The sequence below is a fragment of the Neptunomonas sp. ABH4_499 genome (genome assembly GCF_056160565.1).
This window is the reverse complement of sequence record NZ_JBSWXK010000008.1, coordinates 57,672-114,121: the sequence shown is the minus strand read 5'-3', so window position 1 is coordinate 114,121 and position 56,450 is coordinate 57,672. Positions and strand designations below refer to the sequence as shown.

The window sequence follows — 56,450 nt, the reverse complement described above, 5'->3', positions numbered from 1 at the left end:
CCTTTGGAGACCCAACCCCTTATGACTACCTTGCTGTTGCTCATTGCGGTGGCGGCCTTTCTCTTGATTGCCCTTGAGGAGGTCACCCACATCAACAAAGCCAAAACCACGCTGTTTCTAGGAACGCTTGCGTGGCTGTTACTGTTTCTCTTCCCCGAACACGGCGCCGATGCCGAAAGCCTGAATGAGGCTTTGGGGGAAAACCTGATGGAGATCGCCACGCTTTGGCTTTTCTTGATGGCCGCCATGACCTTTGTGGCGTTTCTTAACCAAAAGGGCTTGATTGAATCGATCATTCGAAGCTGCTTGCCGAAGCAGATGACCGAGCGCCGTCTGACCTTTTTGGTGGCGACCTTTGCGTTCGTGTTTTCATCGTTATCCGATAACATCACAGCCACATTGGTCTCGATTACATTAGTGCTCTCGCTGGGCCTTCCTACCAACCGTACCTTGCGGTTGGCGGTATTGTCGGTGTTTGCGGTGAACTCAGGCGGCGTATCATTGATCACTGGGGATGTAACCACCTTGATGATCTTCTTGGAAGGTAAAGCCAGTATTGATGATCTGTTGTGGCTCAGTATCCCCTCCTTTACCAGCGTGATGATCTTGGCAGCTCTGCTTAGCATCGGCACCAACAACACCATCGTGTTTCGGAAAGAGAAAGCCACCTACGACAAAACCGGCCTCGGTATTGCCGCACTCTTTATCTGCACCATCTTAGCGACCATCATTTTGAACATTGTTGCCGGTGTTCCGCCGGTGCTGACCTTCCTGTTTGGCTTATCGATCATGTTCCTGCTAGGACAGATGTTCTATCACGAAGATGAGCGTGAAAGCCTGTTGGACTATGTGCGCCTCATTGAGTACGACACTTTGCTGTTTTTCTTGGGGATTTTGCTCTTGGTGGGGATGCTCAAAGACATCGGCACGCTGGATCAACTGGTGCGCATCTACGATGTCCTACCAACCGACATCGCCAATTACGCGTTAGGACTCTTATCGGCATTAGTGGATAACGTGCCACTGACAGCCGCACTCCTCAAAGCAGGCATCACCATGAGTCATGCCGAATGGCTCTCTTTGACCTATGCCGTGGGCGTGGGTGGCTCTTTGCTGGTCATCGGCTCTGCGGCTGGCATTGTTGCGATGAGCAAAGTACAAAGCCTCAGCTTTTTCCGTTACATGAAGTACAGCCTTCTGCTGCTACTTTGCTACTCGATTGGCTACGCCGGTAGCCTATTGATGGGGCACTTCCTGTTTGGTTAAACGTCCCTAATCACTGGCTGATCGAGATACTCTTTGGATTGCATCTCGGTCAGTCGGCTTAAGGTACGCGCAAACTCAAAATCCAACGCCCCGCCGCCGTACAAGGCTTCCATCGGTCGATCACTGAACAAATAAAGATTCACACGACGGTCGTAAAATTCATCCACCAAGGAGATAAAGCGCCTCGCGGGGTCATCGAGTTTGGCGTAGCGCACTTGGCGCATGTTGGTATCGGTCACTTCCCCACTACCATCTTCGGTACCACGCGCTTTGATCCACTCTTTTACCTCACCACCGAGATGCTCCACATCAGAGATGATCACCGTATTAAAGCGGTTGGCAAGCTCGATATAGTCCTGTGGCGCACGCGGGCCGCCACACACTTGATCAAACCGAAACCACACCACATCAGCATGATGCGCTAGAACATCCATCGATCTTCGTTGAACGGTTAAGGTATCGGGGTTAATCGTTTCCGTGCCGGTGCACTCTTTAAAGACACGCTCTGGCGTCGTTTCATCTTGATAGAAGTAGGTTTGATCAAAACTTAAGTGGCGCATTCGGTGATCTTGATCACCGTCTAGATGGCACTCGCGAAGGTGCTGTTTTAACAAAGCACGGGCAGGATCAAATCGATGCTTATGTAACTCATCCATAAACAGGCGTTCAATCGGGATGTTCGACGTTGTTACGACGGTAACGCCCCGCTCAAACAAGGCTTTAAACAGGTTGCCGATCAGAATCGCATCACCAATATCGGTTACAAAAAACTCATCAAAACAAAGCACCTTACAACGCGCGGCCAGTCGCTTTGCGATCACATCCAGCGGGTTCTTCTTCCCCGACACCGCGGTCATTTCGGTGTGGATATGCACCATAAAATGGTAAAAGTGCATCCTAAGCTTGTCGGATAACGGCAAGCTTTCAAAGAACAGATCCATCAAAAACGTTTTGCCACGACCCACATCGCCCCACAAATATAAACCCATCACAGGCGCGTTCTTAGCGCCCAACACTCGCTGGGTCATACTTAGGCGTTTGGGCGCTTGTTGAAGCTCACGCCAAATACGATCCAACTCGGTGAGTGCCCGTCGTTGAATCGGGTCTTCTACATAGCCTTTTTCGCTCAGTACGTGTCGGTAGCGCTCACTCGGTGAGCACTTTGCAGAAGGTGATTGAGTTGGAGGGGCAGCGTTCATGGAAAGGTCTGATGATAAAAAAGGGAGTATTTTACGCCGCTGCGTTTACGGTCGTAAGGGCAGAATAATAACCTTTTCACTGCCATTTCATACCTTAAATGATATGGGTTAGACCAAACGCCTAGACCGTTTTACGCTTTTTAAGATGGAACAACAAGATGGGGATCATCAAGCTCATGGTCAGCATCCTAAACATCTGATGGGTTGCAACAAACAAAGGGTCCACGTTTTGATTCATCGCAATGGCGATCATCACTTCCATTCCACCCGGTGCGTAGGCCAACAAAGCCTGCGTCCACGAGACGCCCGTCCAGTAATGCAGAATGACCGCAAACACTGCCGAAATCACCAAGGTGATCACCAAGCCCCCCGCAGCGGCTTTTAACTCGGGAAGCACATCGGCCAACTTAATACCATCAAATCGGCTGCCAGTCGCGCAGCCTAAAAACACCAACAGGGCTAACAAAAACACACTGGGCAGTTTCCAATCCCAGCCCAGTAACTCACGAAGCACAATCGTCGATACCAAACCGCCCACCAGCATCGCCGCGGGGACTTTGCATCGTTTAAACAACCACCCCAAAGCGATGGCCAGCACAAAGGTAGCGACCATCTGCTCCGGGTGCTCAAGGTATAAGCCCTCTAAAGTCAGTTCACGCTCGGCCAAGGGTAAAAACATCGGGACTAAAAACACCAAAAACAACAACCGAACACTGTGCACTAACGCAATACGCCGTACGTTGGCTCCGGTTTCGGGTGCCATCGACATGATGATGGCTAAGTTACCGGGCACCGAACAAAACATCGCCTCTTCGCGCTGCCACCCAGGCAGTCGTTTGTAGTAGCGGTACATAACCAATAACAGCGCCGCCATCATCAAGCAAAGCAAGGCCGCCGAACGCCCCCAGTGGGACAACTCGTTAACCAAGTCCGAGCTTATGTTCTGTGCGACGGATATCCCAAGAAACAGACTGATCATCGTCGTGGTTGATTTGGGCATCGCCACTTTGATGCCCATAACACCAGACGCCACCACAGCAATGAGTGCCCCAACCAACCAAGAGGATGGCAAACCTAAAAAATGCGCTCCCCATGCGCCAATACAACCGATGATTACGGTCCGCAGTATGATCAACATCGGATCAAAAACCTTAGTTATTGTAATGTTACTTCCAAAAAAAAGGGGTAACCCGAAGGCTACCCCCAACCGTCATCCCTTTGGCAGGATTCGACAGATAACACGTTCAGTCCAACTTACTCATCGACGTCGGCCGTTTGCGCCATCGCCTTACGCTTTTTTAACGTGCGCATCAATAAAGGGGCAAACAACGCCAACACCGTCGCAACAGCAAGGCTGTAGGTCATTGCGCCGTTTAGTAAGATGCCCCAATCGCCACCACTGATGGATAACGCACGGCGTAGGTTCTCTTCCAGTACCTCACCCAACACAAGACCCAAAATGACCGGCGCCAGTGAGAAGTGCAGCTTACGAAGCAAGAAGCCAAAGATACCCAAAATCACCATAAAGTAGAGGTCGAAGCTATCGCCATGGATCGAGTAGATACCAATGAACGTCAACATTACAATGATCGGTACCAAGTAAGATTGGCGAATCGAAAGCAAGCGGACGAACAACCCGATCAGCGGAAGGTTCATCACCAACAAAGCGATGTTACCAACAAACATCGAGGCAATTAGACCCCATGCAATCTCAGGGCGTTGTTCAAACAACAAAGGACCTGGGGTGATGTTAAACATCAACAACGCGCCCAACAAAATGGCCGTTGTACCACTGCCTGGAATACCCAGCGTCAACATAGGCACCATCGCACCTGCAGCCGATGCGTTATTCGCCGCTTCTGGCGCAGCCAAACCGCGGATATCGCCTTCACCAAAGTGTTCGTCATCGCCTTCGGCCATGCGCTTTTCGGTACCGTATGCCACCGCACTGGCAATGGATGCACCGGTACCCGGCAGCACACCAATCAAGAAGCCAACCACAGTAGAGCGCAAAATCACCCACTTCACTTTTAACAGATCCGCCATTGAGACAAAGCTTTTGCCCACAGGGGTAATGTTAAGATCGTTCTTCGCCCAGCTTTCGAGCAATACCAAGACTTCCGAGATGGCAAACATACCGATCACCACCACCAAGAAATCCACGCCATCAAAGAAGTTAGGAATGCCCATGGTAAAGCGCAGTACGCCCGTACCAGAGTCAACACCGACAGTAGCCAAAACCAAACCGATCAGCACGCCTACCAAGGTTTTCATTGGGCGGCTGCCCACCATGGTTGCAAGACAGGTAAAGGCAAACACCATCAGCCATACGTATTCTGACGGGCCAAACTGGATGGCTAGCTGGCTCAGTAAAGGTGCGGTAAACACCATCATTAACAGGGCCCCCATACTGCCGAAGAAGGAGCTGACCGCTGACAGTGCGAGCGCTCGGCCGCCTTCGCCTTTGCGGGATAATGGGTAGCCATCCAGAGTGGTCATGATCGCACCGGCATCGCCTGGCACGTTCAACAAAATACTGGAGATACGGCCGCCGTACTCAGCACCGTAATACACACCGGCCAGCAAAATCAATGCAGACTCCGGCGGAAAACCCATGGCGTAGGCCAAAGGCAAAAGAATCGCTACCCCGTTGATTGGACCGATACCCGGCAATGAGCCAATCAGGGTTCCTACAAAACAGCCCACTAACACTAAAAAAAGGTTGAGCGGGAGCAGAGCCACCGAGAAGCCGGTTGCTAAATAACTTAAAACATCCATCAGGTGTCTCCCTTAGAACAAGCCGGACAGCCAGATACCCGTAGGTACATTCAGTTGCAAGGCGTGCTTCAAGAGGAAGTAGCTCGCCACACTCATGATCAGGGCATAGATCGCAGCTTTGATTGGTTTTTCGCCAAACAACCAGCTGAATACACTGCCAACCACAAAGGTTGAGATGATGAAGCCCGCGTGTTCAAACAGGTACGCATACACCGCCATCAAGACCAAACCGGTCAACAAATTAACCAGCAGCTCTTTGGTCGGATGCCAACTGTTTTTACTGGGTTTGATCATCAGCCAAATAGAGGCAATGGCCAGCAACACACCTAAAATGATCGGGAAGGCTTTTGGCCCAAGGGGTTCGTATTGAAAGGGTACATCTAACTTAACGGCTGCCCAGACAAGAAGTCCGGACAGCACCAGCAATGTACCCGCAAAAATGCGGTCGTACATTGTTGATCTCACTTAATTAAGCCAGCGTCTTTTGCAAGGTCACGCATGTAGCCCACGCGGCCTTTTACGTAAGCTTCAAACTCTTCGCCCGACATTTTAAACGGCATCAGGCCTTTGTCTTCGACGGTTTTGATAAACGCATCATTCTCGTACGCTTTTTCAAACTGGGCAGCCCAGTAATCATAAGCATCATCAGATACGTCTGGGCCTAAGTAGTAACCACGAAGAATGGTCCACTCCGCATCAAAGCCCGCTTCTTTTGCGGTAGGAATGGCCGCAAACTCACCTTCAAGGCGATTCGGTGCCATAACAGCCAGCATTTTCAGCTTGCCCGCTTCCATTTGACCTACCATTTCACCCACATCACCTGGGTAGATTTGGATGTGACCGCCCATCAAGGCAGCCGTGGCTTCACCGCCCCCTTCATAAGCAACATAGCGCATGGATTTAGGATCAACACCGACCGACTTCATCAAAATCGCCGCTTTCATCCAGTCTTGGCTACCGACACCACCACCGGCGCCGAGTACAAACTTAGAAGGGTCTTTTTTAACATCTTCGACCAGCTCTTCAAGTGTGTTCCAAGGCGCATCGGCTTTAACGATAACCGCACCGTAGTCCACACCTGCCGCGCCAACCCAGCGAGCAGCGTTTTCATCTAGGTTACGACCAAATTTACCTTGGGCAATGTTCAGCAATGAACCCGAGCTAAAAGCCACCAGCGCATTACCATCATCACGACGGCTCGCATTGATGTGGTTATAGGCCACAGCACCCACACCACCTGGCATAAAGGTAACGGCCATAGGAACTTCCATAAGACCTGCGTCTTTGAAGCCGTTGGATACGATGCGACAGGTTAAGTCAAAACCACCACCGGGTTTTGCAGGCGCGATACATTCGGGTTTAGAGGGTTCGAATGCCATTGCATTCATTGCGGTAGCCAGACCTGCTGCCAAAGCAAGGGAACGAAGTTGAAACTTCATGGGGCTCTCCAAATTGTCTGTTTTTGTTGTTAGATAGTGAGACGCTCATTGAGCGCTAAAGCACAATACTCTACAAACCTGACACCGACCTGACACGGAAAATTTTTTTAACAAGCCCTTGCCGTACCCTTAAACGAGGATATGCTACACGCATGCGAATACTGTTAATTGAAGACAACGAAGCCCTAGCGGATGCCACTCAGGAGTACTTCCGCCAAATGGGGCACCCTCTCGACTGGACAGGTTCTGTCGAGCAGGCCGAACGCACTTTGGATTTTAGTGACTTTGATCTGTTGATCTTAGACATCAACTTACCAGGGCGCAGTGGCTACCAGTTGTTGCAGTCTTTGCGAAGCGCAGGCAATGCTATTCCCGTACTGATTTTGACAGCACGCTCCGAGATCGATGACCGTGTCAGTGCTTTAGATTTGGGTGCCGACGATTACATGGTCAAACCGATCGACTTTCGCGAATTGGCCGCACGTTGCCGCGCCCTACTTCGACGCGAACGCGGCGAAGCCAGCAACACCATTGTGTGCGGCAATCTGGTGTTTGATCGAGCAACGCATCAGGTATCGGTTAACCAAACGCCCATCGAGCTTCGCTTGCGCGAGACACAGCTGCTTGAGCTGTTCATTAAAAATCTAGACCGGGTGCTCACCAAAGAGGAGATCGCCAATCGACTCTACACCTACGATGAAGCACACACCCCCAATGCCATCGAACAAACCCTGACACGCCTAAGAAAAAAACTCTCGGACTCATCACTGCACATCAAAACCATTCGTGGGCTCGGCTATTTAGGCCACGTTGATGATTAATGGCTACTCGCTTCGTCAACAATTGATTGTGCAAACGGCCGTCATTATGGCCATTGTTTTCCTGATGTTAAGCGCCGGGATTTGGAGCTACGCTAAACGCGCTGCGGATATCTCCTTTAACCGCCTACTAAACAGCGCCAGTATCTCGATTTTAGAGCGTGTGACCGTGCGCGAAGGCCAGATCGATTTAGACCTGCCCTATGCGGCACTTTCCATGCTGGAGCTTGCCCCCGACGATAAGATCTTTTACGAAGTGCTTGATCACAACGGTCAACACCTCACCGGGTACACTGGACTGCCTGAACCTAAGAATTACGTCCCCTCAAGCCAGCCACAGTTTTACACCGAAGGCTACAAAGGCGAAGCGTTAAGTATGGTGGTTCAGAGTAAGCGGATTATCTCGCCGGTTGCCTCTGGCTGGGTGACAATTCTGCTAGGACAAACGCGCCAAGCGCGTAATGAGCTTGCCGATGAGATCTTTTACAACGCGCTGTTTGGCTTAGTCGGTATCTTACTGTTAACCCTGTTACTGGTGGGTTTTGGGATTCGCCAAACCCTGCTGCCCCTTAATCAGATATCGGACTTACTGAAGCGCCGCCCAATTTTGGACCGATCCCCAATACCTGAAACCCCCATTCAAGAAGCAGCTCCATTGGTAAACGCAATCAACGATTATCAAAGCCAATTACTGCAAAACCTTGACACTATGCAGATGTTTATTGCCGATGCCTCGCACCAAATCCGAAGCAGTTTAGGCGGGTTACAAGGCCAATTGGACATCGCGTTGCAAACCGATAACCCAAAGGACTTACAGCTTCGTTTAAGCAAAATCCGTCATCAATACGAGCAATTAACCAGACTTACTAATCAATTACTCGCCCACGCGCTGGTTACGCACCGAAGCGACACCCAATACCCAGAAGTACTCCACCTGAATAAATGGGTAACGGATATCCTGACCGAGGTGGTTCGCGATTACGCACACACGCCTATTGAGTTTTCTTATCATGCCGACGATGACCAAATGAAGATCCAAGGGGACCGGATCAGCCTTAAAGAAGCGCTGCGTAATGTGCTCGATAATGCTGTGAAGTACGGCCCGCCGGATAACCACATTGATGTGCGACTATCGGTTGAGCTGGTACAGCAAAAAATGATGACACTGATCCAAATTGATGACCGAGGCCCGGGAATCCCACCCCATTTACGCCGCCAAGCTACCCGTCGATTTTCACGGTTACTGAATAACACCCATAACGGCAGCGGTTTAGGCTTAGCGATTGTTGATACGGTGGTAACGGCGCACGAAGGGGTTCTAAAACTCAGTGACAGCCCAAGCGGCGGTCTTAGGGTTAAGATCTATCTGCCCATTTTGCCCCCTAACCTGCCTAAGGAGGATACCAATGAGCCCGCGGTTTAATCGCTTAGTTCGCACCGCACGCTCCGCATGCCTGCTTTGGGTATCAACGTTAAGCGCGACCTTGCACGCAGGTATTGTGGAACACGCTTACGAAGCGGACTTGGTCATTTACAGCGCAACCGACACCAGTGCGATTAAGCCGGTAATCGATGCGTTTTTAAACGAGTCATCGATCAATATTTACTACCAAGAGTTTCAAACCAGTGAGCTCTACAACACCCTTCGCCACTTACCTGATGCGGCCATGCCGGATGTGGTGATCAGCTCAGCGGCCGACCTGCAAGTTAAGCTGGTTAACGATGGTTACGCTCAACGCTTTGAAGACCCCGTCATCGACCGACTGCCCGACTGGGCGCGTTGGCGCAACGAAGCATTTGGATTCACCTTTGAACCGGTGGTCATGGCCTATAACCGCGCTGCGTTTCGCAACCGAGAACTGCCCAAAACCCACGAGGAGCTGGCCTTAGCCATCCGCAACGGCACCGACTTCTATACCCATCGTATCGGCACGTATGACATCCGGCTATCAGGCGTCGGCTACATGTTTGCTTCGCAAGATGAGATAAACTCCAGCATCAGCAGCCGACTAAAAGAGAATTTAGGCCGAGCCGTCGCCCAGTTGCATTGTTGTACCAGTGAGATCATTGACCGACTGGAAACCGGCGAAATCGTTTTGGGGTATAACTTACTTGGCTCGTATGTATTGAACCAGATCGAGCACGATTCACGCTTAGGGGTAATCTTTCCAGAGGATTACACCCTCGTCATGAGCCGGGTCGCTTTCATCAGCAAATACGCCGACCACCCAGAGAGTGCCAAAGCCTTTATGCGCTATCTACTCTCGTTACCGGGCCAACAGATCATCGCCAAAGAGAGCGGATTAATCGCCCTACACCCAGACGCCACAGGCCCATACACCGCATCATCACTCAAACGCCGATACCCATTGCAGCTAAAACCCATTCCACTTGGCCCTGCGCTCATGGTCTATCTGGATCAATTAAAGCAGCGCCGCTTTATTGATGAATGGAGTAATGCACTTTTGTATGAGATTGTGATTCCTTAAAACGGCACTTTACCAACCGCCAAGTACATCACTAAAAAGACGGTGATCGGAATCAACACCAGAGCCAAGATAGTAAAAGGCCCATGGTAGAAATGGATGCACGTTCGTTCGGTAACACTGATGCCACCCCCTTGATGCAGACGTTTGCTGGCTCTGGCCACGATCACATTACCAAGGATAATATCGATTATTTCAAGGGGTACGATAACGCCCATCACAATCAGCAACTTCTGATTGAGCCAATCACTCCCCCACCAACCGTACTGTTTGGCCATTGTGATACCGGTTGCCAACAAAGCCAGAAAGGCGATGTGCTCTAACGTCACCATCCAGAAAAACACTCGGCTAACCTTAGCTAATACTGGGTTAGTGAGGGGTGTTTTGCGTTCAGCAACTTTAAGAACACACCATGCGCCTAAGGCCGGGCCAATCCACATCAGAAGTGCACCAATGTGGATGACTTTCAGCAAGATGTACTCCATCAATCCGCTAACCGTGTTTTCGCCCAGACCACCATCCAAAGAGTGCTTATCGTCATGCTTAATGCGGTAAAGATCTCAGCAGCTTTCATTGCATCAACCGCGATCGAGACAGACAACGCCAAGCCCAGCAACCAGGCCAAAATGCCGGGGGCAAGCAACCATAGAGGGAGTTTTTTCTGCGAAAACGCCAAAAGCGTTAGCATCAACCCGCCCAAGTTATATAAGCCGTTACCCAGAAAGCCGGTTAAATGGCTGGCAAGCTGCTCTAAAAAGATAATCAAATCAGGGCCTGTATCTAACACGATCTGTTTTGGGATAATAAAGGCGTAAATCACTTCTGCAGAGAGATCTGCCGGAATGCCCATCCCCACTAACGCCAAACCCACGGTTCGAAACACGGATGGATTCAATTGCGAGGCAAACACCGCGCAAAACAGGTACAACCCAATGGCAGCAAACATCCAAACACACCAAGAAGCACTCCAAAGCGCGGTGTTTTGATCTATGAAGATCATCCGACTTAGCACGGTACTGCCATCCACTGGCAAACCTTCTCGCATCAAGATGGTCATCATCAAACACGCTAAGGTAATTATGAGGGCTACGGCGTAGACAACATATTGCAATTGCCGAGCAGAACTACGATTTATCATTCGACATCCTTGTAAGATAAGAGCAGTCATTCGAGAAAAGAAACTTAGCTAAACAGCCCGAAGATGATCAAGCCATAAAACAAGACCCCAACAAGATAAGGCCAAAGTGAACCTCGTCCCGTATCGAAGTCGGTCACGCCCATCGGGTTCAATTCATAATCCCAATAGCCCACCGAAACAACGCGAAGCAACAAAACACCGGTGTTGTAGATCACAAAATTAATGAGAAACTCCCACACCAGCCAGAGAGCGACTTCAAGAAGCCATGTCATTGGATGAATCCGTCCTTGTTGTCCAATTCTGGGCTAAGTATACCGAGCTATTGAGGTCTGTGCTCAATATTCACCGCCGCTTCTAATGGATAGCGTGACGCTTCTGGACAAATTCGCATTTGTACGAGCGCTACCGTGTGAGCTCCAAACAAAAATAATACACCGGAGTTTCAACATGTCTGCTTCTCATAACCGCGGGGTCGTTTTTAAAGGCCCTGGCAAAGTCGCTGTAGAGTCCATTGCCTTCCCTGAATTATCACTGGGCAATCGCAAATGTGATCACGGCGTTATCCTTCAAGTACTGACCACCAACATATGTGGTAGCGATCAACACATGGTGCGCGGTCGAACCACGGCCCCAGAGGGCTTAGTGCTTGGTCACGAAATCACGGGCATTATCATTGAGACCGTTCGTGATGTTGAGTTCCTAGAGGCGGGTGATATCGTCTCGGTACCATTCAATATTGCGTGTGGCCGCTGCCGTAACTGCAAATCGGGCTTAACGGGTATTTGCCTTAACGTGAACCCGGCAAGACCTACCGCGCCGCTTAACCCTTACGCTTTGGCAGGTTCTATGTAAGAAAAAAGTGGAACCTGCTGATTTCGCATGGGAAAAAAGAAACGTCGCTTTTCACGATAGGCACAATGGCATCGATTGTTTATTATGTTTGTTTGCCCAAACGTTTGGGGCCGAGTTAGTGCAGTTCAGGATGCTTAGATGTCAGACCAACCTATTCACCCGCAACCCAACCCCGCTTTTGAAGTCACCCGCTTAACGCATGATGATCATACTGTCGAAACGTTAAAGCTGGGCGAGCGCGTGCGTGAAATTCGTCTAAGCCAAAACCTAACACTAGAAGAGGCCAGCAAACTGACAGGCCTTGCCCGCTCCACCCTGTCTAAAATAGAAAACGAGCAGATATCACCGACCTTTAGTGCGGTCACTAAATTGGTTAAGGGGCTTGGCATCAACATACCGCAGCTCTTTACCCAACCGACGCATGGTAATGGCGCACGTGGTCGTCGCGATGTCACACGTAAAGGTGAAGGTAAACCGCACCCCACCGTTACTTACGAACATGAATTACTGGCCAATCAGTTAACCCGCAAGAAGATGCTGCCGTACCGAACCACCGTTCGTGCACGCAGCTTCGATGAGTTTGGCGACTGGGTACGGCACGAAGGCGAAGAGCTGCTGTTTGTGATCCGAGGCGAAGTGCTGTTTTTTTCGGAGTTTTATGAGCCGGTGCAACTCTTTGAAGGGGATAGCGTCTATTACGATTGTGAGATGGGCCATGCGGTCATTTCCACCAGCCAAGACGATGCTGAAATTCTCTGGGTTACCGCTTAACACTGTGTTGCTTTTGTAATCACCTATTGCTAATGTGTGAAGGACATCCAGAGCAGGGCTGACGCCCTCACCAACCTGCCAACCCTGGCAAGGTGGTACCTACTACTGATGTGGCTGATTTGATCAGCAACCAATAGGGTCTGCGTCAGCTCCTAATACGATTATCAGGAGCACTCTATGTTTGAAGCACACTACTACTCCCCAGACAACGCCCATCCACCAAGCGACACGCACACCGCTAACAAGGATCCGTTCACGTTTTCGCAGATCGTTACCCACCCGTTGTACGACTGCCCTGTCTATGTTTGGGGTTCGACCGGTAAACGTGAAGGTCGCGCGACGCTATTTGGTTACCTAGAATACCGAACCCTGCTCGGTGGCCGAAGCGAATATCACGAAGTTTTGATCGAAAAAGCCAGCCCAAAAGCCTGTATTGATGCGTTGTTAACACGCGAACTTCCGGGAATTGACATAGAAGCCACTCGAAATTGGGCAAAAGAAACGTTGTAATGTGAAATTCGCTATCTTAGCAGCACAACATGCTCTATACTGCTGTGCTGATTATTTATCCTATCTGGCTGAATCCCAGCCGCGATTACATTACACAGGTTTTATCAATGTCATCAGACAACCAGCCCACCTTTCATGACTTGGGCTTGGCTGCGCCTTTATTGCAGTCCCTTCAAGAAATCGGCTACGAAACGCCATCGCCGATTCAAGCCGCCAGCATCCCGCATTTATTAGCTGGCAAAGATTTGCTCGGCCAAGCGCAAACCGGTACCGGTAAAACGGCTGCTTTTGCGCTTCCGTTGATCACCCGTATCGACACATCGAAAAAAGTACCTCAATTGCTGGTGCTGGCGCCAACGCGCGAGCTGGCCATTCAGGTAGCTGAAGCGTTCCAAACGTACGCTCGCCACATCAAAGATTTCCACGTACTGCCTATTTACGGCGGTTCTGCGTATGACAGCCAGCTGCGCCAATTGCGCCGCGGTGTTCAAGTCATCGTAGGTACACCAGGCCGTGTTATGGATCACATCCGCCGTGGCTCTTTGGTATTGGATCAACTGAAAGCTCTGGTACTCGACGAAGCGGACGAAATGCTTCGCATGGGCTTCATTGATGATGTTGATTGGATTCTGGAACACACGCCATCTGAACGTCAGATCGCCCTGTTCTCAGCCACCATGCCACAAGCGATTCGCCGCCTTGCTCTGCAACACTTGAAATCCCCAGAAGAGATCAAGATTGCCAGCAAAACGGCAACAGCCACCACCATCACTCAGAAATACTGGCGTGTAAGCGGCTTCCACAAACTGGACGCTCTAACCCGTATTCTTGAGATGCAGCAGTTTGACGCGATGCTGATCTTCGTTCGCACCAAATCCGCAACGATTGAGCTGTCCGAGAAACTGACCGCGCGTGGTTACGCTTGCGAAGCATTAAACGGCGATGTATCTCAGCAGCTGCGCGAACGCACTGTAGAACGCCTCAAGCAAGGTAAGATCGATATCCTGGTAGCGACGGACGTCGTTGCACGTGGTTTGGACGTTGAGCGTATCAGCCATGTATTGAACTACGACATCCCATACGACACCGAGTCTTACGTACACCGTATCGGTCGTACCGGTCGTGCTGGTCGCGAAGGTGAAGCAATTCTGTTCGTTGCACCACGTGAACAACGCATGTTGCGCATGATTGAACAGGCAACACGCCAAAAGATCGATCGCATGGAACTGCCAAGCGCAGCCGACATCAACGTAAAACGTGTTGATCGCTTTAAACAGCAGATCAGCAACCAGCTGGACAATGAAGATCTGGCTCAATACGTTGAGTTGCTGAGCACTTACCAGCAAGAACACGACACCGACCCGATCTTCATCGCGGCGGCGCTGGCGTCTTTGCTTCAAGGCAACACGCCTTTGTTGTTGACTGAAAAAGAACTGCCAGAAGCGCGTGGACGCGATCGTGATCGCGGAGACCGTGACGATCGCGGTGATCGCAAGCGCGAAAAACGTGAGCGTAAGAGCAAAGATGCAAACTACGACATCGAGATGCAACGTTACTGCCTATCGGTAGGTCGTGAGCATCACGTTAAGCCGGGTAACATCGTTGGCGCGATCGCGAACGAAGCTGACATCGAAAGCCAATACATCGGCCACATCGATATCCGCGATAAGGCGACGTTTGTTGACTTGCCAGCAGGCCTACCAAAAGAGTTGCTGGATACGCTGAAGAAAATCATTGTTTGCGGTCAGAAACTGAATGCAAAAGCGGTTGATGGCACCATCAAGCCATCTGATAAGCCTTCTTCAGATCGCAAACCAGGCGGCCCTAAAAAGCGCAGCGGCGGCAAACGTGATGGCGCGCCATCCAAGCCTCGCGAACCGCGCAAGCAACAAGACTGATCTTAAGCTTATTGCTTAAACCAGAAAGGCTGCCCTAGGGCAGCCTTTTTTGTCGATCAAACGCTACTTATTAGTAGGACACATTTTAGTAGGACAGGCGAGTTAGTAGGTCACACGAGTCGCACCACGACCTTCCAAAATGCGAACCTGATCACCCACTTGGAAGAAACGCTGATTTTCGACCTCTTGTACGACCGAAATCTCTTGGCCACTGGCAAGTCGAATCTGAACTTCTTGGCCTTGCTTACGGGTTGTGTTCTCTTCTATTTTGGAACCTGCCAAACCACCAGCAACCGCGCCTATCACCGTCGCAATGCTCGAGCCGCGGCCGCCACCAATGGTACTGCCCGCAATACCCCCAATGAGTGCACCAGCACCGGTACCCACAACACCATCTTTGCGCCCTTCGATAACCACTGGCGTTACTGATGTGACCGTGCCGTAACGGATCGTTTGAACTTTGCGTGCATCGGCTTGGCTGTAGGCAGAGCCGGTTAAGCTTGGGCTAGCACATCCTGTTACTAACGCTGACACCAGAACCAAACCAGCCACTTGTGCTATGCGCTGCTTTTTCATGTCTCTTTCCTTTTATTAAACATCGAGCTCAGTATGAATCATGAAACTCAGACAAAAGCTGAACAAAATGATTCCTTAAGCCTGCTGATAAGCGCCATAGAGCCGTTCATACACGCCTTTATTGGATAGCAGGGTTTGATGATCCCCACGCTCCACGATGCGCCCATCATCAAACACATACACCGTATCGGCTTGTTGTACGGCGCTAAAGCGGTGTGCCACGATCAATACCGTTCGACCTTGTAAAAAGGCGTCCAAGGCGGCATGCAGTCGACCTTCTGTCTCTGTATCCAGGGCGGAGGTTGCTTCATCCAGAATCACCACTTGTGGGTCGCTCAGCACCATACGTGCGATAGCAAGGCGCTGGCGCTGACCACCCGAAAGGCGCACACCCTGTCGACCTACTTGGGTATCAAGCTTCGCATCAAGGCCCTCGACAAACTCATCTAACTGAGCAACCGCCAAGGCCGACCACAAAGCACTGTCATCGACATCTCGCCCCATGGTGAGATTGGAGCGCACCGTCCCATTAAACAAAATCGGGTGCTGAAGCACCGTTGCTATGTTTTCTCGGACCGCCTCAAAACCGATCTCATTCACCGGGATGCCGTTAAAGAGGATCTGGCCTTGGCTTGGTTGATACAAGCCCAGTAAAAGCTGCACCAAGGTGGATTTTCCCCCACCACTGGCACCGACGAACGCCACCTTCTCGCCCGCTGGAATGTGGAGATCCACCCCTTTTAATACCTCCAACTCATCGTTGTAGCTAAAGTGTAAGTCCCGCACTTGCAGGCTAACGCCGCTTTGCGCGCACTCAAACGGGTTTTGTTGCGCGGGGTACTCAGGCTCTTGTTTGAGTGAAAGCAGGCTGTTGACCCGTTTAAGTGCCGCTTTGGCCCCAAAGTACGCGTATTGCATGTTTAGGACCTCCTGAACCGGCCCCATCATGAACCACAAATAGCCAAACACAGCCATCATCTGTCCGACTGACAAACCAGAGAACACCACCATCAACATCGACACTGCACGAAACACGTCAAAGCCGATTAAAAACACCATAAAGCTGAACCGGCCTGCCGCTTCGCTTTTCCACTCAAACGAGGAGGACGACTCTTTTACCCCTTCTGCCAAGCCCACCAATCGGCTTAAGTAATGTGATTCGCGGTTTGCGGTACGGATTTGCTGAATGGCATCCAAGGTTTCTGTCAAAGCCCCTTGAAATACCTCATACGCTGAGTTTTCGGTGCGTTTTAGCTCCTTTACCCGCTTACCGATCTTCATGGTGACATAGATCACCAAGGGGTTCAGAAACAAAATGAAGAGCGCCAACTGCCAATGCATCCACAACAAAATGATGGCCGTGCCTAAAATCGATAAGCTGGCAACCAGAACCTTGCTTATGGAGGTCCCTACAAATCGATCAATCGTGTCGAGGTCCGTCACAAAATGAGAGCTCACCGCCCCACTTCCCATGGTCTCATATTCGGACATGGCCACCTTGCCTAAACGCTGAAGCAAGGTTTGGCGCATCCGAAAGATCATATCCTTGGAGATCAGGGTAAATTGACGCGACTGCCAAACGTTCAACACCAAGGCCATGGATCGAAGTACAATGGTAAACAGCAAGATCACGCCAATGTACAGCACAGGGCCATGCCACTCTGGTGGGAACCATGTATTCACGGTCTCGACCATGCCTGCCGGTTTTTCCAGCAGCACCTCGTCAACCAATAAGGGCATCAATAAAGGTAACGGGACGGCCGCACACGCCGCCAAAATGGCGACAAGATTAGCCAGTATGAGCTGCTTTTTATGATCAAGCGCGATATTACGAATGTAATTAAAATCGAAGATGGGTGGCTGGCTTTTCATAACACCTCTTACGTTAGGATGCGAGGTAAGTGTACCAGCCTGCCTTTGGAATAACGCCATAAAAAAGCCCCGCTTAACAAGCGAGGCGAAAGCACGTTTAAAAGATCGGTTCAGACAACCCGATTAGGCGGTTGCTGATTGCTCTTTGATCATGGCGTACATCTGATCTTTTAATTGTACGCGTTTAAGTTTCAAAGACTCTTCTGCTTGGGTTGATGCAGGCGTGACTTCGGCCTCCATCAGTTCAACTTGTTTGGTAATGTCGTGGTATTCATCAAATAGGCGAGCAAAGTGTGCATCGCTGGTTTTCAGTGTGTGAATTTCATCACGGTACTCGGGTAGATCAAGAATCAAAGCATGATGTTCAACGGTCATAAACGACACCTGTATTACCAAGGAAACTGAGTGGTTAATGGTTTTCACTTATCCCTTTAACCAATTTCAGTATCGTTAAAGATGCACTGCGTCACATTGATGCGGGTCAATAAAGCGACCTACCCTTCTGTATCCTGACTAGGCAGACGATAAAAGTCGGTTTTTACAAAACAAGGCTCGACCTCTCTTGCAACTCAAGGTAGGTTATACCACCTTACAAAAAGATCGAATTAAAGACTGTACGCAAAAGAGTAGCCTGATGGATAGCTTGACGTTACAACCGGTTGAATCCGTATCTGGAGAAGTCCAGATCCCTGGGTCTAAAAGCCTCTCGAACCGCATTCTGCTACTGGCCACCCTGGCCAAAGGCACCACAACAATCACCAACTTATTGGACAGTGATGATGTGCGTCACATGCTCAATGCCTTATCGAGCATGGGTGTGGAGTATTCCTTATCGGACGATAAGCGTACCTGCACACTCACAGGTCAAGCAGGCCCGTTAGGCCAAGCCAGCGATCATCTCTTTTTGGGTAATGCCGGTACGGCGATGCGCCCGTTGTGTGCTGCACTGTGCCTTAGCAACGGCGAATATGAACTGACCGGCGAGCCTCGCATGTACGAGCGCCCCATTGGTGACCTTGTGGATGCCCTGCGTCAACTCGGCGCTGACATCACCTACTTAGGCGATGACAACTACCCGCCCCTTCGTATCCGTGCACACGGTTTGAAAGGTGGCGAAGTCAGCATCAAAGGGAACATCTCCAGTCAGTTTTTGACGGCCCTATTGATGGCCGCACCACTGGCAGAAAGCGACCTCACCATCACCGTTGATGGTGAGTTGGTGTCTAAGCCATACATCGACATTACCCTGCATACTATGAAGCTGTTTGGGGTCGAGGTTGATAACCAAGACTACCAGCGCTTTGTTGTAAAAGCGGGCCAAACGTATCAATCGCCAGGTGAGATCATGGTCGAAGGCGATGCCTCTTCTGCTTCTTACTTCCTTGCCGCGGCCGCCATTAAGGGCGGTACCGTACGTGTCTATGGCGTGGGGGCTGACAGCGTTCAAGGCGACAAACGCTTTGCCGAAGTACTCGAAGCGATGGGGGCCGAAGTGACCTACGGCCCAACCTTCATCGAAGTGACTGGCAAAGGTGCATTAAATGCCGTGGATATGGACATGAACCATATCCCAGATGCTGCCATGACCATCGCAACCGCAGCCCTGTTTGCCGAGGGCACCACGGCCATTCGCAACATCTATAACTGGCGCGTTAAAGAAACAGACCGCTTAAGCGCAATGGCCACCGAGTTACGCAAAGTCGGTGCCGGCGTTGTGGAAGGGGAAGATTTTATCGAAGTCACCCCAACCGATACGTTAAAGCATGCCAGCATCGATACCTATGATGATCACCGCATGGCGATGTGCTTCTCGTTGGTGGCCTTGAGTGATACACCGGTCACCATCAATGACCCTGGCTGTACGCGAAAGACCTTCCCAGAATACTTTCAGCTGTTTGAAAGCATCTGCCAGAACGATTAATCACCGATCTGAGCATAAAAACGCCAACGAAACGCCAACGTGAGTTGGCGTTTTTTTTTATTGGCTGTCGCTTAGATGCGACACACCCTAGAGCGCGATTAACGTCTGGTTTAATCCATATCCGCCCAGCATTAAGGCAATAAACAGAAAGGCCGCCAACATCATTGGTTTAGGGCCTGCTTGTTTTAAGATGGCCACCCGTGTTTGGTACCCCAAAGAAGCCATCGCCAATGTTAAACACAGCTGGCTGATGATGTGTGCTTTGGCTCGAATAGCTTCCAGCAAGCTTACTGAGGCAACCTCTGGCAGCAACCAGCTGTTGATCATCACGACGGCGATAAACCCAAACACAAACCATGGAATGGGTAACCCCTTGAGGATTCGCTGTTCGCGGTTTGATTCTTTCGCCTCGCTTGAGAACAAATACCAGCCCAGCGTGACGACAAAGGGTGCCAATAACATCACACGGATCAGCTTAACCACCACCGCATTTTGTAAAGCCGCACCGCCTACACTGTCCCCAGCGGCGACGGCCTGGGCAACCTCGTGCACGGTACTGCCAATGAACACGCCGTATTCCGCTTCACTCATGCCACTGAAGGGGAAAAACACCGGATACAAAAACATCGCCGTGGTGCCAAACAACACCACCGTCGCGACCGCCATGCAAACATGTTGCTGTTTGGCTTTAAGAACGGAATCAGTCGCGAGTATCGCCGCCGCGCCACAAATGGCACTACCTGCTGTAGTTAAAATAGCCAGATCCGCAGGTAGCTTCATCACTCGGATACCTATGTAGCAACCGAGCAGCAGCACACCCGATACCATTAACAGATCCAGCAACACAGCGGCCCAACCCACAGACGCGACCTGTTGCACGGTAAGCCCCAATCCAAACAGAACAATGCCCGTTCGCAATAGGCGTTGCTGGCAGAATCGAATCCAACGCTGCTCACCCAAAGAGGGTGCTCGCTCACCCACAAAATGCCCCGCCACCATCGCCAACACAATCGCAATGGGAAGTGGACTTAAACCCAAACTCTGGATAACGGGTAAATGACTTAACCCCATCGCCAACAAAGCAATGATGGGTAGGAAAATGTAGGCCACGGTATGCTCGTCTTTTTTAGTAATCGTTTTGAGCACAGTGTAAAGACCACCAAAAATAAGTAAAATGGATTTATTGAATATGAAACATTAGTAAAACCGATGATTAATAGCTCATTCCGTGCTTTGCGCTTGTTTGAGGCGACAGCACGTCTATCTCGATTGACTCAAGCCGCAGAGGAGCAATCGATCAGCCAATCGGCGGCTAGCCAATCCTTAAAAGAGCTTGAGAACCAGTTGGGCTATGCCCTCTTTTATCGACAAGGGCGTGAACTGCTCTTAACCCCAGAGGGAGAGCGTGCATTAACCACCGTGCGCGCCATTCTGACGCTTGCTGACCAACTGAAGCACCCTTTCAGCGATGCGGTCAGCGGCCCCCTCTTGATTGGCGCGAGCGTCACCATCGGGAATTACCTATTACCCAAAGTGCTTGCCCCGTTGCTCGAGCGCCATCCAGCATTGGCCCCTTCTATTCGCATCGCGAATTCTCAGCAGGTGATTGAGTGGGTAGCGAAAGGGTTATGTCAGATTGGGTTAATTGAAGGCCCAGCTACTCACAGCCACTTAACCATACAAGGTTGGACTGAGGACGAGCTTTGGGTGTTTGGTCATCCAGAGGAACCCGACAGCCTCGATATCCCAGCGTTAAGCCATCATAATTGGATTTTCCGCGAGCGTGGCTCAGGTACACGGGAGATCATCGACTTGGCGACTCAGCGACTGGGGTTCTCACCTGCGATTCGGCTTGAATTAAGTGGCCAAGAAGCGATTAAGCAAAGCGTGAAAGCCAAGCTTGGTATCAGTTGCTTATCGAAGATGGCATTGGAAGAAGAGATACACCAAGGCGCACTGAAAGCGATCCAAACCCCGTTAGAGTTGACGCGTCAGCTGTCCTTTGTGTTTGATCAACAACGCCTAACGCCCAGTGTACAGGCGTTGATGGAGCATTTAGAGCAATCAGCCCTTGGAACCACCTAAACAGTTCGGGGATGGCATCACTTGACCGTTTTTGGCCTCCCACTCACTGGCGGTGAACAGGTGCATTGCCAGCGCATGAATGGGGTTTTGCATTAAATCACCGGCAACGCCGTACACGACCTGATGACGCTGAACCAAACGTTTACCATCAAAATCATCCGAGATAAGCGTCAGCTTAAAATGACTTTCGGTGGCCGGGCCAGAATGTTTATGGCTTTCGTTCTCGATGACTAAATGTTGAACGTTAAGCGCATCGCTTAGGCGCTGTTCAAGGGTCTGTGCTACGGACATGATCTCTCCGGGTTTAAAACTACTTTCGAGCTTGCTCATCGGCCAAGTCGGCCTTGCGTTGCTCTTTTGCTAACGCCAAAAAGTGTTTATGAATCCGGCGCGTCGCTAACCATACACCACCAATCACGACGGGTACAGATGCACCAAGCACCCAGTATTTATTAAAGCTGAGGCCGCTTTCATACAGTGCATCAATGATGATCTTTAAAAGACCAATCGAGTAATAACTGATGGCCGCCACGGATAACCCTTCAACCGTGTGCTGCATCATCAACTGAATTTTGGAGCGACGATCCATCGACGAGAGCAACTCTTGGTTTTGCTCCTGAATCGACAGCTCCACACGGGTACGCATCATATCCGAAACACGGTCAATCCGGCGGGACATATCTGCTAGGCGCTCCCCCACTGACTCGCAGGTACGAATCGCTGGCGAGAGTCGACGTGTAATGAACTCCGACATGGTTAAGTGACCGGAAACCTCGTCTTCTCGCAGCTCTTCGATGCGCTTTAACACCAAGTCGTGATAAGCACGGCTAGCCGCAAACCTAAAGGTGGTTTTGGCTCGATAATCTTCAACTTTGGCGGCGATGCGCGTAAGGTCGGCTAACAGAGCTTGCTCATCGCTGTGATCTTCCGACGATAAACGCTGGGTCAGATCCGATATCTGTTGATCCAGCATCCGAAGTGCGGGCGAGCACTCTCGTGCTTTTGGCAATGACATCAGCGCCAGCAATCGGTAGGTCTCGATCTCCATCAGACGTTGGGTCAAACGCCCAAGCTGGGAGTCACTCATGCGCTTATTGCAGATCAGAGCACGGCTGAACCCATCGCTGTGCAAACGGAAGGTCGTCCAGATGCGGGCATCCCCCTGCTGAGGACTGCTGCCGATCAAGCGCATATTTTCAAAGTAACGCTTCACTTTAGGCAGCATGTAATCGCCATCTTCGGATGAATCTTTGACCGACACATGCAAGGCGGTGATCACTTTACCCGGCAGGTTTTCCAACCAGCCCTTAGGGATTGGGCTAATACCCGTGACCTCAAAGGGGTCGTCTTCGTTATCGATGGCAAAATTCACGAAGGTGTAGGCAATGAACTCTAAGTGCTTTTCTAAGCGGATGCGAAAATCACCAAAATCGTATTGAACACAGATCTCATCGCGCTCGGGCGGCTGCTGCCCCATCAACTCAAATAAGCGGCGCAGATGATCAAAGTGCTCACGTTTTTGATGCTCATCGCACAACAAAGCGATCTGGGTTAAACGCGCTGGGCTTGGAATTACCTGGAAGGGACGCGAGTGCATCTCCTCGTACAGGTCATCACGATTGGGATAAAAACTTAATCCATTTAATAATGAGTTAGCGTCCATTACAGCATCTTTCATCTTGAGTTATTCCTTCCCGCGCGTCTGGTAGCTATAGCTTATCCAGATCCGCGACTAACAACGGGTCATCAGCGACATCAAACACCATGATTTGCTCCGCAACGTCAAACCATCTTTCAAACATCGCTTGGGTTCGCGGCTCAGGCCATGCATCCTCAAACTCATCCCAAGCACAGAGCTCATTTTCAAAGATCATCGACCAGCGCGCGGCTAATTGATCGGCAAAGTCCTGCTCTTGCTCTACTTCGTTCAGAAGGTACACATTCCCAGCCTCGCGAAGCTCTGCAAGACTTAACGCTGGGTTCTCTTCATCAACGGGCAAAGAGGCGATCCAATCCGCAAAGGGCGCTTTGGCTAACACCACCAAGGCTGAGCGGTTTAACAATTTCATATGCACTCTCAATAGGTTACGGCTAGGACTGCATAATACTGGGCCTTGATCCACAATAACAACTCTGGTTCGAATCTCAATGCGCTAGGTGTGGGATAGCATTAGTTCTTTCGCATCGGTTTGGGTAGAATCCCCTTTTGATCGCTTTAAGATGTGTAGATGTAACATGCAGATCCCTGTGCTAACCACACTGGAAAACCGGACCGACTGGATTCGCTTTCTTCGAAAAGAGCGACCGTATGCGTATGTCCGCGAGCCTTTGTGCTTGGTGGATCTGCAAAGCACGTATCTGCAAATTACCCTCCTGACGAAAGACCAGCTCGATGGGCGCTCTGCCATCAAGTACAGCATTGGCTCTAAACGCTCGATTGAACCGACGTGGCGATTGATCAAAGGCTGCAACTGGCACTTAAGCACGCTGATCGATGGGTTGGAAACCTTACGATTTGATTCCAATGTGCGGGATAACAGCTTTTTAAAAGCGCATTCGGACATTACCGTGCGCCGTTTTTTCGCTAAAGAAAAAGCGCTGTTTAACCCAGAGCGGATCGGTTTAGTGACGCCAGTGACCGAACGGCCAAACGAATGGGGCCTTGGCGATGTTATCCGCCTGATCAGTCACGACCAGTTTAAGTTTGCGGTGTGTGTGCTGTCGCCTAAAACGGCACCGCCGATTAAACATGTGCTGTTACGGCTGTTAGAGTCCCATGAGGGATGGACGCTGGAATGCATCCAGATGGATGATGAAGAGGACATCATCTTAAGCTTTAAAGGCAAACCCATTTTGCAGTTAACCCCAGACATAAAAAAACCGGCGCCGCGATTAGCGTAGCCGGTTTTTAAACACCAAAGCCTCACTTACACTTCGGCAAGCTCCTCTTCGGAGATACCCGCCGCTTCCATCAGCTTACGTGGGTTATCGGAGTTTAATAGCTCTTTACCCTTTTGGGTTGGAAACTCCACATCGATGTCCACCACACGGCCATCACGACAGACGTTGATGATGGTATCCATGCACGACGAGAGCAACGAGTACTTCTCATCCGGTGCGGCAATAATGGTTTGCAACCCAAGGTCTGACATGAAGCCCAGCGAGGTTTGCGTGTTTTCCGAGTCCAGTTTGTTAAACGCCTCGTCAAACACCGCCAAGCTCATACCGCCTACTGGCTGGCCATCGGCACCCTCTTTGAGTCGGTAAGCTGCGCCCATCGCCGCGGCCATTGCAACGTAGAACGGTACCTGGTGCTCACCACCGGAACCGGTTTTGATACGCTGGGACAGGGTCGTTTTGCGGTTACCGTTCAAGTCCTTCACCACCAACTCGAAGTTGTAGAAGTTACGGTAATCCTGCAAAAGACTGCTCTCGCCTTCGTCTTTCAGCACATCGTGGATACGCCCCAAAGCATCTTGGTGCTGCGCATTGCTTGGATCATTTTTCAGATCAAACAAGGTGCCCACGTTGGCCTGATCCAGACGCGTGTAAGCTTCTACCAGCTCTAAGATGTCCTTCAACTCAGGGTTAGGCATCATCTCGAAGCTGTACATCTCTTTGTGGAAAGGACGGTTCTTCAAGTGGTTGTTCAACTCGCGGATCAGATCTTTAATCTTGTTGATCTGATCGTTCAAGTGAGCCACAAAGTCAGAACGGAAAGCGGTTTCCGCTTCCATACGCGCACGTTCGGCTTTTTGCGTGTACTCCGCCAACTCAGAATCTTTCAGGGCTTGAAGCGTCTCATCGACGTACTGCACCAACTCCTCATGGGTTGAGTCAGGGCCGATTTTGTCCAAACCTTGATGGCTTTGACCACCGCCATGGAAGCGCGCTTTGTAGTTTGCGACCGAATCACGTACCGAGTACTTCTTCTTCTCGTGCAGTGATAATTCGGATTGGGCTTTTTTCGCCGCATCAAAGATGATGCGTTCAAGCTCACCGCCGCAGGCTTCATCAAGGTAGTCGCGTTTTTCTTGCGCTGACTGAGCATCAAAGTGTGGGCTTGCCTCGCACGTGTTACGCGCTTCAGCGTGTTCACCCAACTCCGTTTCTAGCACTTCAAGCGCGGCCGTGTCCTTAATCATACTGGTACGGATGCGCTGTAGCTTATCCATCAGTACTTTGTTTTTCTCTTCGGCGGCTTTTTGCGCTTCTGCCAATTCCGCGATGCGCTTCTGGATACCGGTATCGTCGTGGTTACGAAGGTCATTGATCGCTTCGCGATACCCTTCGATTTCAGACGATAATTGGTTACGTGCATTAACCAGATCAAACACGTTTTCAGTAGCACCGGCCAAACTGGTGGTCAGGTTAATCAAGTTGTCACGCAGTTTTTCCAGCGACTCATGACGCTGACCTAAGCGTGTGAACTCTTCGATCATCTCATCGACTTGCTTACCTTGGGTCGCCAGTTGGTCACCGCGACGACGGATACCCATAATCGGAGACAACTCGTTGATCGACGTGGTCGAACCTTCGGTTTGCAACATGCAGTCGTACGTTAACGCACGCTCTTCGCGCAGCAACTCAGCTTCCGTCTCAACGGCTTTAACACCGCCTAACGCTCGGTTCATGTAAGACAGGGCATGATCACTGTCGGTCTCAATGAACTGCGCCAATGAACCCGGTTTTGTACGGCTGATCCACTCATGGGACTTGGTCGTGTTCACGATACGACACCCTTTTAAGTGACGACCTTTACGACGGTACAGAGTAATCGCCTCTTTAACGCGGTCTGGGTCTACGATCAGCGCTTCACGGCGCGCCCCCAAGAAGGACTCGATCGCGATACGCCATTTATCATCAATGATATCGACCAACTCACAGATCGGCGTGGACTCAATGCCGTATTCAGAGAGCAAGTTCATCAACTCACGCGTGTTTGGACGCACCGGTGCACGACCTTGTTTAAGCTGCTCGACCGCGCCTTTTTGATTCTGAATGCTGTTGCGCAGTTCGTTGATGCGAATCACCGACTCTTCAAATCGACGCGCAATATCACGACGCACCGAATCCACACTGCCTTTAAGCTCAACCAATAAGGTATCGACTTCGACTGGTTCGCCGGGCCATGCATCGGCCATCAGTTCCTCACCGGAGCGCCATTGCTGTACACAGCGTTCAACCAGCGGACGGAACCCTTCAGGCAGGAGGTCTTGGTAGTGCGAAAAACCCACCGTGGTACGCAATAAGCTGTACACGTTTTGGATCTTATCTTTTACAACGCTCTCTTCGTGCTGCTTCGCGGCGATGTTGTTCTCAAATGCTTTGATTTGGTGAGCGTGATCCGAGTTATTTAACTGGGCACGTGCCTCTGCCAAGCGCTGCATGGTAGCGCTCAGCTCGTTGGCGTGGGCTTCCAAATCTTGCTGGGCTTTGAGCTCTTTCTCTTGGTTCTCTTCAAGACGCTCGGCCGCTTCCTCTTTTTTCAGATCTGCGTTTTCAAAGCGCGTCTCGTGTACCACCCACTCATACTCGACGGCGTTTCGTACGTTTCGTTGAATGCCGTTGCACTGCTCAGAGATCTTCTCAAGCTCGTTGATGCGATTCGCGACCTCTAAGGTCTTTTGCTCCATCGCGCGGTATTCGTCCAGCGACTTTCGAAAGGCACCGACGTGTACGATGTTCTCATCCAGAACAAACTCACGAATGAATTTGGTCGGGCTATCAATCGGCACGAAACGAAGCGCATTCTTGAAGTTTTTAACAAACTTCTCATCATCGTTTGGCATTTGCACATCGTGACTGAGCGCTGTGGTTACCTCACGAACAAAGCGGCTGGCGCGTTTTTCCAGCACCATATCCGGACACTGCTTTAGCAACTCTTCACGGACTTGGTTCCACGGTTTTGGCAGACGGCCATCGCCTTCTTGAGTCGAGAAATCATCCAACGATACCGAGAAGTTAGGCAGGATAAAGCGGCCTAAGATCTCCTCCTCTGGGGAGGCAGTAGACGCACTGATCGCAATACCAACACAGGTTTCCTGCGCGGTTTCAGTATCAAAGAAGCTCAGCGCCATGTAGGTGATTGTATCCTCACGCGCCATGGCTTTCTTGCCGCCTTCATCCAAATAACCCAAGCAATAAGTACGCAAAGAGCGCTCACTTTTTTGCCCAGCGGAGGCGTTAAAACTTAGGTGACGCTTGTGGCCACCCATCAAGATGGTTTGAATCGCATCCAGCAAGGAGGATTTACCCGAGCCGTTTGGACCCACAATGGCCACATTGCCTTTGATCGGCACTTCCATCGCGCCCAAGACATACCAGTTAACCAGGACAATTCGATTAAGCTGTTTCATCGGCCGCTGCCTCCTCTGCTTCGGTCAGGGCGTCACGACGGTTTTCGTTATCGCATAACGCTTCAAGCTGACCAATAAAATCTTCGACAACCACTTGGCGAATGGTTGGCAGTACCGCAAACGGGATGTTTTTCGGGTCGGATTCGTTCAACTTGCCACGCTCGATAATGCCGTGACGGTTAAACAACGACACGATCTCTTTAAGGCGGGTCTCGTTGGGTAACTCTTTGCCCGTTAGGTTCTCGTACAGGGACAGCAACTCATTGGTGTTGGTGTACGCACGACCGCTCTCGACCTCAAAGTTTTCAAGCTTGGTTTCGTATTGCTGACGCAGACACAACAAGAGCAGAGACTCGTCCAGACGCAGCTTCATGTTGCGCTCTTCACCGTGCGGCAAGATGCCCATATACGCTTCGTCTGGCTGGTAGATGAAGGTCCAACCAATCGCTTCAAACAGATTTTTGAAGTAGTCGACATGAGCGGCAATTAAAAAGTAGCTATCGCGATGCGATAAGCGGTCCGCATGCAGGAACTGACTGGTCAGCAGTAAGTTGGCTGCCCGATTAAAATCAGCAGCATCATGCTGCTCGGTGCGGCTGACGATTTTTTGCAGATCACTCAGCATTAACGTTTCCTATTGATTACAAAGTCACGACACTCAACCATTTCAGCGACTTGAGTGTAGTTTTCATTGAATTCGATGTTGTACATCTCGGCGGTTTTCTTGGCTTTCTTACCCAAAGACGCCAAGTGGCGGATGTAACTAAAACAGATGTAATCCTCGATGGTTTCAATCGAGAACTGATCCGCGCGCAGCGTCTCTTGCTCGTTAAAGTTGCGCTCAAGATACGCTTCGATGCGGTCCACATGCACCTCGCGGCGCTCTTTGTAGTCTTTAAAGAGCTGACGCAGTTCGATGACGCGTGGGTCAATCTTCTGCTGGCGGATCACTTTCGGCTCAGCAATGATCTTACGGCGAATCGGCGAGCGCACACTGCTTGGGGATAAGAAACCAAGCTCATCGATGGACTCCAGCAGTGGAATCTCATCTTTTTTGGCGATCTCGGCGATCACACGGGATAAGCGCGATGCCATACCCGGCGTGGTTTTATCCATGTAGCGCACAGTATCCGCTACCCGTTTCTCTAGGCGGTAACGGAAATCATCAATGGTATCGAGGCGCTTATCCACCGAATCGAAAATACGAATGATTCGGTTAATGTGCATGTGCACTTTGGCTTCGGCATCATCGTAGCTGCACTCGAACTGCTCTTGATAATGACGAGCCAGTTTATCGAGCTTCAACGTATCAAATTGAAGATCACGCAATAGAGATAAGATCTGACGACGGAAGCGGAATGGGTTGTTTTTGGTTTTTAGCGTTTTGTAGTCCGATACCAGAATGTGCTCTACAAAGCGGTCAAAGAAACTGCGTACGATCTCTTGCGGCGAGTCCGACGCAGACAGGGCTATTTTCAGTTCACGAAGGCCCAACATCATGTCAGTCAGGTGGGCACTGAACTCTGCGGCGGTTTGGGCCGCTTCGGACAGGGTAATGCCTCGGCCTGCCGGATCATTCATGGCCGCTTCAAGCGAGCTAAGTACGTTTAGAACAGCACCGCCGTAAGAACGTTTTTCCAATCGGCTGATCGAAACCAAGGATCTCAGCAAGTAACTGATCGATGGCGCCATTAAAACGTAGGTGCGATAGATGCGCTGCTCTTCTTCGAGCCAGCCACAATCGACCAAACGACGGTAGATTCGGTTGGTATATTCAGCCGTCGAACGCGGTGAAGTGTTCTCGGAATCTTCCGATTGATCTTCTTCGTTTTCGGGCTCCCAACGACGCACTCCCATGCGGACCACGCAGTCCTCAATGGTGGAGCGCACCAAATCTTTGGGAATAAAGGGGTCAACCAGATCTTCATCGAAGAAGAGATCTGCCAACTCCAGCAAAACCGATTGATAAATATGACGATTCTGCCCGGAGAGTGGCACAAACAGATCATCAGGAAGCTTGTTAAAAAGCATTTACAGTCCAACTAGATGTCATCGGTTTTGACGGTGACTTTACCATCAAAACACTTAAGTCCAGCAGGGCATTCTAGCTTAGCTCACCCCTACAAAAAAGAGGCTTGGTGGCGCTCCCTTAAGAAAAGGAAGCACCCTGTTAGTCTTAGAGTGTTGAAGCCTTATCAAAAATGTCGTGTGTCCATGCCCCTTCCGGTTTTTTGGTAATCACTGGTGCTGAATCGCCATCCAGTAAAACGGACACGGTTCGATCAAACGCCGCTGGGTCTAAATAGCCGATCCCCTTCTCGCCCGAGGCTAACAATTTAGCTACCTCAGTCATCATACGTACTTGATGCTCCTCGGTTTGTGCGCCGGTATCATCGTACTCGAGCACGATTTCAGCCGCTTCTTGAGGGTTTTCTTTGGCCCACTCCCACCCTTGAATGGTCGCTTTTAAGAATTTGGCGTACGCCTCCTGTTTTGCTGGGTCTTTTAGGGTGTCCTCCAACACATAAAGGCCATCCTCCAGTGTAGCAACGCCCTCCTCTTCGTATTTAAACAGCGTCAGCTCGGCTGGGGTCAGACCACCATCCAGTACTTGGCCATATTCGTTGTAAGTCATGGTGGAGACGCAATCGGCTTGGCCGTTGAAAATCGGGTCCACATTAAAACCTTGCTTTAATACGGTGACACCACTTTCACCCCCATCGGTTGGATAGCCTAATTTCGACATCCAGCTTAGGAAGGGATATTCGTTACCGAAAAACCAAACGCCCAAGGTTTTGCCAGAAAAGTCTTTGGGGGTTTCCACACCGCTTGATTTTAGACAGGTTAACATCATGCCCGATTGATCATAGATCTGGGCGATGTTCACTAAGGGTAAGCCTTTTTCCCGCGTGGCCAGGGCCGATGGCAACCAATCCACCACAATGTCGGCTCCGCCTCCTGCCAACACTTGGGCCGGGGCGATGTCTGGGCCGCCGGGTTTGATCGTCATGTCGATCCCTTGTGCTTCGTAAAACCCTTTATCCAACGCCACGTAATAACCGGCAAATTGAGCTTGTGTAACCCATTTGAGCTGTAACGTCAGCTCCTCTGCATAGCCCGATGTGGAAGCGGCGCACAGTACTATCCCAGCCGTTAGGCTCTTTAACGTGTTCTGCATCAAAAATCCCCTTTCGTTAGTTCACACAGTCTTGTCTTGTCGATCGATTATTGGCTTTGGCGAACAGATGCGTGCCAAAACGTGACTTTCCTTTCCAACAACGCCAAAGCGCCATAAGAGAGCGAACCGGCCAGTGCCGCCACTAAAATCGTGGCCCACACCATATCCATGTTCATCCGACCCACCTCGGTCGAAATCCGAAACCCCATACCAACGATGGGTGTGCCGAAAAACTCCGCCACAATCGCCCCGATCAACGCCAAGGTGGAGTTAATCTTGAGGGCATTAAACACAAAGGGCATGGCCTGCGGCAGTTGGGTCTTAAAGAAGAAAGCGCTTTTAGAAGCGGCATAGGTGTGCATCAAATCCCGATGCAGTGGGTCCACCGACTGAAGCCCGGCCAAGGTGTTAATCAGCATCGGGAAGAAGGTCATGATCACCACAACCGCCGCTTTCGAGGGCCAATCAAACCCAAACCACATCACCATGATGGGTGCGATGCCAACAATCGGGATGGCCGACATGAAGTTGCCAAGCGGCAAAAGCGCGTTTTGCAAGAAACGACTCTTCACCACCCACATGGCCGTCACAAAGCCCAAAGAGCAACCCAGCACATAGCCGATCACGACCGATTTAAGGTAAGTTTGCTGAAAATCACTCCAAAGCACCGACGCTGAGTTAATGAAGGTATGCAATATACCGGTCGGTGCCGGAAGCAAAACTAAAGGCACATCAAACCCGACCACCATCGCCTCCCACACCAGCAGCAGCACCAAAGCAAACAGCAAAGGGATCAATACCGATACGCTCTTTTGTGCGAGCGCCGACAACGGCCATTCACGCTCTTTTCGTAATACATCTTGCAGTGCCGTCAATTTGGATAAGCCAAAAAAGACAGCCACAACACAGAAACCGAGCAGGAAAATCCACCCCGGCTGGTCGTGATAAATCCCACGCGGCCAAAGCGCTAAGCACACACTTTGGATCGCAATCAGCGCCACCGACAGCAATGCAGCCCCCAGCATCGGCGCAATCGACGCGTTTAAAGTCTTCATGCAGCCATCCCCCGTCGTTTAAGTACCCAACGCTCTGAGCAGCCGACCAGATAGACCAACACACTACCGAGCAACGCAGACATCACTAAAGCGGCCCATATTTGAGTAGTTTGCCCATAATAAGAGCCGCTTAATAAGCGCGAGCCCAAACCGCCTTGTGCACCTGTGGGTAATTCAGCGACGATGGCACCCACTAAGGCCGCGGCGATGGCGATTTTTAGACTGGCAAACAGGTAAGGCTGCGCCGAAAACCAACGAAGTTTCCAAAACACTTGCCGCGCACTTGCGCTGTAGGTGGTCATCAGCTCACTGTGGAGCTTATCGCTCGCCCTAAGCCCTTTGACCATGCCGATGGTGACCGGAAAGAAAGACAAATACATCGATATCAGTGATTTAGGGATCAATCCGGTTAGATTAATGGCGCCCAACACCACCACAATGATCGGTGCAATCGCAAGGATCGGAATGGTTTGCGAGGCGATCACCCAAGGCATCAAACTCGCCTCTAACGTGCGGTTATGAACAATCCCGACCGCAATCACAACGCCCAATAATGCGCCAAGCAGGAAACCTAACAAGGTGGAACTGAGCGTGATGCCTGTGTGATACACCAAGGATCGTTTCGAGGTTACCTTGGTTTCAAATACGCTTTTGTAGAGCTCCTGCACGATCTGATGTGGAACCGGCAATGGCGGCCGCTTTATCGCATAGGCTTCGCGGGCCGCTTCAAGATAGGTCCAAGGCTGTTTTTTACGCTCTTGCATTTGGATGTACTGGTTGCCATTCATCCAGAGCGCAGCTAGGTACCAAAGGGCAATCACAACGGTGATCATCATTAGGATTGCAGCCAGAGGTTTTTCGCTTAACGATGATTTCATGCGCCCTCCTAATCGATCTGATGATCCGTTGCTAAGACATCTCGGATGTCGGCGGCCAGTGCGTTGAAGGCTTCGGTATCACGAAGCGCTAGGCTTTTCTTTCGCGGTAATGGGCTTTTGATCACTTTCGTGATGCGCCCAGGACGCGGCGACATCACCACAATGTGGGTCGATAGCAACACCGCTTCGGTGATTGAGTGCGTCACAAACACCACGGTCTTTTGGGTGGATTCCCAGATATTGAGAAGCTCAAGATTAAGATGATCACGGGTGATCTCATCCAGTGCGCCAAAGGGCTCATCCATCAATAGGAGGTCTGGCTCCAAACAGAGCGCACGGGCGATGGATGCGCGCTGCTGCATACCGCCCGAAAGCTGCCATGGGTACTTTTTATGAAAATCCTGCAGCCCGACCATTTTTAAGTATTTAGCGGCTTGCTTGGTTTGATGGGCTTTGGGTTGCGCGGCAATCTCAAGCGGTAATCGGCAGTTATCTTCGATGGTGCGCCAAGGGAACAACGCTGGTGCCTGAAACACATACCCATACATGCGATTTTTACGGGCATCTTCGGGCGTGGTGCCATCCACTTTGATCTGGCCTTGGGTGGGCTGCTCTAAATCGGCGATCACCCGCAACAAGGTGGTTTTTCCACAGCCAGATGGGCCGATAAACGAGACGAAATCACCCGCGTTAATCGTAAGATCGATGTTCGATAAGGCGTGAACATCACCATCATTGGTGTTAAAAATCAATGACAAGTCGTTTACTTCAATCATTGTTTTAACAGGTACGTTATTGATTGCGGGTTGCTCGCTCATTACCCCATCTTCGCGGGTTCTGGGTTCTTGCATCGCTAACATCATGCTCAATCTCCTTATAAATAGCGCTTGTTAAGGGTTAAGTGCGCTCAACAGCTTTAGGAGCATGGGTTTCGTTGTATTTTTTCACCGCATCAAAAATAGAAGGGAACGCCGGACGTTTAACGTACCGACCCGCCCCTTCTTCGACAAACAGAGTGCCCTCTTTGTAAACCACCTTACCTTGGCTGATGGTGTGGGACGGCACGCCTTCCACAACGCGGCCTTCAAAGATATTGAAGTCGATGTTTTGATTGTGCGTTTTGGCCGAGATCGTGTGTTTTTTATGTGGGTCCCACACCACGATGTCAGCATCCGCACCCACTGAGATCGACCCTTTTTGTGGATACAGATTAAAAATCTTAGCCGCGTTGGCAGAGGTCACGGCCACAAACTCATTGATCGAAAGCCGCCCTTTGTTAACGCCAGAATCCCAAAGGATCATCATCCGATCCTCAACGCCAGCCGTGCCATTGGGGATTTTGGAAAAGTCATCTTTACCAAAGGCTTTTTGCTCGGCGCAGAAACAGCAGTGATCGGTTGCGGTGGTTTGAAGGGTTCCGCCTTGCAGGGCTTTCCATAAAATGTCTTGGTGTTTTTTGGGGCGAAACGGTGGGCTCATTACGTGTGCGGCCGCAAAGCCCCAATCCTCGTTTTGGTACACGCTGTCGTCTAACTCCAAATGCCCAGCGAGGACTTCGCCATACACGCGCTGCCCTTCGTGACGAGCACGAGCAATCTCATCGACCGCTTCCTCGCAGGACACATGCACTAAGTAAAGAGGCACACCCAACGACTGGGCGATTCGAATGGCACGGTTCGCGGCCTCCCCTTCGACTTCGGCTGGGCGTGAAAGCGGATGAGCTTCTGGCCCGGTTAGGCCGGCTTTTAGCAGCTTTTGCTGAAGGTGGTACACCAACTCGCCGTTCTCAGCATGGACGGTTGGCATGGCACCGAGCTCTAGGCAGCGATTAAAGCTGTTCACCAAGGTTTCATCCTCGGCCATGATGGCGTTTTTGTACGCCATAAAGTGCTTAAAAGAGTTAACGCCATATTCCTGAACCAGAGTGCCCATATCGTCATTGACCGAGTCATCCCACCAGGTCACGGCAACATGGAACGAGTAATCGGTCACCGCACGTGAGGCCCAATCACTCCATTGATGAAACGCCTCCATCAAGGGTTGCTGAGGATTCGGGATCACAAAATCGATGATCATGGTCGTGCCACCCGCTAATGCCGCGCGTGTTCCTGTGTAAAAATCTTCGCTTGCCACGGTGCCCATAAAAGGAAGTTGCATATGGGTGTGCGGATCGATCCCCCCTGGCATCACATACTGACCTGTCGCATCGACAACCTCTGTCCCTTCGGGTACCGAGAGTTGATCCCCTATGGCCACGATTTTGCCCTCTTCACAATACACATCCGCCTTGATGGTTAGATCCGCATTGACGACAGTCCCGCCTGAAATGAGTACGCCCATTTGCTTTCCCCTTCTGGTCCAGTTCAGAGTCTTTGTAGAATGAGTCAATGCAACAAGCTGACCAACTGGACAAAAGATTTTAAACAGAAAACACTCACGCCTCTTAACCTTATGTTTAGAAAGGGTTTAATGAATTAAAGAGAGCATTACCACTGAAAAATAAGCGATCTACAGAGGAAAACCTCCCTAATGACTTGCACAGAAAATGAGCAGTGAGACCTCATTTTAGTGCACTCAAGATCGAGCAAAAGAGCCAATAAAGACCAGAAGACGTATAAAAATTGTGAAAAACATGATGATTTTCTGAAACTTACAGAAAGGCAAAGACATCTTCTGTCCAAATGGTCAATTAATTGCATTACGAATCGTACGGATTTCACAACGAACAGGTACGGAACAATGGATGCATATACGATCAATGGGCAACGTTTATGGGACAGCTTAATGGAGATGGCTAAAATTGGCGGCACCGATAAAGGCGGCTGTTGCAGATTAGCCTTAACCGATTTAGACAAAGCGGGACGCGAGCTGTACATCCGCTGGGCAGAGGAAGCCGGATGCACCGTTAAGGTGGATCAAGTGGGCAACTTGATTGCCACCCGCCTGGGAGCCGACATGAGCTTAGCCCCAGTCGGTACAGGCAGCCACCTAGACACTCAACCCACTGGAGGTAAGTTTGACGGCGTGTTTGGCTCCCTTTCTGGCTTGGAGGTGGTCCGCACCCTGAACGACTTAGGCATCAAGACCAAACACCCCATTGAGATCTCGGTGTGGACCAACGAAGAGGGCTCGCGCTTTGCACCGGCCATGATGGGCTCTGGCGTGGTATCGGGGCGGTTTGAGCTGGACGACATCTTAAATAAAGTGGACGAGCACGGGGTACGCTTAGGCGATGAGCTAGAGCGCATCGGCTTTGCAGGAACACACCCGGTAAGAGAGCGCCGTTTCCATGCGTTTTTTGAAACCCACATCGAGCAAGGCCCTTACCTAGAAGCCGAGGGCAAACAGATTGGTGTCGTAACCGGTGGGCAAGGCCAGCGCTGGTACGATGCAACCGTTGTAGGCCGCGAATCCCACGCTGGCACAACCCCGATGCATTTACGAAAAGACGCTCTTATCCCTGCAACTTTACTGATGCAATCCATTGAAATCATTGCCAAAAATCATGCCCCTGGCTGCGGTACGGTGGGCTTTGTGCAAGTTTCCCCCAATTCGCGCAACACCATCCCCGGATCAGTCTCGTTCAGCATCGACCTGCGCCACCCTTTAGATGACGAACTCACCGCAATGGACGCCGAACTCAAAGCAAAAATTGCCGAACTTGAAGCAGAATACGGCGTGGATATCGAGCTAGACCCGTTCTGGTATTACGAGCCAATTCACTTTGATACCGCTTGTGTAGACGCCGTTCGCAGTGCCGCACAGGCACTTGGGTATTCACACATGGATATCATCGCAGGGGCTGGGCACGATGCGTGCTATGTATCGGACTTTGCGCCCACCAGCATGGTCTTTACTCCCTGCTTAGATGGCATCAGCCATAACGAGGTGGAATCGACCACCCTTGAAGAGTGCGAAGCAGGATGCTCGGTATTATTGAATGCGATGCTTAAGATGGCTGAAGTAGTGTCGGTAGACGATGAAAAACCCAACGATGAGGCCGCCGCGTAGTCTTTGTAATCTAGGTTAAGTGGCTTTGTATGTCGGTTTAAAAAAGCCGTATACCGCAGCCTTTTAGAACCAAGCGGGTGATCATCTCGGCACCCGCTTCATAATCGGAGTCATCTAACTCCTCTTTTTCCAGCAGCAAACTGCTTTGCACGCCAAAGTCAGCATAGGATTGGGTCATTGACCAAAGTAGGAACAACAAATGCTCTGGGTTGACCGGTTCCATCCACTGCTTGGCCATCCATTCCCGAAAGACCTGACAGGTTCGCTGAAACTGATCTTTCAACTCGTTTTGGAGCTGTTCACGCAGAAACGGCGCACCGTGAATGATCTCACTGGCGAAGATACGTGAGGCATGCGGATGCTCTTTCGATTGGCGCACCTTCTTTAAGATATAAGCACGCAGCGCATCGCGCGGATGTTTGTCTGGTGCCATATCTTCCATGCTGTCCATCCAAATGTGCAGCAAATTACTGAGCACCCCGCGGTAAAGCGCTTCCTTGGTGCGAAAGTAATACAAGACATTGGCTTTGGGCAAACCCGCCTCTTCGGCAATTAAAGAGATGGTCGCACCACTGTAGCCTTTCTCGCCAAACACCCGCTCGGCCACCAATAGGATCTGCTCCGAATTATCCTTACGGATCTTTGCAAGGCTTCGACGTTGACGCTTTTTCGGCGGCGTCTCTGGGCTTTTCTGGGCCTTTGAGGTGTCAGTCATCGGAACTTTGCGTCTCCCATTGTGGTGCGCAGTGGCGCGCTTTGTGTGCATTATGGAGCACAAAATGGGCTTTGCACAGAACCCACCCTAAACGATGAACAATTCGTGCCAATTTCACTTATCAATTAAACCTTAGTTTTTTCAAGGCATTAGAGAATTGATCAATAAAAGACCAACACCTTTTGACCAAACGGTCAGAAGATGGCACATCAAATGCAACACTCCGGTAAAACAAAACTAGACCTTAAGAACCAATGACCAACCGGAGAAGCACCGATGAGCTTGCATCCACTCTCGTTTACGGAATCGGAAAGCCCGCTGCTTGATGAGCTTTTTAAAGACATTAAGCCCGCCCTTAACCATCGCCAAGCCTTGCAAGAAAGCGCACGCTGTTTGTACTGCTACGACGCCCCTTGCATTAAGGCGTGCCCTAGCGATATCAACATCCCCTCGTTTATTCGCAATATACACACAGGCAACCTTGAAGGGGCTGCCAGCACCATTTATGAAAGCAATATTCTGGGTGGCAGCTGCGCCCGAGTGTGCCCAACTGAAATCCTTTGTGAAGAGAGCTGTGTGCGCAATCAAGAAGCCGAGTGCGCACCGGTTTTGATCGGGCAGTTGCAACGCTACGCTACCGACAACGCCACATTTGTAGGCCACCCTTTTGCACGCGAAGCCACCACAGGCAAACGCGTTGCTGTGGTTGGTGCAGGCCCTGCCGGTTTAAGCTGTGCTCATCGTTTAGCCCTTAAAGGTCACGAGGTGGACTTGTTCGAGGCTAAATCTAAAGCGGGCGGTCTGAATGAATACGGCATTGCCCGCTACAAAATGACCGAGCAGTTTGCGCAAAAAGAGGTCGATTTTATCTTAGGGGTGGGCGGTATTACCCTGCACACGAACACCGTTTTAGGTCAAGACATTCACCTAACTTCCCTAATGAACGACTACGACGCGGTGTTTCTTGGGATCGGTTTACAAGGCTGCCGAGCACTCGATTTGGCTAATGAATCCCATGAGCGCGTGATCAACGCGGTGGATTACATCGAACAGCTTCGCCAAGCCGACACAAAAGACTCGCTGTACATCCCGAAATCCGCTGTCGTGATCGGCGCAGGCAACACCGCCATCGATATCGCTTGCCAGCTAAAACGCTTAGGCAGCGAGGAGGTTACGCTCGTTTATCGTCGTGGTTCCGCGTCTATGGGTGCTACGTGGCACGAACAAGAGATTGCCAAGCAACATCAAGTCAAACTGCTTACCTGGAGTCGCCCTGCTGAAATTATTCTAGAAGGCGACACACTCACTGGCATGCGCTTTGAAAAAACGCACATTAAAGATGGCCGCTTATCCGACACCGAACACAGTTTTGATATTGCGTGTGAAGCCATCTTTAAAGCCGTTGGCCAAACGTTAACTTTGCCGGAGGGTGAAACCCTTAAGCTGGATAGTGGAAAGGTGAAAACCACCGATGCTTTCAATACACCTTACAGCAACCTGTTTGCTGGCGGCGATTGCACCGGTATCGGGCAAGATCTAACCGTTGAAGCCGTTCAGCAAGGCAAGCTTGCGGCCCTTTCCATCCACGACTACCTAACCCCAAGCGCACAAGGAGATCATCATGGCTGATTTAAAAACCCGTTTTGCAGGAATCGAATCTCCTAACCCATTCTGGCTGGCCTCGGCGCCACCGACCGACAAAGCCTATAACGTGGAGCGCGCCTTCGAAGCCGGCTGGGGCGGCGTTGTCTGGAAAACCTTAGGCGAAGACCCAGCGGCTGTGAATGTCTCCTCCCGCTATTCAGCCACCTATGATGCGTATGGCAACGTAGCGGGGTTTAATAACATCGAGCTGATCACCGACCGTCCTTTAGAAGTCAATTTAAGAGAGATAGAAGCGGTTAAAAAATCCTGGCCCGACCGGGCACTTGTGGTCTCTTTGATGGTGCCCTGCGAAGAGGACGCTTGGAAGCGAGTCTTAAAAATGGTCGAGCAAACCGGTGCTGATGGCATTGAGCTTAACTTTGGCTGCCCACACGGTATGCCAGAGCGCGGCATGGGCGCAGCGGTTGGGCAAGTGCCCGAGTATGTTCAGATGGTCACGGCGTGGTGTAAGCAGTATTGCTCGCTACCGGTGATCGTTAAGCTGACGCCCAACATCACGGATGTCCGATTCTCGGCACGGGCGGCCAATGCTGGGGGGGCGGACGCCGTATCACTGATCAATACCATCAACTCCATTACCAGCATCGATTTAGATCAGATGGTCGCACGCCCCATTGTAGACGGTAAAAGCACCCACGGTGGCTATTGCGGGCCTGCGGTAAAACCGATTGCCCTTAACATGGTCAGCGAGATTGCACGCGACCCCGAAACTTTTGGTTTACCGATCTCGGGTATTGGCGGCATCAGTAACTGGCGTGATGCTGCTGAATTCATTGCTCTTGGTGCGGGCAGTGTTCAGGTGTGCACAGCCGCCATGGTGTATGGCTTTAGAATTGTCGAAGAGATGCAAGATGGTTTAAGCCGCTGGATGGACAGCAAAGGCTACAACACCATCGAGGATTTCCGAGGCCAAGCCGTACCGAATACCACCGATTGGAAATACCTGAACATGAACTACAAATCGGTCGCGAAGATCGATCAGGACAAATGCATCGGGTGCGGCCGCTGCTTCATTGGCTGTGAGGACACCTCTCACCAAGCCATACGCACACTGCCGCAAGCCAACGGCACCAATAAGTTTGAGGTCATTGAGGAGGAGTGCGTCGGCTGTAATCTATGCGAGATCAATTGCCCTGTTGAGGATTGCATCACGATGGAAAATCACACCACAACCGATCAATACATGAACTGGACACAAGACCCTCGAAACCCGTTTTCGAAAGCGTCTTAATAGAAAGGTTAAGGGGGCTATTCAGCCCTCTTACTTACAGCCGTCCATAATAGAAATTCACCGACGCACCTGTGCGGCCATAAGCGGCCGAGCAACGCTTCACAAATTGTTCTCGCGATTCACACACCACCGATTGATGCGCTTGGTTGAACGAGTACACCCGCCCTTTTGAGTACAAACCCACTTGGCTTTTAGTGTGTTTACGCATGCGATATCGCTGGCCCGCGACGTGGATTTGATCACTGGTGGTGACAAACACCAAACATTCAGTCAAGGAGCGAGGTTTAAACGCCAACGCGCCGTTACTGCGCACACCGCTGAACAAAGATTCGACAGATAAGGGGGCACCTTTTGGAAAACGCGCTTTTAAAGCAGGGTACTCACCGGTCTCGGTGGCCGTATTGATCAAGTCAGCAATAAAAGCGGCACTTTGTAGATTATGATCTAACGATGGTGCGGGGTAATGATTCACTTTCAGTGAATCGGCTAGGGCACCCAAATCCGGTGCCTGGTACGACAAACTCATAGATATCCTTATCTGATTTCAAAAGCATCCTGCTTTATGACTATAAACACGGGGTTATGTTCAGATTCAAACCCTCGTTTAACCCATCTTTACAGTGCTACACACGGTAACACGTAAATTCTACTCAAACTTAGCAGCCACTGGACTGAAAGTCGATGACCGGCGGCTGACTGACACTGGTTGCTTGGCGATATCGAACATAGCAACGGGCTGCCCCTGCATCTTGCTCAATGGAGCCATGCCAAAATACCCATGCACCACTATAACTACTGGCACGCTGCTGCCAACCTTGAGGCAGGGTTTTAATCATGGCAGGGATACCATTTACCGTACCTGAAGGATATCCATACACCATGGCCACAGTTTGCCCTTCAACCGTTAATGTATCGGTCGCTAAGGTATGACGTCCCTCAATCATGGCCGTAGCGTGTGTTAGGTTGGTGCTGGTTTGCAATGCTTTTACCAACCCCTCCATGGTGGCGAGAGTTGCATCCCGACCAACATCGATAAACCGAGGTAAAGCAACGGCGGATAAAATACCAATGAGTGCGATTACAACCACCAGCTCCACTATTGTAAAACCGGATGTTCGAGCTTGAGATATAACTGCTTTTTTCATCACTTCGTTTACTGCTGATACTCATTAACAAATGCTTCAATAAGTATCGGCGCAAACAAAAAAATCTAAAATCGTGTTAAACCAGCGGTTTAAGCAGTTTTATGGCCGAGGCAATGTCCGGTGGCGCTATCTTAGCCACACATACGTTATTCTCAGCAAAGGCGTGTTCTTGAATTAAAGTGATCAAGGCATCAAGGGAAACGGACTCACCCAGCGTTTGATAATCGCCTTGCGGAGTCAGTAAAAAGGATTGGCCGAGGGAGTCGATTAATCGATCCCCCTCGACAAAGTGACCCGCAAAATCTTGCAAGCAATCCCGATAGGCGCTTTCATCCGCGATAAACTCAAGCTCCGGGTCGCCCGAAAAGCTGATCACTGCTGGCCACTCTACTGTCATATCAATACCCTTTTAAGTGCCCTTCTGGCGCACCTTTTAGGACACGCTGCCAAGAGCCATAGGTAGGGTTGGGTAACATATACCAAACACTGCCCCATTTATTGCTGTGCTCCGATACCATGCTGTCCCGCTCGGTCGGCGTCATGGATTTTGCCCCCGGGAGAAAATCCCCCAAATCATCACCAAACAACATTACGATGCGGTATTGCTCGGCTACATTGGTCCGACGACTGGTTTTCTCCGAGCCCCAGTCGGGAAACTCTTTTTTCATAAGAAGATGATTTTTGGTTGCCCCTTGGATACCCACGCTTTGCAGGTTTGCCAATGTATCGGCCTCTTGAGGGCAAGGGTCGCTGCTGGTCTCTCGCGGCATACACTCTCGGTTGGTGATGTAGAACACTTCGACACCGGTGGACTTAGCATAATTGATAAACTCAACCGCCCCAGGCACAGCACTGGCGTCTTTCTTTGCTATCCATTGATCCCAAGTTGCGGGGTTAAACGAGGTGCCCGTTAATACAAGGTTGGCCTGATACTTGGAGTTATCCAATACCGTTTCATCAATATCCAGAACGACGGCGGCTGGCAAAGAGCCCACATTGCCCTCTTGTTCAAGAACTGCACTTTGGTTGCCTAACCTAACCACGCCCCCTAAGTTGGCAATGGCGGCATTGTAAGCTTGTAAAGCGTTGGCCTTGTACTCGCCAGAGGCTTGAACCCACAGAGTACTGTTCAGGTTATTGTCCGTGAGTGCAGGTGCTTTTTCGGATTCTTTAGGAACGTGAGAACAACCTGCCGCTAAGATAACGAACAATCCCAACGTGAGTGGTTTTAGCAGAGAGGGCATAGATCACTCCTTTGATGGTGTACTTGGGTCTGGTGCCTTAGTTTCATGGCTATAGCTTCATGGCTGTCATGAAACGGTCACACACTCGAGAGTACAGCGGAGCACCCTCCCTGCAAAGGGCCGCATCGTAAAAAATAGAACCGGCTTCGGTTAACTCAAAAGCCCGTCCTACCCGCTTAAAGAGTTCTAGGCTTCGAGCTCTCGGATCTGAAGGCTAATAGCCGCTTGGCTTACGTACAAGGATTCTGCCGCGCGGGTAAAGTTAAGATATTTAGCCGCCGCGACAAACGAGCGCACAGCTCGCAGTGAGGGCATTTTGATCAGAACTTTATCGGGGTCAGCCGATTTTACCATAACTACTACTCGTAAAATTAAATATCTTTGCCTTCTAACCTAACACTGGTTGGCGAGGCGCCAAAGTGGGTTTTAAAGCTGTGGCTAAAATGGGTGTTGTTCACAAACCCACACGCCATCGCCACTTCGCTGACCGTGTAGTTTGTCCTAAGCAAAAGCTGGCGACCTTTATTTAACCGAAGCTCCAGATAGTACTTTGATGGGCTGGTGTTCAGGTACCGTGCAAATAAGCGCTCCACTTGTCGGCGAGATAACAAGGTGTAGTCGCTTAGCTCCGCTAACGAGAGTGGCTCCTCTAAATTGCTTTCCATCAGCTCGATGATGGTTTCCAATTTAGGTGGCAAAAACGTCACGCCATTGGCAAATGCAGAATTGATCGAGCGATTGGTATCGGCTAGTAAAATACCGTTAATACCCCGCTTCATATCGCGACAAAACAGCTTCTCGACCAGATCCAACATGACCCGAATCGATGCATTCGGCCCAACCGATGAGAACAGCTTTTGATCCATCTGGTAGGCCGCTTTTGTGACCTCTACTTTTGGAAACTGCTCTTTTAGAATTTCGCGACTGTCTGGGTGTACCGCACACTCGCGGCCATCAAACACACCAAGATCCGCTAAAAAATAAGCCCCATTCCAAAGCCCGCCCAACCAAAGCTGCTTTTTAGCTGCCCATTTCAGTAAGGATTTAACCGCTGGGTTCGGGACTAAGGGGGTTCTTAAACCACCACACACCACCACCATGTCGATGGGTGTATTTTGATAGTCGGCCACACGCCCATTGACCGCGATATCGATGCCTAAGTCACTTTTAACAGGCTCACCGTCGTGGCTTGCCGTAATGACATCAAACACTGGGTCGTGGGTCAGTAGGTTCGCGGTGACCATCACATCCACAGCACCGGTAAACGAGACCATGGAAAAGTGCTCTAACAACACAAACAGCACAGACTTGCGAGGCACATCAATCTCAAGGTCTTTCGTGACGATGCGATTACTGTGCTTCATTGGGCTGGAAAACTGATTTTTAGTATTGGATGCCTGCCCCATTGAACTCCTCCTTGCTTGCCAGCGATCTGACGCTGGCAAGTCAGATTGCGTTTATTCTGTGATTAATCGATATAACCAAACAATCGTGGCAGGTACAGTGCCAAAGGCGACCAGTACGTAGTAATCAGCATCACAGGCAGCGCAGCGAAGGCCATAAACCCAAGCGCAGGCTTCATTACTTGCGACATACCCACGTTACCAATACGGCAGGTCATAAACAAAATAGGAGCCATTGGCGGACTGTTACACCCAATAACCACACTTGTACCAACGATGGCTGCGAAGTGAACCGGATCAAACCCAATGTGAACCATCACCGGCAGCAAAAGTGGACTGATGATCGCCACAACGCTGAAATCGTTCATGATCATCCCCAACAAGGAAGAAATCCCAAGCCATGTATCTTCCGGAAAAATAAACCCATTAGCGTGCCAAAATCCTGTTTACCAACCCCTTAACGAAAAAAACCGACACTAGGTGTCGGGTTTTAATGACGTTCAAAAGCGTGTTAGTGGAGCTTAATCCATCGAGGTTGCTTCGATTTTGTGGATAGAGAGGTCAGCACCGTTGTACTCCTCTTCTTCATCCAAACGAAGACCACTCACGGCTTTAACAACGCCGTACACAACGAGCGCACCAACGACAGCAACGGCAACACCGGCTACGCTACCGATGATTTGTGACATCAAGGATACGCCACCTAAACCGCCCAACGCTTCAGAACCGAAGATACCGGCGGCAATGGCACCCCAAACACCGCACACGCCGTGCAAAGGCCATACACCCAGAACATCATCCAGTTTCCATTTGTTTTGAATCAGTGTGAACAACCACACAAACAGGAAGCCTGCCACCGCACCTACGGCCAGAGAACCGATTGGGTGCATGATGTCGGAGCCTGCGCACACAGCGACCAAGCCCGCTAAAGGCCCGTTATGGATAAAGCCAGGGTCATTCTTACCGGCTAACAAAGCTGCGATGATGCCGCCGACCATAGCCATTAACGAGTTCACAGCCACAAGGCCAGAGATGCCATCCAAGGTTTGGGCGGACATAACGTTAAAGCCAAACCAACCAATACACAGAATCCACGCACCCAATGCTAAGAATGGGATATTCGAAGGCGGGAATGCCACAACGCGGCCATCGCGGTAACGGCCTTTACGAGAACCCAGCAAGATCACCGCCACCAGCGCAATCCAGCCACCCATACCGTGAACCACGACCGAGCCTGCAAAATCACGGAAAGGCGCACCGAAGCTCTCTTCCAACCACGCTTGGAAACCGAAGTTACCGTTCCAGATCACCCCTTCAAAAAACGGGTAAACCAAACCCACAATCAAGCTTGAAGCGATCAATAAGGGCCAGAACTTCGCACGCTCAGCAATACCACCTGAAATAATAGCCGGGATCGCTGCAGCAAAAGTCATCAAAAAGAAGAATTTGACCAGATCATAGCCATTTCCTTCGGCTAAAGTAGCCGCGTCTTGGAAGAAGGTGACACCATACGCAACCCAATAACCGACGAAGAAGTATGCCACGGCTGAAAAGCCGAAATCGGTCATGATTTTAACTAAGGCGTTCACTTGGTTCTTATGACGGACCGTACCTACCTCTAGGAAGGCGAATCCGGCGTGCATGGCAAATACCATGATGGCGCCCATCAGAATGAAGAGCGTATTTGAACTCTGAATCAGAGTCTCAACAGCACTGTTTACAGTTTCCACACAGGTCTCCTACGTATCTCTTTGCACTCTTACGGTGCATCTCTAGTGTGTTAGCCCTATAACGAAGCACGCATTCCCTATGCTGGTATAGCGCATTATTCTCATTTTTGCTTAAAACCGCTGATTCAACAGCCGTTTACTAAGCATTAGGGAGGTTATTTGGCGAGCAACACCAAATTTCGCACTAAAATAAAGCAGATTACATGCCAATATGCACCATTAAATTTAGATCGCCTCTCTTTAGTGCGAGAATTAGATACAAAAACGCCCCTTAACGGGGCGATTAAAAAAGAAGACTGGGTGTTACCCCCCCTACTTTGGCCAACGAATCTCGTAGCAGACGTGAATCTTGCTGTTGCGCTTAAAGTCAGGATCTAGGGTTTGATTGGTGATCTCTTTGATCTCGTAGCCACTTAACAGCTCTCGATCCATTTTAAACTTACGATAGTTATTCGAGAAAATCAGAACCCCATCTGGGCGCAGCAGACGCATCGCCAAACGGATCAGATCCACATGATCGCGCTGAACATCCATCACATCGCTCATTCGCTTTGAGTTAGAGAAGGTCGGCGGGTCCATAAAAATGAGATCATACGCAGGGCGTCGCTGTTTACGCAGCCACTGCACGCAGTCGGACTGAACAAAGTTATGCCCCTTGTGGGTATACCCATTTAAGGACATGTTTTTCATCGCCCACTGCAGATACGTCGCTGACATATCCACGCTGGTCGTTGTCTTAGCGCCCCCTACAGCGGCATGCACACTGGCCGATGCGGTGTAGCAAAATAGGTTAAGGAAGTCCTTACCTTCGGCCTGCTGCTGGATTTGACGGCGCACTGGACGGTGATCCAAAAAGAGCCCCGTATCCAGATAGTCGTGCAAATTCACTCGTAAGCGACAACCGTGCTCGTTTACTTCAATAAAGTGCTTGGCGTTACTCTGTTTCTCGTACTGCTTCTTACCGCTTTGGCGTTGACGCTGCTTAAGGACGACCCGAAGCGGATCTACCCCCAAGGCTTCGGGGATCACGGCAAGCACGTCTTTAAGTCGCTCAAAGGCTTTAACCTTATCGATCGATTTGGGTGCGACGTATTCTTGAACGTGAACCCACTCTTTATAGATATCGACCGCCACCGAATATTCGGGGATATCGGCATCGTACAAGCGGTAACATTCAATGTTGTTCTGCTTCACCCAACGGCTGTAATTCTTAAGGTTCTTTTTAAGACGGTTGGCAAACATCTGCGCCTGATCCGACAGCTGATGCGCCTCCTCTTTAACCGAACCCTCTTTGCGCTGACTGTAAACGGTGTAAAGGAATAAACGACTTTCCAACGGGCCGTTAAAGAGCTGATAACTCTTGTCGGTTTTTAAGCCGACCACTTCGCATAAGTCTGGGTTACCGGTAAAGATACCGGCTCGCCAGCCACCAAACTCCTGCTTTAATGTATCCCCTAAATCACGATACAAGAACATTAATTCGGAGCTGTCACCCAGTCGCTCACCGTAAGGTGGGTTGGTGACTAAAAGACCATTGGCTTCATCCGGTCGTACCAACTGCTCGACGCGCGCTTCTCGAAATTCAATGTAGGACTCAACCCCAGCACGTTCTGCGTTTTCTTTGGCAATTTCAAGGACGTTTGTGTCTTGATCGAAACCGATCGCTCGTACATCTAAGCGTTCAAGCCCTTGCACTTTACGCTGGTTGGCCTCTTCAACAAGCCCTTCCCAGACCGTTTCTTGGTGCTGCTTCCAGTAGGTAAAGCCAAAGGTGCGCATAAGCCCTGGCGCGATATCCGCCGCCATCCAGAGCCCTTCAATCAGCAAGGTGCCAGAACCGCACATCGGGTCCAATAACACCGGAAGCTCTTCGTGGGACTGTGGCCAGCCAGCGCGGGTCAAAATAGCGGCGGCTAAGTTCTCCTTTAGGGGCGCAGCACCTGCGTGCGTACGGTAACCACGGCGGTGCAAACTCTCGCCAGAGAGATCGATCGATATCGTCAACTTACCGCGAAACACGTGGGCATGAATACGAACATCGGGATACTCGCGATCCACCGTTGGACGCTCGCCCACCGTGTCACGGAATTGATCTACAATCGCATCTTTAATCTTCAATGCGCCAAAGTGGGTGTGATTGATCGAGCGGGTTTTACCAGTAAAACTGACCAAAAAGGAGTTATCAGACTCCATGTGATCCGCCCAACGAATGTTTTGAGCGGCTTTGTAAAGCTGATCTGCCGTTTCAACCAAGGTTTCAAAAATGGGGTGGTAGACCCGGCTGGCTAAACGCGACCATAAACACACGCGATACGCCGCTTCTAGGTCGCCTTCAAATGAAACACCGTTAGGCATTTGCGAAGTTTGTTCGACACCGAGCGCTTCAATTTCATCTTTGAGCAGTGTCTCCAGCCCTTTTGGGCAAGTTGCAAAAAACTTCATGGTGTACCTGAATTAATAAAAGGTTTATTAAACAAGGAGTTGCAATTTCACTCACTTGTTACGAAATTATGATGATTTTTTTTCAGATCTATTTCAGCGTTCAAAAAAGGAACCTAACACGCTGAAACGACTCAATTGTTGCACTTGCTAACAATTAGATTCGTTCGTTTTATAGTCACATTCAATCGCGATTAAGAACGAATTTCGTTATCAATAAACATCTGCGGTGAGCCAAACAAGGATCGAATCGCAGAACAGGATGAATATTAGTCTCAGATATTCATGTGCTCAATCATAACGTATGAGAGGCGTTTTTTATGAAGAGACAGAAACGAGATAAAGCTTCAACTCTGTACAAGCGTGGTTTTCAGGCCGGCATTGATGGTAAATCGAGAGACTCGTGCCCGGTCAAAGTCAATGAGCTACGAAGTCACTGGATGAGTGGCTGGCGCGAAGGCCGAGAAGCTCATTGGAATGGTATGGCTGGTGTCTCGGCAATACAGGCTCACCCTGGCCTTCACTGATTATCTACTTTTCTTATCCCTTCAACAAAACAGGCTCCTAATATAGGAGCCTTTTTTGATGCACCTGCTGTTCGCTTATCGTTTCATCGCTTCGATAGCACGCACAGAATCCGTCACCAGCTGCGGGCCTTTATAAATAAAGCCAGAGTAGATCTGAACCAAGCTTGCGCCCGCTTCAATCTTTTCTGCCGCATCAAAGCCTTCGGTAATCCCGCCGACACCGATGATCGGTAAAGCCCCATCAAGCGCGGTCGATAAGCTGCGGATTACACGGGTAGATCGATTGCGAACCGGCTCTCCACTCAAACCACCGGCCTCGCGATGCGTTGGTGAATCTTCAACCCCTTCACGCGAGAGCGTTGTGTTGGTGGCAATCACACCGTCCATTTCATACGTTTTTAACGCGCCTGCCACCATTTCGATCTCTTCTTCGTTCATATCCGGCGCAATTTTCACCGCAATCGGAACATAGCGATCATGAAGCATGGCTTGCTTGGCTTGTTCGTTTTTCAACGCTTCGAGCAAGGTATTCAACGAATCACCAAATTGCAATGTACGAAGGCCTGGCGTATTAGGTGACGATACGTTAACCGTAATGTAGCTTGCGCGTGAGTAGACTTTACGCAGGCAATAAATGTAGTCGTCGTTGGCGTTCTCGTTGGGGGTATCTTTGTTTTTGCCAATATTGATGCCCAACACACCTTTAAAGCGAGCGCGGTCAATGTTCGCCAACATCTGATCAACACCGTGGTTATTAAACCCCATACGGTTGATGATGGCGTTATGCTCCGGAATTCGGAAAAGACGCGGTTTAGGGTTACCCACTTGAGGGCGCGGGGTTACTGTGCCCACTTCCACAAAACCAAAGCCAAGCGCCGACAAACCATCGATGGCCGAGCCGTTTTTATCCAAACCGGCCGCTAAGCCCACTGGGTTCGGGAAACGGATGCCCATGACCTCCACCGGTAAATCCAGTTTTTGTGCCCCCAAAAGCTTCGGTAAACCGAGGGTTGCCGCAAAATTCATTCCGCCTAACGCTAAATTATGGGATTGCTCTGCATCCATGCGGAACATTAAGGATTTTGCCAATGAATAAAACATAGTCAGACCGCTTTCAGTAATCGAGCGCACATTATAACGGGCATGCCCGTTTTTGGCATCCACCGATCAGGTTCGTTCGATGGAATTAAACTTTCCGTTTCGATCAAACCGGATACAAAAGCGCCCTTGTATCCCAGAATGGGTCACAAAAGGCTTAAGAATGGAGGCGGGAAAGGACACATTACGGCCGTCTTCGGCTACGGTATGCACGTTAATGCCCGGGACTTGATACTGCTTAAGGTACTCATCGGCAGTAATTCGTATTCGGATGTAGATCACATTCATACTGGCGTTTAAAATCTCTCTGATTCACCTTTTATGGCCGCATGTGCCATGATGCATCTATTGCGTTTGGATTTAAGGACACTCAATGGCGTTGAGCGCTCGCACTCTGATAACCACGATTATAACTGGACTTGTGTTCACGCACTCAAGCTTTGCCAGTGTTCGCAGCACCCTAAACCGCTATACCCTCTCGACGGACGATACCGTCCAGATGACGCTGGAAGCTACTCAACCAGGTTCTGTGGATCGGCCCGACTTAACCCCGCTTCGCGACCAGTTCATCATTCTAGGTCAAAAAAACATGACCATATCGCGAAGGATCGACGGCGTCCCGAACACCACCTTACGATGGCACGTACTGCTAAGACCTCGCTACAGCGGCCAATTAACCATTCCGGCCTTTGCCATGGGCGGGGAGCAATCCAAGCCGATCACCATCACTGTAACACCCGGCCAAACCAACCGCCCGACTTACACACCGCCTCGCGTTCAGACCGAGAACCTCCCGGAGGTGGTGATCGGGCCCAATGGTGCTCCGCGAGTTGAGGCCAGTAACCCACTCGATTTTCGTAACTCCATTCGCATGCGCACCTCGGTTGAGCCGGACTTGGCTTACGTGGGCAGTCAACTCGTCTACACCGCGACATTGACCTACCGAACCGAGCCAACCAAGCCCCTCCTGATGGCGGCACCGACCTTGCAACGCTCGTTAGTCCTGCCGCTTGGCGAAGAGAGCACCCGAAGCGTACGACTGCAGGGCGAAGATTTTATAGAGCGGACTCAGCGCTATGTTATCTTCCCAGACGAAGCCGGTATTCACGAGATCATCCCACCGATGCTGTCCGCAGGTTCCATTGAAGATGCCGATACGCTGACCATACCCGCCCCGCCCACCGCCGAAACGATCGAGGTACTGCCAAAAGCATATGAAGATATCCCGTGGCTGCCCTCCACTTCGGTGACACTGACGGATAACAGCTCGGTACCCAGCGTGATTACACCTGGAACCGAATGGGTTCGGGAAGTCACACTGACCGCTGAGGGCGTCCCCGCATCGGAGCTGCCGCCTCTGTTTACGCAAGCCATCGAAGGGGCCGACACGGAGCTGCTATCCACCGAGCTGACCGAATCTTTTGATGAAAATGGCCTCGTTGGTCATCGTACCGAAACCCAGCTAATTAAGGCGCAGTACCCAGGGGACTTATCTTTACCTGCGATTAGGGTCACCTGGTGGGATGTCAATCAGGATAAATCCGTCACCACCGAACTTTCGACCACGCATTACGCCGTCACAGATACACCCACTGCTAGCTCACCCCGTGTTGAAGCCAGTGATGTTCTTCCGCTTACGGAAACCACAGAAGCCGATCGTCGTGTGACTGATACGCCAGACAGCCCTTCGACAACAACGCCCCAAAACCCCATTATTTGGTTATTAGCGGGTTTGGCCTTCCTAGGATCAGCCTTTGGGGCCGCAACCTTGATGCGACTTCGAAAAATCCAAGCCCAGCATGCTCAGGAGCACAACATCAGCGAATTGGATCGACAGCGTGCGATGGACCTTGCTGAAATCCAGCAACATGAGGAGTATTTACGACGCGCCGAAGCCCAAGCCTTTACCGCCTTAATGAACGCTTGTCATGCAGGGAACCCGCAAGCGGCTTATGATGCGTTGGTCAGCTGGGGGGAGCTGATGTGGCCTGATGCCCACATCTATAATGCACGTGATGTCAGCAGTGCTGCGATGAATAAAACCCTTGAATTTGCCATCATCGACTTAGAACAGCATCTCTATAACCAACGAAACAACGATGCCTGGATGGGTGATTTGATCGTAAACAGCGCGACGACGCTTCGTGAGCGGCGCGGTTTTTACGATTAAACTCGGTATGGATAAGTCTGTATCAGACAGAAGCCGCCAGCGCTAACGAGAGATCGGGATATTGGAACGCATACCCCGCCTCCTGAATGGCTTTAGGCTGTACAAACTGGCCCTTTAGAACCAACTCACTGGCTTCACCGAGCATTAATTCCATGGCGAAGCTTGGTACCCGAAGCGCGCACGGGCGTCCTAATGCACTCGCGAGCTCTTTACTGAAGGATTCATTCGTTACTGGATTGGGCGCGGTTAGATTAAATGCCCCTTCAAGCTCCGGGTGATCCAACAAATACAGGATGATGCCAACCTCATCTTCAAGATGAATCCAAGAAAACGCCTGACCACCAGAACCGATTGGACCACCCAAGCCAAGCTTAAAGGGCAGCTTCATTTTGGCGAGCGCACCGCCGTCTCCAAGCACAACGCCAGTACGGATGCGACACACTCGGGTGTCCAAGGACAGTCGCGCCTGCAGCGCTTCACTTTCCCAATCGGCACACAGCTGATGTTGAAACCCTGAGATCGCTTTGCTGGTTTCATCCAAAGGCATTAAGTCATCGCGCGGCCCATAGAAACCGATCGCAGAACCACTCACAAACACTTGAGGCGATTGGCCTGCGGTCTTTAGGTATTCAATTAAGGACCGCGTAAGATGTATACGACTCTCTCGAAGTACCTTTTTGCGCTGAACGCTCCAACGTTTGTCAGCAATGCCGGCACCTGCCAGATTAATCACGCCATCAATCCGTTTTACGTAGTTGGTAACCTCGCCAAGCGTAATGGCAGTCTCTTCGCTGGGTAATTTGGACTTGGCTTTGCTGGGGTCTCGCGATACAACGCACACCGAGTCACCACGCTCAATCAAGCGCTCCACCAAACGTTGACCGATAAACCCGGTACCTCCGGTGATTAAATAGTGTGGCATGATCGATCCCTCATCTTAGCTTGCGGACAGGCAGAGTCGTCTAGGTATTTCTTGCCTTTCTACGGTATGCTACGCCACTCAGATCAAACTCAATCAGGACGTCACATGTTCACAGGTATTGTCCAAGGTAAAGCTAAGATCCTTGAGCTGATTCACAAAGACCAGTTTATGACACTGCGGGCTGAATTTCCGCCCGAATACGCACACAATGTTCAAACCGGCGCGAGCATCGCGCTAAATGGCACCTGCCTGACCGTTACTCAATTTGAAGGCAACCAGATTCAATTTGATTTGATTCAAGAAACCCTAGCGGTGACCAACCTTGGCGACCTGAAGGTTGGGGATGTGGTTAATTTTGAACGCGCCGCGAAATTCGGTGACGAGATTGGCGGCCACTTGATCTCGGGGCACATCAGCGACATGGCCACCTTGATCGAACGCGTCGAAACCGAAAACAACTGTGTTTTATGGTTTCAAGTTGCCCCTAAATGGCTTCAGTACATATTGCCTAAAGGCTTCATCGGCCTAAACGGCTGCAGTCTGACCATTGGCGAGGTGGTTGAAAATCGCTTTAATGTGTATTTGATCCCAGAAACATTAAGCATCACGACCTTTGGTGATCGTGCCGTCGGCAATAAGATCAACCTAGAAGTCGACCCTCACACCCAAGCGGTGGTTGATACCGTAAACCGCTACCTGACTACTCATACACCGTTAAAAGCGTAATTGCACGATATGGATTATTTAAAGTACGTTCGACAAAGTCTGTTCTTCTTTAAGCAGAACTTCTTCACCATTGTGGCCATCCAGCTCCCTTTTTTGCTGCTGCTGGCATTGTTAAGCGAGTTTTTTCCTCTTAACGTTGAAGACACTCAAACCCTCCAGAAAAACTTCTTTCTGTTGCAAATCATTAATTTTGCTCTCTTGCCGGTCTACCACGCCGCCACCATCGAGTTCATTCACTCGGTGGTCAATGGTCAACGCCTAAGTGCGTTCCAAGCGGTCTATAAGGGCTTAGGCCGCTGGCGAGCCCTGTTCATCACTTACTTGCTGATGACCATGGCGACCTCGCTCGGCATGTTGTTCTTGATTGTCCCTGGCATCTTTGTCGCGATTCGATTGTCCTTTGCCGATTACATCTGCGTAATCGAAGGTCGCTCATCGATGAAAAGCCTGAAACAAAGCTGGGAAGAGACTGAGATGTACTTTTGGCCGCTATTGGGTGGTCTAGGCATTTTATATGGGGGTTACATCTTCCTAAGCTATACCAGCGAGATGCTGTTTTCTGGCCTGCCCTACACGCTGGAGCTGCTCTTTATGGCTGTTGTTAACTTGTGCAGCACCGTGATCACCATCTTTGGTTTTCGGATGTACAGCGTTATGTGCAACGAAACACGCAAGCCCAAAGAGCTTCCGGCAGAATCAGCAAAACTGGATGAAGACGATACCCAAGAGGATGATCGTAAAAACGATTAACTGCGTCTTATCCCCATACCTCGAAGGCCGCTGATTGCGGCCTTTTCTTTTTTGTCGCATTGGGAACAGTTCTTTGTCACTAATGTCTACTAATTGGACATTAAATGACCATTGTGACTCAAAAAAGCATCACTTATAATAAGGACTCCCTACAGGATTGGGATGCGTACCCTCCAGTCATTGGATGGTAATACGTTATTAGCACAGGAAGCAGTTATGACTTTACTCCCCCCTAAGGCACAAGCTATGCCCATTACGATCAGACGTAAGATCGTATTACTTGACCCTCATGGCAACTTTACCAAATGGTCACACCTGTTAAGTCATAACAATAAAGAGTGGGATCTGGTCTTACTGGATGACCCCAACGCCTTCCTTAAGCGCTTAAACGAGCAGCCAACGGATGCCATCATATTGGCCTATGACATCAAAACCGCTCTTAAAAACGAGCTGGCTCGCCAAGTTAAAAAGAAGCAACCCAATACTTTGCGATTTCAAGTGGGCATCGCCGCTGAAAGTGGCCGCGAACGCAACCTTAGACAAGCTTTGATGCACCGCACTTTTGAGCACCCCACCGATTACACCGATGTTTTTGCTCAAATAGGCTTCTTGCTAAAACTACACCAAATTCTAAATCGCCCCATGGTGCAAAAGTACCTTGGAGCACGTAAGCACATTAAGCCGCCCGCTCAGCTGGCCATTCAGTTATTTGATGCCGCAGGCTCTTACGAACCTGTCGCTGATGCGCTGAATGTGGTTCTTGAGAAATACAGTCCGCTGACTCAACAAGTGATGCTGTGGGTAAACTCCAAAGCGTTTGTGCACCACTCCAATATATTGGGTACATCGGACCTCGTTAAAAAAGTCGACCCGCGCAAACTCCGAGGATTATTAATACTGGCCTACATCTATCGTGTCTTCCCGATGGCCAAATCGTGGGATGCGTTCTCATTCGAGCAGGTTGTGATGCGCTCTATGGTGGCGGCTCAACTGGCGGAGGAGATCGCAAAAGACGCCAACCTCACCAGCATGGAGCAAGAACAAAGCTATTTAAGTGCTTTGCTGATGGATATTGGTGTATTGATGCTGGCATCGCTGAAACCAGACAGTTACCGCAAAGTACTTCAGCAGGCCGAAGGCCAAAAGCAATCACTGCACACCGCTGAAAAACAGATACTGGGCGTATTTCATGGCGAACTTGGGGCTGCCTTGTTGAATCATTGGTTGATTCCGGCCCGTGTTACAGAATCGGTGTTTTTTCACGCAACACCGAACCTATCGAATGATCAAAAGATGACGCCATTGACCGCAGCCCATGTTGCCGATGCACTGCTGCCTTCCTGCTGGGTGGGCAAAACCCATGAGGGAGAGGATGCGCCTGCAGCACAGATGCGAAGCTCGCTTTCAAATAGCTACCTTGAAAGGATCAAGCACGCATCGAGCTATCACCGATGGGCTCTGCTCGCCCCGAAATACCGGGCCATGCTGCGCGCTTAATGCGGCAGAGTTTGATGGTTTAGCACACTCGGCTTTTATCGATTAATCGGTTTTGATGAAGAGAAAACCATCCACCATCTTACCCTCCACATTGGTCG

Annotated in this window: 54 protein-coding genes, 1 pseudogene and 1 riboswitch; of the genes and pseudogenes, 19 read left to right on the top strand and 36 right to left on the bottom strand. The window is 50.5% G+C overall.

From position 1 onward, the window contains the following. Positions 1 to 21 precede the first annotated feature (21 nt). Positions 22 to 1,266: a sodium:proton antiporter NhaD gene (gene nhaD / locus ACXAF9_RS10260; RefSeq protein ID WP_475073654.1), complete on the top strand. Its 1,245-nt coding sequence runs from the start codon at positions 22 to 24 to the stop codon at positions 1,264 to 1,266. Here the strand turns inward: nhaD and zapE are convergent. The 5 genes from zapE to ACXAF9_RS10235 all read right to left on the bottom strand — a co-directional run bounded on the left by zapE (position 1,263) and on the right by ACXAF9_RS10235 (position 6,682). Beyond that, positions 1,263 to 2,465: a cell division protein ZapE gene (gene zapE, locus ACXAF9_RS10255; RefSeq protein WP_475073653.1), complete on the bottom strand. Its 1,203-nt coding sequence runs from the start codon at positions 2,463 to 2,465 to the stop codon at positions 1,263 to 1,265. The genes nhaD and zapE overlap by 4 nt on opposite strands. A 121-nt stretch (positions 2,466 to 2,586) precedes the next feature. Continuing rightward, positions 2,587 to 3,603: an AbrB family transcriptional regulator gene (locus ACXAF9_RS10250; protein WP_475073650.1), complete on the bottom strand. Its 1,017-nt coding sequence runs from the start codon at positions 3,601 to 3,603 to the stop codon at positions 2,587 to 2,589. 116 nt (positions 3,604 to 3,719) lie between these two features. After that, positions 3,720 to 5,243: a tripartite tricarboxylate transporter permease gene (locus ACXAF9_RS10245; RefSeq protein ID WP_475073648.1), complete on the bottom strand. Its 1,524-nt coding sequence runs from the start codon at positions 5,241 to 5,243 to the stop codon at positions 3,720 to 3,722. A 12-nt stretch (positions 5,244 to 5,255) separates the two neighbouring features. Continuing rightward, positions 5,256 to 5,696, bottom strand: coding sequence for a tripartite tricarboxylate transporter TctB family protein (locus tag ACXAF9_RS10240; protein WP_475073646.1), 441 nt, complete (start codon positions 5,694 to 5,696; stop codon positions 5,256 to 5,258). An 8-nt stretch (positions 5,697 to 5,704) separates the two neighbouring features. Continuing rightward, on the bottom strand, positions 5,705 to 6,682 hold the full coding sequence (locus ACXAF9_RS10235; protein ID WP_475073644.1) for a Bug family tripartite tricarboxylate transporter substrate binding protein: 978 nt from the start codon (positions 6,680 to 6,682) through the stop codon (positions 5,705 to 5,707). Positions 6,683 to 6,834: 152 nt separating this feature from the next. Between ACXAF9_RS10235 and ACXAF9_RS10230 the strand changes: the two genes are divergently transcribed. The 3 genes from ACXAF9_RS10230 to ACXAF9_RS10220 are packed head-to-tail and all read left to right on the top strand — an operon-like array spanning position 6,835 to position 9,989. Further along, complete coding sequence (locus ACXAF9_RS10230) at positions 6,835 to 7,503, top strand: response regulator transcription factor (RefSeq protein WP_475073642.1); 669 nt, start codon at positions 6,835 to 6,837, stop codon at positions 7,501 to 7,503. Further along, positions 7,496 to 8,923, top strand: a complete 1,428-nt coding sequence (locus tag ACXAF9_RS10225; RefSeq protein WP_475073639.1) for a sensor histidine kinase — start codon at positions 7,496 to 7,498, stop codon at positions 8,921 to 8,923. Before ACXAF9_RS10230 ends, ACXAF9_RS10225 begins: the two co-directional genes overlap by 8 nt. Next, a complete protein-coding gene (locus tag ACXAF9_RS10220) occupies positions 8,907 to 9,989 on the top strand; it encodes an ABC transporter substrate-binding protein (protein ID WP_475073636.1) in 1,083 nt (360 codons plus the stop codon). Before ACXAF9_RS10225 ends, ACXAF9_RS10220 begins: the two co-directional genes overlap by 17 nt. Here ACXAF9_RS10220 and ACXAF9_RS10215 read toward each other — a convergent pair. Genes ACXAF9_RS10215 through ACXAF9_RS10205 form a run of 3 tightly spaced genes read right to left on the bottom strand, consistent with a single transcriptional unit; the run spans position 9,986 to position 11,396 of the window. After that, positions 9,986 to 10,459 carry a hypothetical protein gene (locus ACXAF9_RS10215; RefSeq protein ID WP_475073633.1) on the bottom strand — a complete coding sequence of 158 codons (474 nt, stop codon included), beginning with the start codon at positions 10,457 to 10,459 and terminating at the stop codon, positions 9,986 to 9,988. The two genes, ACXAF9_RS10220 and ACXAF9_RS10215, sit on opposite strands and share 4 nt — an antisense overlap. An 11-nt stretch (positions 10,460 to 10,470) precedes the next feature. Further along, complete coding sequence (locus ACXAF9_RS10210; protein WP_475073631.1) at positions 10,471 to 11,124, bottom strand: hypothetical protein; 654 nt, start codon at positions 11,122 to 11,124, stop codon at positions 10,471 to 10,473. A 44-nt stretch (positions 11,125 to 11,168) separates the two neighbouring features. Further along, complete coding sequence (locus ACXAF9_RS10205; RefSeq protein ID WP_475073628.1) at positions 11,169 to 11,396, bottom strand: hypothetical protein; 228 nt, start codon at positions 11,394 to 11,396, stop codon at positions 11,169 to 11,171. Between the two features lie 175 nt (positions 11,397 to 11,571). On the opposite strand from ACXAF9_RS10205, the pseudogene ACXAF9_RS10200 reads away from it, so the two are divergent. The 4 genes and pseudogenes from ACXAF9_RS10200 to ACXAF9_RS10185 all read left to right on the top strand — a co-directional run. Continuing rightward, positions 11,572 to 11,940 (top strand): annotated as a pseudogene (locus ACXAF9_RS10200) (alcohol dehydrogenase catalytic domain-containing protein); the annotation flags it as partial. Between the two features lie 174 nt (positions 11,941 to 12,114). Further along, positions 12,115 to 12,747 (top strand): helix-turn-helix domain-containing protein, encoded by a 633-nt coding sequence (locus ACXAF9_RS10195; RefSeq protein WP_475073626.1) that lies wholly within the window; start codon positions 12,115 to 12,117, stop codon positions 12,745 to 12,747. A gap of 38 nt (positions 12,748 to 12,785) precedes the next feature. Then, positions 12,786 to 12,891: riboswitch (SAM-I-IV-variant riboswitch) on the top strand. A 33-nt stretch (positions 12,892 to 12,924) separates the two neighbouring features. Continuing rightward, complete coding sequence (locus tag ACXAF9_RS10190) at positions 12,925 to 13,257, top strand: hypothetical protein (RefSeq protein ID WP_475073622.1); 333 nt, start codon at positions 12,925 to 12,927, stop codon at positions 13,255 to 13,257. Positions 13,258 to 13,364: 107 nt separating this feature from the next. Further along, complete coding sequence (locus tag ACXAF9_RS10185) at positions 13,365 to 15,155, top strand: DEAD/DEAH box helicase (RefSeq protein ID WP_475073621.1); 1,791 nt, start codon at positions 13,365 to 13,367, stop codon at positions 15,153 to 15,155. 102 nt (positions 15,156 to 15,257) lie between these two features. Here the strand turns inward: ACXAF9_RS10185 and ACXAF9_RS10180 are convergent, their stop codons facing one another. The 3 genes from ACXAF9_RS10180 to ACXAF9_RS10170 all read right to left on the bottom strand — a co-directional run bounded on the left by ACXAF9_RS10180 (position 15,258) and on the right by ACXAF9_RS10170 (position 17,978). Beyond that, positions 15,258 to 15,731: an outer membrane lipoprotein gene (locus ACXAF9_RS10180; RefSeq protein WP_475073619.1), complete on the bottom strand. Its 474-nt coding sequence runs from the start codon at positions 15,729 to 15,731 to the stop codon at positions 15,258 to 15,260. A gap of 75 nt (positions 15,732 to 15,806) precedes the next feature. After that, positions 15,807 to 17,603 carry an ABC transporter ATP-binding protein gene (locus tag ACXAF9_RS10175; RefSeq protein ID WP_475073617.1) on the bottom strand — a complete coding sequence of 599 codons (1,797 nt, stop codon included), beginning with the start codon at positions 17,601 to 17,603 and terminating at the stop codon, positions 15,807 to 15,809. 123 nt (positions 17,604 to 17,726) lie between these two features. Further along, positions 17,727 to 17,978, bottom strand: coding sequence for an HP1242/YdcH family protein (locus tag ACXAF9_RS10170; RefSeq protein WP_475073615.1), 252 nt, complete (start codon positions 17,976 to 17,978; stop codon positions 17,727 to 17,729). Positions 17,979 to 18,237: 259 nt separating this feature from the next. Between ACXAF9_RS10170 and aroA the strand changes: the two genes are divergently transcribed. Continuing rightward, the gene (gene aroA / locus ACXAF9_RS10165) at positions 18,238 to 19,524 is read left to right on the top strand and encodes a 3-phosphoshikimate 1-carboxyvinyltransferase (protein WP_475073612.1); all 1,287 of its coding nucleotides are present in this window, start codon (positions 18,238 to 18,240) and stop codon (positions 19,522 to 19,524) included. Positions 19,525 to 19,611: 87 nt separating this feature from the next. Here the strand turns inward: aroA and ACXAF9_RS10160 are convergent, their stop codons facing one another. Continuing rightward, complete coding sequence (locus ACXAF9_RS10160; protein ID WP_475073608.1) at positions 19,612 to 20,670, bottom strand: YeiH family protein; 1,059 nt, start codon at positions 20,668 to 20,670, stop codon at positions 19,612 to 19,614. A 63-nt stretch (positions 20,671 to 20,733) separates the two neighbouring features. On the opposite strand from ACXAF9_RS10160, the gene ACXAF9_RS10155 reads away from it, so the two are divergent. Continuing rightward, positions 20,734 to 21,609, top strand: coding sequence for a LysR substrate-binding domain-containing protein (locus ACXAF9_RS10155; protein WP_475073606.1), 876 nt, complete (start codon positions 20,734 to 20,736; stop codon positions 21,607 to 21,609). Here the strand turns inward: ACXAF9_RS10155 and ACXAF9_RS10150 are convergent. The 3 genes from ACXAF9_RS10150 to ACXAF9_RS10140 are packed head-to-tail and all read right to left on the bottom strand — an operon-like array spanning position 21,589 to position 23,678. Continuing rightward, positions 21,589 to 21,900 (bottom strand): BolA family protein, encoded by a 312-nt coding sequence (locus ACXAF9_RS10150; RefSeq protein WP_475073604.1) that lies wholly within the window; start codon positions 21,898 to 21,900, stop codon positions 21,589 to 21,591. The genes ACXAF9_RS10155 and ACXAF9_RS10150 overlap by 21 nt on opposite strands. A gap of 19 nt (positions 21,901 to 21,919) precedes the next feature. Beyond that, positions 21,920 to 23,287, bottom strand: a complete 1,368-nt coding sequence (locus ACXAF9_RS10145; protein ID WP_475073602.1) for a DUF3422 family protein — start codon at positions 23,285 to 23,287, stop codon at positions 21,920 to 21,922. A gap of 31 nt (positions 23,288 to 23,318) precedes the next feature. Next, entirely contained in the window at positions 23,319 to 23,678 is a 360-nt protein-coding gene (locus ACXAF9_RS10140) for a hypothetical protein (protein WP_475073600.1), read from the bottom strand. 166 nt (positions 23,679 to 23,844) lie between these two features. Between ACXAF9_RS10140 and ACXAF9_RS10135 the strand changes: the two genes are divergently transcribed. Continuing rightward, on the top strand, positions 23,845 to 24,510 hold the full coding sequence (locus ACXAF9_RS10135; RefSeq protein ID WP_475073598.1) for a hypothetical protein: 666 nt from the start codon (positions 23,845 to 23,847) through the stop codon (positions 24,508 to 24,510). 26 nt (positions 24,511 to 24,536) lie between these two features. Here the strand turns inward: ACXAF9_RS10135 and ACXAF9_RS10130 are convergent, their stop codons facing one another. The 8 genes from ACXAF9_RS10130 to hydA all read right to left on the bottom strand — a co-directional run bounded on the left by ACXAF9_RS10130 (position 24,537) and on the right by hydA (position 35,419). Continuing rightward, complete coding sequence (locus tag ACXAF9_RS10130) at positions 24,537 to 27,968, bottom strand: SbcC/MukB-like Walker B domain-containing protein (RefSeq protein ID WP_475073596.1); 3,432 nt, start codon at positions 27,966 to 27,968, stop codon at positions 24,537 to 24,539. After that, positions 27,955 to 28,593, bottom strand: a complete 639-nt coding sequence (locus ACXAF9_RS10125) for a DUF4194 domain-containing protein (protein ID WP_475073594.1) — start codon at positions 28,591 to 28,593, stop codon at positions 27,955 to 27,957. The genes ACXAF9_RS10130 and ACXAF9_RS10125 overlap by 14 nt, the downstream gene beginning before the upstream one ends. Next, positions 28,593 to 29,999 (bottom strand): Wadjet anti-phage system protein JetA family protein, encoded by a 1,407-nt coding sequence (locus ACXAF9_RS10120; RefSeq protein WP_475073591.1) that lies wholly within the window; start codon positions 29,997 to 29,999, stop codon positions 28,593 to 28,595. Before ACXAF9_RS10120 ends, ACXAF9_RS10125 begins: the two co-directional genes overlap by 1 nt. Before the next feature lie 145 nt (positions 30,000 to 30,144). Then, positions 30,145 to 31,146: an ABC transporter substrate-binding protein gene (locus ACXAF9_RS10115; protein WP_475073588.1), complete on the bottom strand. Its 1,002-nt coding sequence runs from the start codon at positions 31,144 to 31,146 to the stop codon at positions 30,145 to 30,147. Positions 31,147 to 31,193: 47 nt separating this feature from the next. Next, on the bottom strand, positions 31,194 to 32,201 hold the full coding sequence (locus tag ACXAF9_RS10110; RefSeq protein WP_475073586.1) for an ABC transporter permease: 1,008 nt from the start codon (positions 32,199 to 32,201) through the stop codon (positions 31,194 to 31,196). After that, positions 32,198 to 33,079: an ABC transporter permease gene (locus ACXAF9_RS10105; RefSeq protein WP_475073583.1), complete on the bottom strand. Its 882-nt coding sequence runs from the start codon at positions 33,077 to 33,079 to the stop codon at positions 32,198 to 32,200. Before ACXAF9_RS10105 ends, ACXAF9_RS10110 begins: the two co-directional genes overlap by 4 nt. A gap of 8 nt (positions 33,080 to 33,087) precedes the next feature. Then, positions 33,088 to 33,942 (bottom strand): ABC transporter ATP-binding protein, encoded by an 855-nt coding sequence (locus tag ACXAF9_RS10100; RefSeq protein ID WP_475073581.1) that lies wholly within the window; start codon positions 33,940 to 33,942, stop codon positions 33,088 to 33,090. Positions 33,943 to 33,976: 34 nt separating this feature from the next. Beyond that, positions 33,977 to 35,419 carry a dihydropyrimidinase gene (gene hydA / locus ACXAF9_RS10095; protein ID WP_475073580.1) on the bottom strand — a complete coding sequence of 481 codons (1,443 nt, stop codon included), beginning with the start codon at positions 35,417 to 35,419 and terminating at the stop codon, positions 33,977 to 33,979. 399 nt (positions 35,420 to 35,818) lie between these two features. Here hydA and ACXAF9_RS10090 point away from each other — a divergent pair, with 399 nt between their 5' ends. Further along, on the top strand, positions 35,819 to 37,090 hold the full coding sequence (locus ACXAF9_RS10090; RefSeq protein WP_475073579.1) for a Zn-dependent hydrolase: 1,272 nt from the start codon (positions 35,819 to 35,821) through the stop codon (positions 37,088 to 37,090). A 37-nt stretch (positions 37,091 to 37,127) separates the two neighbouring features. On the opposite strand, the gene ACXAF9_RS10085 is transcribed toward ACXAF9_RS10090, so the two are convergent. Then, the gene (locus tag ACXAF9_RS10085) at positions 37,128 to 37,805 is read right to left on the bottom strand and encodes a TetR family transcriptional regulator C-terminal domain-containing protein (protein WP_475073578.1); all 678 of its coding nucleotides are present in this window, start codon (positions 37,803 to 37,805) and stop codon (positions 37,128 to 37,130) included. Positions 37,806 to 38,081: 276 nt separating this feature from the next. On the opposite strand from ACXAF9_RS10085, the gene ACXAF9_RS10080 reads away from it, so the two are divergent. Further along, positions 38,082 to 39,434: an NAD(P)-dependent oxidoreductase gene (locus ACXAF9_RS10080; RefSeq protein WP_475073576.1), complete on the top strand. Its 1,353-nt coding sequence runs from the start codon at positions 38,082 to 38,084 to the stop codon at positions 39,432 to 39,434. Continuing rightward, entirely contained in the window at positions 39,427 to 40,701 is a 1,275-nt protein-coding gene (gene preA / locus ACXAF9_RS10075) for an NAD-dependent dihydropyrimidine dehydrogenase subunit PreA (RefSeq protein ID WP_475073574.1), read from the top strand. The genes ACXAF9_RS10080 and preA overlap by 8 nt, the downstream gene beginning before the upstream one ends. Before the next feature lie 34 nt (positions 40,702 to 40,735). Here the strand turns inward: preA and ACXAF9_RS10070 are convergent, their stop codons facing one another. The 9 genes from ACXAF9_RS10070 to rlmKL all read right to left on the bottom strand — a co-directional run bounded on the left by ACXAF9_RS10070 (position 40,736) and on the right by rlmKL (position 48,665). Further along, the gene (locus ACXAF9_RS10070; protein ID WP_475073571.1) at positions 40,736 to 41,227 is read right to left on the bottom strand and encodes a hypothetical protein; all 492 of its coding nucleotides are present in this window, start codon (positions 41,225 to 41,227) and stop codon (positions 40,736 to 40,738) included. 130 nt (positions 41,228 to 41,357) lie between these two features. Further along, the gene (locus ACXAF9_RS10065) at positions 41,358 to 41,846 is read right to left on the bottom strand and encodes a type II secretion system protein (protein WP_475073569.1); all 489 of its coding nucleotides are present in this window, start codon (positions 41,844 to 41,846) and stop codon (positions 41,358 to 41,360) included. A 76-nt stretch (positions 41,847 to 41,922) separates the two neighbouring features. Further along, positions 41,923 to 42,243 (bottom strand): DUF4144 family protein, encoded by a 321-nt coding sequence (locus tag ACXAF9_RS10060; RefSeq protein ID WP_475073567.1) that lies wholly within the window; start codon positions 42,241 to 42,243, stop codon positions 41,923 to 41,925. Position 42,244: 1 nt separating this feature from the next. Next, positions 42,245 to 43,090, bottom strand: coding sequence for a 5'-nucleotidase, lipoprotein e(P4) family (locus ACXAF9_RS10055; protein ID WP_475073565.1), 846 nt, complete (start codon positions 43,088 to 43,090; stop codon positions 42,245 to 42,247). A gap of 186 nt (positions 43,091 to 43,276) precedes the next feature. After that, the gene (locus ACXAF9_RS10050) at positions 43,277 to 43,444 is read right to left on the bottom strand and encodes a LysR family transcriptional regulator (RefSeq protein ID WP_475073563.1); all 168 of its coding nucleotides are present in this window, start codon (positions 43,442 to 43,444) and stop codon (positions 43,277 to 43,279) included. Between the two features lie 17 nt (positions 43,445 to 43,461). Beyond that, complete coding sequence (locus tag ACXAF9_RS10045) at positions 43,462 to 44,496, bottom strand: GlxA family transcriptional regulator (RefSeq protein WP_475073561.1); 1,035 nt, start codon at positions 44,494 to 44,496, stop codon at positions 43,462 to 43,464. 62 nt (positions 44,497 to 44,558) lie between these two features. Beyond that, positions 44,559 to 44,867 (bottom strand): TRAP transporter large permease subunit, encoded by a 309-nt coding sequence (locus tag ACXAF9_RS10040; protein WP_475073842.1) that lies wholly within the window; start codon positions 44,865 to 44,867, stop codon positions 44,559 to 44,561. Between the two features lie 147 nt (positions 44,868 to 45,014). After that, positions 45,015 to 46,223, bottom strand: coding sequence for an ammonium transporter (locus ACXAF9_RS10035; RefSeq protein ID WP_475073558.1), 1,209 nt, complete (start codon positions 46,221 to 46,223; stop codon positions 45,015 to 45,017). Positions 46,224 to 46,535: 312 nt separating this feature from the next. After that, positions 46,536 to 48,665, bottom strand: coding sequence for a bifunctional 23S rRNA (guanine(2069)-N(7))-methyltransferase RlmK/23S rRNA (guanine(2445)-N(2))-methyltransferase RlmL (rlmKL, locus tag ACXAF9_RS10030; RefSeq protein ID WP_475073555.1), 2,130 nt, complete (start codon positions 48,663 to 48,665; stop codon positions 46,536 to 46,538). A gap of 317 nt (positions 48,666 to 48,982) precedes the next feature. Between rlmKL and rmf the strand changes: the two genes are divergently transcribed. Then, the gene (gene rmf / locus ACXAF9_RS10025) at positions 48,983 to 49,189 is read left to right on the top strand and encodes a ribosome modulation factor (protein ID WP_475073553.1); all 207 of its coding nucleotides are present in this window, start codon (positions 48,983 to 48,985) and stop codon (positions 49,187 to 49,189) included. A 75-nt stretch (positions 49,190 to 49,264) separates the two neighbouring features. Here rmf and ACXAF9_RS10020 read toward each other — a convergent pair whose 3' ends face one another. Further along, on the bottom strand, positions 49,265 to 50,290 hold the full coding sequence (locus tag ACXAF9_RS10020) for a quinone-dependent dihydroorotate dehydrogenase (protein ID WP_475073839.1): 1,026 nt from the start codon (positions 50,288 to 50,290) through the stop codon (positions 49,265 to 49,267). A gap of 66 nt (positions 50,291 to 50,356) precedes the next feature. After that, positions 50,357 to 50,575, bottom strand: a complete 219-nt coding sequence (locus tag ACXAF9_RS10015) for a DUF2835 domain-containing protein (RefSeq protein ID WP_475073551.1) — start codon at positions 50,573 to 50,575, stop codon at positions 50,357 to 50,359. A gap of 85 nt (positions 50,576 to 50,660) precedes the next feature. On the opposite strand from ACXAF9_RS10015, the gene ACXAF9_RS10010 reads away from it, so the two are divergent. Further along, on the top strand, positions 50,661 to 52,457 hold the full coding sequence (locus tag ACXAF9_RS10010) for a BatD family protein (protein WP_475073550.1): 1,797 nt from the start codon (positions 50,661 to 50,663) through the stop codon (positions 52,455 to 52,457). A gap of 22 nt (positions 52,458 to 52,479) precedes the next feature. On the opposite strand, the gene ACXAF9_RS10005 is transcribed toward ACXAF9_RS10010, so the two are convergent. After that, on the bottom strand, positions 52,480 to 53,379 hold the full coding sequence (locus ACXAF9_RS10005; protein WP_475073548.1) for a TIGR01777 family oxidoreductase: 900 nt from the start codon (positions 53,377 to 53,379) through the stop codon (positions 52,480 to 52,482). A gap of 105 nt (positions 53,380 to 53,484) precedes the next feature. On the opposite strand from ACXAF9_RS10005, the gene ACXAF9_RS10000 reads away from it, so the two are divergent. The 3 genes from ACXAF9_RS10000 to ACXAF9_RS09990 all read left to right on the top strand — a co-directional run bounded on the left by ACXAF9_RS10000 (position 53,485) and on the right by ACXAF9_RS09990 (position 56,352). Next, a complete protein-coding gene (locus ACXAF9_RS10000; RefSeq protein WP_475073546.1) occupies positions 53,485 to 54,105 on the top strand; it encodes a riboflavin synthase subunit alpha in 621 nt (206 codons plus the stop codon). Positions 54,106 to 54,114: 9 nt separating this feature from the next. Further along, on the top strand, positions 54,115 to 54,855 hold the full coding sequence (locus ACXAF9_RS09995; protein ID WP_475073544.1) for a YciC family protein: 741 nt from the start codon (positions 54,115 to 54,117) through the stop codon (positions 54,853 to 54,855). Positions 54,856 to 55,071: 216 nt separating this feature from the next. After that, positions 55,072 to 56,352 (top strand): HDOD domain-containing protein, encoded by a 1,281-nt coding sequence (locus ACXAF9_RS09990; protein WP_475073542.1) that lies wholly within the window; start codon positions 55,072 to 55,074, stop codon positions 56,350 to 56,352. The last annotated feature ends 98 nt before the right edge of the window (positions 56,353 to 56,450 follow it).

Excerpts from the sequence above, each read along its gene's own strand:
- nhaD (WP_475073654.1), top strand. The coding sequence starts at position 22 with ATGACTACCTTGCTGTTGCTCATTGCGGTGGCGGCCTTTCTCTTGATT.
- zapE (WP_475073653.1), bottom strand. The coding sequence starts at position 2,465 with ATGAACGCTGCCCCTCCAACTCAATCACCTTCTGCAAAGTGCTCACCG.
- ACXAF9_RS10250 (WP_475073650.1), bottom strand. The coding sequence starts at position 3,603 with ATGTTGATCATACTGCGGACCGTAATCATCGGTTGTATTGGCGCATGG.
- ACXAF9_RS10245 (WP_475073648.1), bottom strand. The coding sequence starts at position 5,243 with ATGGATGTTTTAAGTTATTTAGCAACCGGCTTCTCGGTGGCTCTGCTC.
- ACXAF9_RS10240 (WP_475073646.1), bottom strand. The coding sequence starts at position 5,696 with ATGTACGACCGCATTTTTGCGGGTACATTGCTGGTGCTGTCCGGACTT.
- ACXAF9_RS10235 (WP_475073644.1), bottom strand. The coding sequence starts at position 6,682 with ATGAAGTTTCAACTTCGTTCCCTTGCTTTGGCAGCAGGTCTGGCTACC.
- ACXAF9_RS10230 (WP_475073642.1), top strand. The coding sequence starts at position 6,835 with ATGCGAATACTGTTAATTGAAGACAACGAAGCCCTAGCGGATGCCACT.
- ACXAF9_RS10225 (WP_475073639.1), top strand. The coding sequence starts at position 7,496 with ATGATTAATGGCTACTCGCTTCGTCAACAATTGATTGTGCAAACGGCC.
- ACXAF9_RS10220 (WP_475073636.1), top strand. The coding sequence starts at position 8,907 with ATGAGCCCGCGGTTTAATCGCTTAGTTCGCACCGCACGCTCCGCATGC.
- ACXAF9_RS10210 (WP_475073631.1), bottom strand. The coding sequence starts at position 11,124 with ATGATAAATCGTAGTTCTGCTCGGCAATTGCAATATGTTGTCTACGCC.
- ACXAF9_RS10205 (WP_475073628.1), bottom strand. The coding sequence starts at position 11,396 with ATGACATGGCTTCTTGAAGTCGCTCTCTGGCTGGTGTGGGAGTTTCTC.
- ACXAF9_RS10195 (WP_475073626.1), top strand. The coding sequence starts at position 12,115 with ATGTCAGACCAACCTATTCACCCGCAACCCAACCCCGCTTTTGAAGTC.
- ACXAF9_RS10190 (WP_475073622.1), top strand. The coding sequence starts at position 12,925 with ATGTTTGAAGCACACTACTACTCCCCAGACAACGCCCATCCACCAAGC.
- ACXAF9_RS10185 (WP_475073621.1), top strand. The coding sequence starts at position 13,365 with ATGTCATCAGACAACCAGCCCACCTTTCATGACTTGGGCTTGGCTGCG.
- ACXAF9_RS10180 (WP_475073619.1), bottom strand. The coding sequence starts at position 15,731 with ATGAAAAAGCAGCGCATAGCACAAGTGGCTGGTTTGGTTCTGGTGTCA.
- ACXAF9_RS10175 (WP_475073617.1), bottom strand. The coding sequence starts at position 17,603 with ATGAAAAGCCAGCCACCCATCTTCGATTTTAATTACATTCGTAATATC.
- ACXAF9_RS10170 (WP_475073615.1), bottom strand. The coding sequence starts at position 17,978 with ATGACCGTTGAACATCATGCTTTGATTCTTGATCTACCCGAGTACCGT.
- aroA (WP_475073612.1), top strand. The coding sequence starts at position 18,238 with ATGGATAGCTTGACGTTACAACCGGTTGAATCCGTATCTGGAGAAGTC.
- ACXAF9_RS10155 (WP_475073606.1), top strand. The coding sequence starts at position 20,734 with ATGATTAATAGCTCATTCCGTGCTTTGCGCTTGTTTGAGGCGACAGCA.
- ACXAF9_RS10150 (WP_475073604.1), bottom strand. The coding sequence starts at position 21,900 with ATGTCCGTAGCACAGACCCTTGAACAGCGCCTAAGCGATGCGCTTAAC.
- ACXAF9_RS10145 (WP_475073602.1), bottom strand. The coding sequence starts at position 23,287 with ATGAAAGATGCTGTAATGGACGCTAACTCATTATTAAATGGATTAAGT.
- ACXAF9_RS10140 (WP_475073600.1), bottom strand. The coding sequence starts at position 23,678 with ATGAAATTGTTAAACCGCTCAGCCTTGGTGGTGTTAGCCAAAGCGCCC.
- ACXAF9_RS10135 (WP_475073598.1), top strand. The coding sequence starts at position 23,845 with ATGCAGATCCCTGTGCTAACCACACTGGAAAACCGGACCGACTGGATT.
- ACXAF9_RS10130 (WP_475073596.1), bottom strand. The coding sequence starts at position 27,968 with ATGAAACAGCTTAATCGAATTGTCCTGGTTAACTGGTATGTCTTGGGC.
- ACXAF9_RS10125 (WP_475073594.1), bottom strand. The coding sequence starts at position 28,593 with ATGCTGAGTGATCTGCAAAAAATCGTCAGCCGCACCGAGCAGCATGAT.
- ACXAF9_RS10120 (WP_475073591.1), bottom strand. The coding sequence starts at position 29,999 with ATGCTTTTTAACAAGCTTCCTGATGATCTGTTTGTGCCACTCTCCGGG.
- ACXAF9_RS10115 (WP_475073588.1), bottom strand. The coding sequence starts at position 31,146 with ATGCAGAACACGTTAAAGAGCCTAACGGCTGGGATAGTACTGTGCGCC.
- ACXAF9_RS10110 (WP_475073586.1), bottom strand. The coding sequence starts at position 32,201 with ATGAAGACTTTAAACGCGTCGATTGCGCCGATGCTGGGGGCTGCATTG.
- ACXAF9_RS10105 (WP_475073583.1), bottom strand. The coding sequence starts at position 33,079 with ATGAAATCATCGTTAAGCGAAAAACCTCTGGCTGCAATCCTAATGATG.
- ACXAF9_RS10100 (WP_475073581.1), bottom strand. The coding sequence starts at position 33,942 with ATGATGTTAGCGATGCAAGAACCCAGAACCCGCGAAGATGGGGTAATG.
- hydA (WP_475073580.1), bottom strand. The coding sequence starts at position 35,419 with ATGGGCGTACTCATTTCAGGCGGGACTGTCGTCAATGCGGATCTAACC.
- ACXAF9_RS10090 (WP_475073579.1), top strand. The coding sequence starts at position 35,819 with ATGGATGCATATACGATCAATGGGCAACGTTTATGGGACAGCTTAATG.
- ACXAF9_RS10085 (WP_475073578.1), bottom strand. The coding sequence starts at position 37,805 with ATGACTGACACCTCAAAGGCCCAGAAAAGCCCAGAGACGCCGCCGAAA.
- ACXAF9_RS10080 (WP_475073576.1), top strand. The coding sequence starts at position 38,082 with ATGAGCTTGCATCCACTCTCGTTTACGGAATCGGAAAGCCCGCTGCTT.
- preA (WP_475073574.1), top strand. The coding sequence starts at position 39,427 with ATGGCTGATTTAAAAACCCGTTTTGCAGGAATCGAATCTCCTAACCCA.
- ACXAF9_RS10070 (WP_475073571.1), bottom strand. The coding sequence starts at position 41,227 with ATGAGTTTGTCGTACCAGGCACCGGATTTGGGTGCCCTAGCCGATTCA.
- ACXAF9_RS10065 (WP_475073569.1), bottom strand. The coding sequence starts at position 41,846 with ATGAAAAAAGCAGTTATATCTCAAGCTCGAACATCCGGTTTTACAATA.
- ACXAF9_RS10060 (WP_475073567.1), bottom strand. The coding sequence starts at position 42,243 with ATGACAGTAGAGTGGCCAGCAGTGATCAGCTTTTCGGGCGACCCGGAG.
- ACXAF9_RS10055 (WP_475073565.1), bottom strand. The coding sequence starts at position 43,090 with ATGCCCTCTCTGCTAAAACCACTCACGTTGGGATTGTTCGTTATCTTA.
- ACXAF9_RS10050 (WP_475073563.1), bottom strand. The coding sequence starts at position 43,444 with ATGGTAAAATCGGCTGACCCCGATAAAGTTCTGATCAAAATGCCCTCA.
- ACXAF9_RS10045 (WP_475073561.1), bottom strand. The coding sequence starts at position 44,496 with ATGGGGCAGGCATCCAATACTAAAAATCAGTTTTCCAGCCCAATGAAG.
- ACXAF9_RS10040 (WP_475073842.1), bottom strand. The coding sequence starts at position 44,867 with ATGATCATGAACGATTTCAGCGTTGTGGCGATCATCAGTCCACTTTTG.
- rlmKL (WP_475073555.1), bottom strand. The coding sequence starts at position 48,665 with ATGAAGTTTTTTGCAACTTGCCCAAAAGGGCTGGAGACACTGCTCAAA.
- rmf (WP_475073553.1), top strand. The coding sequence starts at position 48,983 with ATGAAGAGACAGAAACGAGATAAAGCTTCAACTCTGTACAAGCGTGGT.
- ACXAF9_RS10020 (WP_475073839.1), bottom strand. The coding sequence starts at position 50,290 with ATGTTTTATTCATTGGCAAAATCCTTAATGTTCCGCATGGATGCAGAG.
- ACXAF9_RS10015 (WP_475073551.1), bottom strand. The coding sequence starts at position 50,575 with ATGAATGTGATCTACATCCGAATACGAATTACTGCCGATGAGTACCTT.
- ACXAF9_RS10010 (WP_475073550.1), top strand. The coding sequence starts at position 50,661 with ATGGCGTTGAGCGCTCGCACTCTGATAACCACGATTATAACTGGACTT.
- ACXAF9_RS10005 (WP_475073548.1), bottom strand. The coding sequence starts at position 53,379 with ATGCCACACTATTTAATCACCGGAGGTACCGGGTTTATCGGTCAACGT.
- ACXAF9_RS10000 (WP_475073546.1), top strand. The coding sequence starts at position 53,485 with ATGTTCACAGGTATTGTCCAAGGTAAAGCTAAGATCCTTGAGCTGATT.
- ACXAF9_RS09995 (WP_475073544.1), top strand. The coding sequence starts at position 54,115 with ATGGATTATTTAAAGTACGTTCGACAAAGTCTGTTCTTCTTTAAGCAG.
- ACXAF9_RS09990 (WP_475073542.1), top strand. The coding sequence starts at position 55,072 with ATGACTTTACTCCCCCCTAAGGCACAAGCTATGCCCATTACGATCAGA.